Here is a 56,136-nt window from a genome sequence, read left to right on the forward strand (position 1 = left end):
GTGATTAATCGCCCGCAACAGCGTCGATTTTCCCGAACCGGACGGCCCAAGGATCACCGTGACCGTGCCGGGTTTAATTTCCAGCGACACGTCATCGAGCGCTTTATGGCGACCGAAATATTTGCTGACGCCGGTAATGGAAATATGACCATTATGAGAGTTGGGCATGAACGGGCTCCTGCGGTTGTGGGCGACGAACGAGTTCAACGCGACGACTGCTGTGTGCGCTATTGACCGCCGAACGGCGTTCGCTGCGCGCCAGGCCGCGTTCAACCAGATACTGAATAAGCGACAGCACGCTGGTGATCACCAGATACCAGGCGGCCCCAACCATCAGCAGCGGGATCACTTCCTGAGTGCGGTTGTAGATCATCTGGATGGTATAGAACAGCTCCGGCATCGCCAGCACGTAGACCATCGCCGTTCCTTTCGCGAGGCTGATAATTTCGTTAAAACCGGCCGGTAAAATAGTGCGCAGCGCCTGCGGCAGAATAATGCGCAGGGTGCGACGGCTCGCCGGAAGCCCCAGCGCCGCCGCAGCTTCATATTGACCGTGATCGACGCCAAGGAAACCGCCGCGAATAATTTCGGCGGTGTAAGCGCTTTGTACCAGCGTGAGCCCAACCACGGCGGTAGAAAACTGCCCCAGTACGTTGATGGTTTCAAAGTTAGCCCAGCTAATGCCGGTGAACGGAATGCCAATCGACAGGGTGTCGTAGAGATAAGAGAAGTTGTAGAGAATAATCAGCACCACGATCAGCGGCAGCGAGCGGAACAGCCAGATATAACCCCAGGCGAGGCTGCTCAGCAGCCATGAACTGGAGAGTCGGGCCAGCGCCAGCAGACCGCCTAAAATCACGCTCAGCACCGTACCGAGCAAAGTCAGCAGCAGCGTCTGCCCCAGACCTTCGAGGATCACCGGGTCAAAGAACCAGCGGGCAAAGACGCCCCACTCCCAGCGCGGGTTAAAAGCAACGGACTGAATGACCACTGCCAGCGCCAGCAGCGCCAGCACCGCGCCAACCGCCCGCAGCGGATAGCGTGCGGGGACAACCTTAATCGTTTCCGGGGTATGCATATTGGCTCCTTAAGCGCTCTGGCTTAGCGCGCTGACCGCCAGCGCTTTCGTGAAGCGCAGCCGACCATCGAACGGCGGCAGGCTGTACTCTTCCGGGTCGCGATTGAGGTCAAACTGCGCCTCATAGCCCTGGCTCAGGTAGAGCCGTACCGCTTCCGGTTGACGAAAACCGGTGGTCAGGTAGATGTGGCTATAGCCTGCCAGCAGCGCCCGGCGCTCCAGCTCTTGCACAACTTTCCCCGCCAGTCCTTGCTGGCGCAGACCTCGATGGGTCCAGATCCGCTTGATTTCTGCGGTATTGGTATCTTTCGGCTTATACGCACCGGTGGCGATAATTTCGCCGTCGCGCTCCAGCACAATAAATAGCCCCTGCGGAGCCAGATACCACTCGGTAAGCTCGACTTCGGCATCACGGGAAAAATAATCACCGTAACGCGAGGCGTATTCGCCAAACAGCCCCTCAATTATCGGCTGTAGCTCCGGCGTTTCCGGAGACACATCGCGGAAGATATCGCTCATAACGCCTCCTGTTAGTCGCCAAGTCCGGCCGGGTTAATTTCAGATTGTGGAATGCTCTCCACCCCTTCGCCCCAGCGGTTCAGCACTTTGGCGTAGTCGCCGCTCTGAATTGCGCCGTTCAGCGCCGTCTGTACTGGCTCCACCAGGCCGCTGCCTTTTTTCACCGTCACCGCGATATGCGCCGCCTTCGGCCAGCCGCCGTCAACGCTGCCCACCAGTTTGGTTTTGCCGGTCAGCGCTGCTTTCCACGCGCCAATGACGTTCGGACCGAAGAACGCATCGGCTCGCCCGGATTGCAGCGCCAAAGTTTGGGCGGCATCATCTTTGGTATACACCGGGGTAAACGGCTTCAGTCCTTTCTTGACGTTTTCAGCGTTCCACGCCAGCAGGATCGCTTCCTGATTGGTGCCGGATCCGACGATGATCCGCAGCCCGGCGATATCCTCCGCTTTTTCAATTTTGTTCAGCGGGCTGGTGCTCTTCACGTAAAAGCCGAGCGAATCCTTGCGGTAGGTGGCAAAGTCGAACTTCTCTTTGCGCTCTTTGGTGACGGTAATATTGCTGACTGCGGCATCATATTTGCCGGAGGCGACGCCGAGCGGCCAGTCTTCCCATGAGGTGGGGACCACGTTCAGCTCCAGCCCGAGGCTATCGGCCACCAGGCGGGCGATATCCACCTCACTGCCGAGCAGGGTTTTGTTATCGTCGGAGAATACGGTCAACGGCGGCGAGTTCAGCGCCGCCACCGCGACGGTCAGTTTGCCCGGCACGGCCAGGTGGAGACCTTTCGGCAACTGCGCGATGGCCTGCAGATTTTTCGCCGTATGAATCGGCGTTTTGTTGGCCTCCAGGCTCACGCCGGTGCCGTTGATATTCACGTTCTGCGCCCAGGATGAGGCGCTAACGGCCAGCGCAAGCGCCAGTAATAGCGATTTTTTCTGCGTTTTCTGCATAGCGGGTGTTCTCTATTATTGTTTTTGGAATTGATTAACGGGCTCAGCCAGCCCTAAGCTTTCGCGTAGCGTGCTGCCGGGATAATCGCGCCGAAATAGCCCACGCTGCTGAAGAATCGGCACCACCTGGTCCACAAAGCGCGGGAAGGTATCCGGCGTGCCGCCCTGGATAATAAAACCGTCCGCTGCATGCTGTTCAAACCACTGTTGCAGACCATCGGCCACCTCTTCAGCGGTCCCGGCGAAACGCGGGCGCGGGCTGGCAGCCTCCAGCGCGACCTGACGCAGCGTCAGGCCTTTTTCGCGAGCGTTGCGTTTAATCTCGTCAGTGGTGCTGCGAAAGCTGTTCTGCCCGAGGTCGCCGATATCCGGGAAAACCTCATCCAGCGGATACTGGGCAAAGTCGTGGTGCTCGAAATAACGACCGAGATAATTCAGTGCATCGTCAATCGATACCAGCGCGGCGGTGGTTTGATATTGCTGCTCTACATCGTCGGCGCTATCGCCAACGATCACGCTGACGCCCTGGAAAATATGCAGCTCGTTCTCCCGGCGACCGTACGCTTCCAATTGACTTTTTACATCGCGATAAAAAGCCTGCGCTTCCGCCAGCGACTCCTGATGGGTGAAAATAGCATCAGCATGGGTTGCCGCCAGCTTTTTACCGTCATCGGAAGCACCGGCCTGAAATATAATCGGACGCCCCTGCGGGGTGCGGGCAATATTCAGCGGCCCGGCAACTTTAAAGAAATCGCCGTGGTGGTCGAGAGTGTGCAGCTTATTTTTATCAAAAAACTGCCCGCTCTGTTTGTTACGCACAAAAGCATCCTGTTCCCAGGAGTCCCATAGTCCTTTCACCACCTGCAAATATTCATCGGCGATGCGATAACGCAGCGCGTGGTCCGGGTGCTGCGCACGGGAGAAGTTTTTCGCTGAGCCTTCCAGCGGCGAGGTCACCACGTTCCAGCCCGCGCGGCCGTTGCTCAGATGGTCAAGGCTGGCGAACTGGCGCGCGGTGGTAAAGGGTTCGCTGTAGGAGGTCGACAGGGTGCCGACCAGCCCTAAACGCGATGTCACCGCCGCAAGGGTGGATAATACCGTCAGCGGTTCAAAGCGATTTAAAAAATGGGGGATCGATTTTTCATTAATATATAAACCGTCGGCGACAAAAATAAAGTCGAGCTTGCCCTCTTCCGCTTTTAGCGCCGTCTGCTTAACAAAATCAAAATTAATACTGGCATCCGCCAGCGCGGCCGGATGACGCCAGGCCGACATATTTCCCGATGCACCATGTAATATGGTGCCAATGCGCAGTTGCCGTTGTTCGGACATCGTTACCTCTTCCCTTGTCAAAATCTACAGTTGCTGAAGTGCCTGTTCCGCCAGGTCGGCAAAATAGTGCGCCGCCGGGGCAATTAAACGCTCATCCGGATTAAATGCCGGATGATGGAGACCAAATTCGCTGGCGCTGCCGATGCTGACAAACGCGCCGGGGATATGCTGAAGGTAGACGGCGAAATCTTCACCGCCGAGGTGTAAATCCGCATGATGCGTGCGGTAGCCGGACTTATCGGCCACGTCGCTGGCGAAGGCAGCCCAGCGTTCGTCATTCACCAGTGCGGTCGGGCCGGAATACCAGAACACGTCGATCTGCGCCCCAAAGGCGCTGGCAAATCCGGCGGCGATTTCGCTGACCCGCGTTTTTACCCGCTGCTGCACCTCGCTGCTGTGGGTGCGCAGCGTCCCTTCCAGCTCAACGCTTTCCGGCAGCACGTTCCAGGTATTGCCACCCTGAATACGCGTCACGCTAAGCACCACCGAATCCAGAGTATTCACTTCGCGGCTGGCAACGCTTTGCAAAAGGGTCACTAACTGGCTGGCCAGCAGGATGGCGTCTTTGCCTTCATGGGGCCGTGCGGCGTGTGCGCCTTTACCGGTTACCTTAAACACAAAGCGATCGACGTTGGCGTAAAACGCGCCGCCACGGGTGGCGAATTCACCCACCGGCAGGCCCGGCTCATTATGCATACCGAAAATCGCTGATACGCCCTCCAGCACGCCCGCGCGGATCAGAGTCTTCGCACCGCCAAAGTTTTCTTCCGCTGGCTGGAATAAAATGCGCACCCTGCCCGGCAGCCGGGCTTCGCGCTCTTTGAGCAGCAGCGCCGCGCCGAGGATCACGCTGGTGTGGATATCATGTCCGCAGGCGTGCATCACTCCGGCATTTTGCGAGCGAAACGGTACGCTGGTTGCCTCTTCGATGGGCAATGCGTCGATATCGGCACGCAGAGCAATCACCTTATCACCGGAACCGACTTCGGCGACCGCGCCGGTTTTCAGGTCATAAGGCAGCAAGTTGATACCACCGCTTTGCAGCCAGTCGCGAATACGCGCGGTGGTGTCGACTTCCTGCAACGAGAGTTCCGGGTACTGGTGCAGCTCGCGCCGCCAGCGAATTAACTGCTCGTCAAAGCTCATGGCTGCACCTCCGCGCTCAGATGCGCCTGGGCCAGCAGGCGTAAGGAGTTAAGACGCGCCGCGCCGTCGGTAATAGGGGTGTCGATAATAAATTCGTCAATGTTCCAGGCGGACTGGAGCGCATCGAGCTGCGCTTTCACCTCTTCCGCGGTACCGAACAACACGGCAGATTCCCGGCGGGCAATACGCGTTGGCCTGCTGCCCGCCTGACGGGCAAACGCCACCGCCTGCGCTTCGCTGCCAACGCTCACCCGCTGGCCGTTTTCCAGCTCAACGCCCCACACTTCTACCTGTTTCGCCAGTTCGGCAGCGGTGGCGGCATCTTCAGCGACCACCACCTGGACCGCGACAATCGCCTCGCGACGGCTGAGTTCACGCCAGCGAGTCAGCACGTCGCGCAGCAGGTTTTTATCGCCGTTGAGATGAGCGGCGAAGACAAAGTTCCAGTCAAGCTGCGCCGCCAGCTGCGCGCTCTCAAGGCTGGCTCCCAGGAGAAAGCCATCGGCACGACGCGGCGGGATCGGCGTGGCGCGCACACTCTCTTCACCATCGGCATCGGTTAGCGATAGCCAGTTATCCAGTTGCGCAAGTTGATCAGCGAATGAGCCTTTTTCCTGTGGATTAAGCCCTTGTTGTAAAGCGCGAGTGGAGAGCGGCAGGCCGCCGGGTGCTTTGCCGACGCCAAGATCAACGCGCCCCGGCGCAATGGCGGCGAGCATATTGAAATTTTCCGCCACTTTGTACGGGCTGTAGTGTTGCAGCATGACGCCGCCAGAGCCGACGCGAATTTTACGGGTTTGTCCGAGGATCCAGGCGATCGCCAGCTCCGGCGACGGGCTCGCGAGCTGGTCGGTATTGTGATGTTCGGCAATCCAGAAACGATGATAGCCCCAGGCTTCCGCCTGTTGCGCAAGCGTTAATGTACGCGCCAGCGCCTGTGCTACCGTTTCCCCGGCTGCCAGCGGGCTTTTATCCAGGATACTGATTCGATAAGACATTTCGCAGGCTCATGTGAATTAACATGTCTGCATTATTAGAAGCGGTCGCGGCCGCTGAGAAACAATTTATTTACATGTGCTCTGCCGGAAATTAGATATGCGGGGGTACGAAGTACCATTGGGAAAGGTCAAAAGCTCCCGGAGGCGGTGCTGGCGCACCTGTCCGGGCTACCGGTCCACAGGCGATTGTGAACTCGTAGCCCTGTTAAGCGCAGTGCGAGCCGGGGGAGATATCTGCGGCAACATTGCAATCTGCTTTCCCGGAGGCGGTGCTGGCGCACCTGTCTGGACTACCGGTCCACAGGCGATTGTGAACCCGTAGCCCGGCTGAGCGCAGCGCGAGCCGGGGTTTTCTGGAGCTTAACGACGATCTTTCCAGACGGTTTGCACGTTGCAGAATTCGTGCAGGCCGAAGTGGGATAGCTCACGACCAAATCCGCTTTTCTTCACCCCGCCGAACGCCACACGGGCATCGCTGGCGCAGTAGCCGTTGATAAACACTCCGCCGCACTCCAGCTCGCTGGCGAAACGCTGAGCCTGCTCCTCACTGGTGGTATAAACCGTCGCAGAGAGGCCAAATTCACTATCGTTTGCCAGCGCCAGCGCGTGGTCGGCGTCTCGTGCTTCGGTGATGGTCGCCACCGGGCCAAACAGCTCCTGACGGAAACCCGTCATCTCGGCGGTGACGTTCCCCAGCACCGTTGGCGCATAGTAATTACCCGCGCCTTCGATTTTCTCCGCACCCAGCAACAGCGTTGCGCCTTCTTTTAAGGTTGCAAGCACCTGCTCATGCAGCTCATCGCGCAGGTCGAAGCGCGCCATTGGCCCGACATAGTTCTGCTCATCGCGCGGATCGCCCATTTTCAGCGCGGCGACGGCGGCGACGAATTTCTGCGTAAAGGCGTCAGCAATCCCCGCTTCAACGATAAAGCGTTTTGCGGCGGCGCAGACCTGCCCGGTATTCTGATAACGACCAATCACCGCGGCTTTTACCGCCTCGTCGAGGTCGGCGTCGTTCAGCACGATAAACGGATCGGAGCCACCCAGCTCCAGCACGCATTTTTTCAACGCCGCGCCGGCCTGCGCGCCAATAGCCTTCCCAGCCCGCACGCTGCCGGTGACGGTCACAGCAGCAATACGCGAATCGTTAATAATCTGCGAAACGCCGTCGTTGGTAGCATTAACCCAACCAAACACGCCAGCCGGGACGCCCGCTTGTGCGAAGATCTCACCAATTATCGCCGCGCTGCCCATCACGTTCGGGGCATGTTTGAGCAAATAGCTGTTACCTGCCAGCAGAATCGGTACCGCACCGCGCAGCACCTGCCACACCGGGAAGTTCCACGGCATGATAGCCAGAATGGGACCCATCGGGCGGAATTCAATCACCGCTTTATTGTCTTCAACCAGAGTCGCTTCGGTATTAAGCATCGCCGGACCATGCTCGGCATACCAGTCGCAAAGATTGGCTGATTTAGCGACTTCGCCGCGCGCCTGGGCAATCGGCTTGCCCATCTCAAGGCTAATCATTTGCGCCAGCTCTTCAGCGCGGACACGCATCGCGCTGCCGACGTTACGCAGCGCAGCCGCGCGGTTCGCCACGCTGACGTTGCGCCACTGGCGATAACCCTGGTCCGCAAGGGCAATCGCTGAATCGACTTGCTGTTCGGTCGCCCACGGCAGAGACGACACCATTTCACCTGTCGTCGGATTCACGGAAACCGCATGAGTTGCAGATAAATTCATCGTTTTTCTCTCTGTGTTGATTGCGAAGTGACCTTATTCTGGCTTACCCTACCGTTCATTAAAAATGAATAATATTAAGCAACATTTTCACGAAAAGAGAATGCTATGGATCTGACCCAACTCGAGATGTTCAACGCCGTCGCTATTACCGGCAGCATCACTCAGGCCGCGCAGAAGGTGCATCGCGTGCCGTCTAACCTGACGACCCGTATTCGCCAACTGGAGGCAGATCTCGGCGTCGAGTTGTTTATCCGCGAAAACCAGCGCCTGCGCCTGTCGCCCGCCGGGCACAGTTTTTTACGCTATAGTCAGCAAATTCTGGCTCTCGTTGATGAGGCACGCATGGTCGTTGCCGGGGATGAACCCCAGGGGCTGTTTTCGCTCGGATCGCTGGAAAGTACCGCCGCCGTGCGTATCCCTACTACGCTGGCGCACTTTAATCAGCGCTACCCAAAGATTCATCTTGCCCTCTCCACCGGCCCCTCCGGCACCATGATCGACGGCGTACTTGAAGGCAACCTTAGCGCGGCCTTTGTTGACGGTCCGGTGGTGCATCCGGGGCTTGAAGGGTTACCGGTGTTCCCGGAAGAGATGATGATCGTAGCACCAATGGGCCACCCGCCCATTGCTCGAGCCAGCGAAGTGAACGGAGCCAGCGTCTACGCGTTTCGCGCCAACTGTTCCTATCGACGTCATTTTGAAAGCTGGTTCCATGCCGATCGCGCCACGCCGGGTCGAATTCACGAAATGGAGTCCTATCACGGGATGCTGGCTTGCGTGATTACCGGGGCCGGGCTGGCGCTGATCCCGCGCAGCATGCTGGAGAGCATGCCGGGCCATCAGCAGGTCTCCGCCTGGCCGCTGGCCGAAGAGTGGCGCTGGCTAACGACCTGTCTGGTATGGCGTCGCGGGGCGAAAACCCGTCAACTTGAAGCGTTTATAGCGCTGCTGAACGAAGATCGACAAGCAGCAGTTTCTCCATAAAGATGCTTAACGGGTCCGGCTGATACGGCGCGAAGGCGCTACGGGTCTGATAGCCATTACGGGTATATAACGCCACGGCCGCATGCTGATGGATACCGGTCTCCAGACGCACGGTGTGGCACTCGCGCCGTAAAGCCTCTTCTTCCAGCGCCGCCAGCAGTTTCTCGCCAAGCTGCTGACCGCGATGGGTTGGGTCGATAAATACCCGCTTCATCTCACCAAAGCCCTCCTCCCCCAGCACAATTGCCCCACAGCCAACGGCCTGCTGTTGCGGGTCGCGGATCAGCAGCGCAATCACCGATTCAGGCGGCAGTGCGCTAAGATCTATCAGATGATTGCTTTCGGCCGGATAAAGCGCCTGCTGGTAGACGTCCAGTTGGGCGATCAAGGCGTTCAATTCCGGGTGGTCCAGCGGGGTCGCGGCGATGGTATACATAAATAAGCTCCTTTTTTAAGCGCACTGTAACGCGAGGCGTACGCTGAACCGCCATAGCTTTAACTTATAGCTCCCGCCCCCTCTTGCGCTAACCCCTTGAGGCGCAGTAATTTTGCGGCACGATGTCTGTTATCAGGAAAAAATGATGAATACCAAAGCGCGTAAGGTGATGATTATCGGGGCCGGAAACGTCGGCGCCTCTGCGGCCTATGCCCTGTTGAACCAGAATATCTGCGAGGAGCTGATCCTCGTTGATCTGAACAAAGCCCGCGCCGAAGCCCACGCTCAGGACCTCAGTGATGCAGCTGCTTACATGCCGGGAATGATGACGATATCCACACGCGAAGCCGGCGACTGCGCCGATGTCGATATCGCGGTGATCACCGTTTCCGGCGGCGCGCTCAAACCGGGCCAGACGCGCCTGGACGAACTGACCAACACGGCGAAAATCGTCAAAAGTATCGTCCCGCAGATGATGAACGGCGGCTTCAACGGCATCTTTCTGATTGCCACTAACCCTTGCGACATCATCACCTGGCAGGTGTGGCAACTTTCAGGCCTGCCGCGCAGTCAGGTACTGGGCACCGGCGTCTGGCTGGATACCACCCGCCTGCGCCGGGTGCTGGCCCAGGAGCTGGACATCGGCGCGCAAAGTATCGATGCCTTTATCCTCGGCGAACATGGCGATACCCAGTTTCCGGTATGGTCGCACTCGGCGGTCTACGGTTCAGCCATCGGTGACGTTTATCAAAAACATACCGGCAAAGCGCTGGACCGGGAGCTGATTGCCGAAAAGGTGCGCAAGCTGGGGTTTGAAATTTATTCGGGTAAAGGCTGCACCGAATATGGCGTTGCCGGGACCATCGCTGAGATCTGCCGCAATATTTTCACCGGCAGCCATCGCGCTCTTGCGGTGTCGTGCATTCTTGATGGCGAGTATGGTGTGAGCGGCGCGGCGGCAGGTGTTCCTGCGGTGCTGACGCAAAGCGGCGTGCAGCAGATTATTGAGTTGCAATTAGCCGACGACGAAGCGGAGAAGTTCCGCCACTCTATTGAGGTGATTAAAGCCAATATCGCCCGTTTACCGTAAATTGCGTCCCTGTCACAGCCAGAGCGCCTTAATAGCCGCTCTGGCATTGCAAACTCTAACGAAAACTCCCCTGAATCGCGGTTAATGCGATGGTGTAAACGATATCGTCTACCAGCGCACCGCGTGACAGGTCGTTTACCGGCTTACGCATCCCCTGCAGCATTGGCCCGATAGAAATAAGATCAGCGGAACGCTGCACCGCCTTATAGGTCGTGTTGCCTGTATTCAGATCCGGGAAGATGAATACCGTTGCGCGACCAGCCACTGCCGAATTGGGCGCTTTTGATTTTGCCACGTCAGTCATCACCGCAGCGTCATACTGCATTGGACCGTCGATCTCCAGATCGGGGCGTTTTTTCTGCGCCAGCCGAGTCGCTTCGCGCACTTTCTCTACATCACTACCCACTCCGGAGGTGCCCGTGGAATAAGAAAGCATCGCTACCCGTGGTTCGATACCGAAAGCGATGGCCGAGTCCGCCGACTGAATCGCGATTTCCGCCAGCTGTTCTGCACTCGGATCCGGATTAATCGCACAGTCGCCATAAACGTATACCTGTTCCGGCAATAACATAAAGAATATGGAAGAGACCAGCGAGCTGCCCGGGGCGGTTTTGATCAGCTGCAGCGCCGGACGGATGGTGTTGGCGGTGGTATGAATCGCGCCGGATACCAGACCATCAACCTCGTTCTGCTCGAGCATCAGAGTACCCAGAACCACGTTATCTTCCAGCTGTTCACGAGCGACTGCCTCATTCATCCCTTTGTTTTTACGCAGTTTAACCAGCCTGGTCACGTAGCTTTCACGCACGACCTTAGGATCAATAATGGCAATCCCTGCCCCCAGTTCAATCCCCTGGGCCGCAGCAACGCGATAGATCTCATCCGGATTACCCAATAGTACGCAGGTTGCTATGCCGCGCGCAGCGCAGATAGCCGCGGCTTTCACGGTGCGCGGCTCATTGCCTTCAGGCAGAACCACTCGTTTGCCCGCTTTGCGCGCCTGCTCAGTGAGTTGGTAGCGAAAGGCGGGTGGAGAGAGGCGGCGGCGGAGCTCGGAGGCCGCAGTTAGCGATTCAATCCAGTCCGCGTTGATGTAGCTCGCGACATATTCCTGCACTTTCTCAATACGCTCATGATCGTCAACCGGGATTTCATAGTTGAAGCTCTGCAGGTTCAGGGAGGTCTGCCAGGTGTTGGTGTTAACCATAAATAACGGCAGGCCAGTGGCGAAAGCGCGTTCGCACAACTTGCTCACGTGCGGGTCTATTTCGTCACCGCCGGTCAGCAGGATAGCGCCGATTTCAACACCGTTCATGGCCGCCAGGCAGGCCGTAACCAGCACGTCAGCACGGTCTGCGGAGGTGACTAATAACGCGCCCGGACGCAGATGTCCCAGCATATGGGAAATACTGTGGGCGCAAAACAGAACCGTTCTGACACGGCGAGTGCGCATATCACCCGCGTTCAATATCTTCGCTTTCAGGTGATGCGCCATATCAATGGCCCGGATAGCCATTAACTCAACGCTCCAGGGAATAGCTGCCAGCACGGGGATAGGGCTACTGCTGTTCAGTTTAGTGAGAAAGCGGTTCCAGACCATCGTATTCGGAATGCTATCCCCTGTAACAGGGTTATCCCGTTTGTTAAAGCCTTTATCCTCCTGAGGAGCATTGATTTTATTAATGATAACGCCGCTGATATTGCTATTTTTTACGCCACCAAAACTGCTGCGCACCAGCTCCATGCGCTCATGAAGCTGTGTGGCTGTATTTTTGTCATGCGCCATCACAAAAACGATTTCGGCATTCAGGCTTTTAGCGATGTCATCATTCAGCGACTGGGCAAACTGATGTTTGTGGGTGGGGCTCACACCTTCGATAAGCACAACATCCGCCCCCTGCGCGCATGCGTGATAGCGGGCAACGATGGCTTCCATCAACTCATCTTTCTGATTGCCAGAAAGCAGCGCTTCAACATCGCTTATATTTAGCGGCTCTGCACAACATAGGTCCGAACGTATACGAGTAAGCATTGTGGTCCGGTCAGGCATCTCTTCGCTGCCAGGCGACTGCGCAACCGGTTTGAAGAGACTCAAGCGAACGCCTTTGCGCTCCATGGCGCGAATTAAACCGAGGCTGATGCTGGTCAGGCCGATACCCGACTCGGTAGGAATTAACATTATAGTTCGGGACACGGAGGCTCCTTTTGAATAACCGTGGTATTAACAGATAAAGAGTCTGATATCCGTTATTTTATCATTGCATATGCCTGGGTAATAATAGTGCTGTGGACGCGGTTAACCGCATCCACAACTCTATGCAATTAAAACAGTAAACGAATAACAGGCTTTGCTCCGTGCTTATGGTTTAAGCTTTATCAGCGCAGATAAATCGACATCTTTTTGATAATCTACATTATCAAACGCAAAACCATTCAATTGCAGAAACTCTTTTTTATAACCTGCGTAATCTCCAACCTCAGCGAAATTATCATCGGTCAATGTGGCCATTAATTTATTAACGGCCTGCTGAACATCAGGACGAAGTTCCCAATCATCAACACGAATCAAGCGGGCGGCATCAACCGGTACACCCGCTGGCAAGTAAAGCTTTTGACTAAAAAGACGCTGCATTTGTTCAATACAGGTTTCATGCAGCCCCATCTGCTTCATGACTTGATACAGGCATAATACATAGGGTGAAAATGCCGGAATAAAGACACTCGCTTTAGTGACCAACGCCTTGCAGACAGAAGCGTAGGCTTCACCTTGGTCGGCAGATAATAAATCATTAAGTCTGTCGGCGGTTTTTTGTAAGTGTTTCTTGGCGAGACCCAGAGTACCGTCATGATAAATTGGATAGGTCAGTTCCGGGCCGATATAGGAAAAGGCCACTGTTTTAGCGCCCGTCGCCAATGCGTTATTTTGCCGCAACCAGCGAATCCACTCTTCCCAATCTTCACCGCCCATCACTTTTTCGGTTGCCAGGATCTCTTGTTCGTTTGCCACTTCCAGCACGGTGGTATCCAGGCAGTTTTTTTCCAGATTAACGGTTTTACCACTAAAAGGTTTGCCCACCGTCTTCAGGCAGGAGCGCCACGTCTCACCGGTTTTAGGGTCCGGACGTAAACCGGTTGCCAGGCTATAAACCACGAGATCGATTTGCCCACCGAAATCGCGGTTAATCAGCGCCATCACCTCTTCTTTCACTTGTGCCGAAAATGCGTCGCCGACGATATTATGCGCAATTCGCCCTTCGGCTTCAGCCTGCTCGCGAAAGTAAATATTGTTATACCAACCAGCGGTTCCCACGCCTTTTTCGCTCGGGCCACGTTCAAACGATACGCCGATCGTATCCGCTTGTGCGCCACCAAAGGTCAGCGCCACGCGCGCGGCCAGGCCAAACCCTGAAGATGCGCCAAGAATTAACACTCGCTTAGGTCCATGTTCGATTTGCTGATGCTTTTTGCTGTAGTTAATTTGGTTTAATACCGCCTGCTGACAACCTTGCGGATGAGCGGTTCTGGCAACGACGCCATTAATAACGGGTTCAATAATCATAGTGGTATCCTGAAAATTAATTTATTTTTTCGGTGCCATCACCACGGCAACACCCTCAATAACAACTTCGTTGTTCTGATTAGTCGTTGTCGTAGAAAATTTAGCAATATTCTTTGCGAGGTTAATTTCGATCACCTCGCAGGTTGCTTTAACCGTATCGCCGATAAAAACGGGACGGCGAAACTTATTATCCTGGCCAAGATAAATTGTCCCCTCACCGGGAAGTTGCATTCCCAGCACCGCTGAAGTCAACCCCGAGACCAAAACGCCGTGCGCAATACGCTTACCAAAGATACTCTGTTTCGCCACCATATCATTAATATGAGCGGGGTTGATATCCCCTGAAATACCAGAAAAAAGCAGCACATCGCTTTCAGTAATTGTTTTTTCGAAACTGGCTTTTTGTCCGATAAACAAATCGTTAATTGTATAAGACACAGTATCACCTCGATGAAATATCGTTACGTAGTCACAAGTGTAGTGTATTAGTAGATAGAATTAATGCGTTAATGCCAGCCCCATTACCTGCTCATTGAAAATACGTGCATCCATTAGCTTTAATGATGGGCTGATAACAGGAGCGAACTCCATTTTATCCAGAATATCGCGTTGTAAATCGACACCCGGCGCTATTTCGATCAGTTCGAGAGTTTTATCCGCCAGTTTAAATACCGCACGTTCAGTAATGTAATACACGGCTTTATTATTTTTGCGCGCCGTATCGGACGAAAATGTAATTTGCTGAACCTGTTTAATAAACTTGATGATACGCCCATCACGCTTGATGTTAAGTTTACCCTGTTCAACGACGATTTCACTTTCGCCAGCGGTAAACGAGCCGCAGAAAAAGACCTGTTTTGCATTTTGCGTGATATTAATAAAGCCGCCGCAGCCCGCAATCTTGATGCCAAACTTCGACACGTTCAGATCGCCCTTCACATCCGTCTCTGCCAGCCCAAGAAAAGCCTGGTCCAGGCCACCGCCGTCATAGAAATCAAACATCTGATCCTGGGTGATAATGGCTTCAGGAAATGCAGATGCGCCAAAGGACAGACCACCGGCAGGAGAACCGCCGATTGCCCCGGGCTCCACGGTGGCGATCAGCTCCTGAGTAATCCGCTCCTCATCAGTCACCTCGGCAATCACCTCCGGAGCACCAATGCCATAGTTTACGATGGCATTTCTCTTCAGTTCCATCGCCGCCCTGCGAGCGATAATTTTTTTCACATCCAGCGGGCGCATTTTTTTACCATTACCCGTTCTGCTGCCCCGTCCGACGTAGTTTTCATTCATGGCTTCGGCAAAAGTTTGCATATGCAATTCATCCTCCGCCACCACCAGCGCATCAACAAAAATACCGGGGATTTTGACCTGCTGTGGGTCAAGCGTACCGTTGGCAACAATACGTTTAACCTGGACAATCACTTTTCCTCCCTGATTATGAACCAGTTGCGCCGCAGCGAGGTTCTCCAGAATCAGGCACTCATCTTCCATCGTGATGTTGCCACGCTCATCGGCCGTGGTCCCACGTAAAATAGCGACCGTAGCATCAATTCGTTTATAAAAAAGGTTTTCAACACCGTTAACTTCGGTATATGAAACGATATCTTCCGTTGTTTTAGCATTAATTTTCCCGCCTTCTACGCGCGGGTCGACAAAAGTCCCCAAACCAACATGGGTAAAGGTCCCCATTTTACCCGCAGCGCTGTCGCGAAAGAGATGGCAGATCACCCCTTGGGGTAAGTTATAGCCGGTAATTTTACCTTCATTGGCGAGTTTTTGCAGTCGTGGAATCAGCCCCCAATGTCCGCCGATGGCACTGGCGACCAGACCTTCATGAGCCAGGCGATTATTGGCCTTTTCTTTGGCATCACCCTGCCCGGCTGCAAATATCAACTCAAGATTGCGTGGATATCCGACAGACAGAAATTTATCTTCAATGGCTTTCTCAATAGATTCCGGCACAACCGCACCGATAAATCCCCCCAGAATGACTTTATCGCCATCCTTAATTAAATCAGCAGCCTGCGCAGCAGTGATTTTTTTAACTGATTGCATTATAAATATCCTTTAAATTAAAAAAGCGGTGGCATATGAAAGCATTACGATGACGGCAAGCATCGGAAATAGACAGGTAACAATAAATAGCTCTTTGTAGCTTTGTTTATGCGTCAGGCCACAAACACCCAATAAGGTAATAATAAATCCGGAATGCGGTAAGGTATCCAGTGTAGAGGCGCTGAACACAATAATTCGGTGCATTAATCCCGCAGGAATATGGTGTGCGTTTGCCAGCGCCAGGAGATCCTTGCCAAACGCCAGCATCGCTAAGCCAACCCCGCCGGACGTTGAGCCAACAATCCCGGCCAGCACCGCGGTCCCTACGACAGCGGCAATCATTGCAGAGCCAGGGAGAGCAAAGACGGCGGCTTTAATCACGGCAAAAACCGGTAGCATTTTCACCACGCCGCCATAACCAACCTGGGTGGCGGTATTAAATATAGGTGCCAGCGAATCATTCGCGCCTTGCGCTAAGGTGCGGGTAATATTTCCAACCTCTTTACGATAGAGGATCAATGTCACGATAATAGCGACGCACAGTGATACGGTAATCGCCCAAATCCCCTGAACCCCACCGAAACTAGCGTAATGGTTAATAACATGATCGAGTTCGAAATATTTGGTCAGAAGAATATTTCCCACGATGACAATGGCGATAGGCGTGATGGCAACAAAAATATTCCCCTGGATCCTTAATTTTTCACTTTCCTGCCCTTCGCCATAGCCTTCGCCTTTATCTTTAGCCCGCTTAACCAGTCGGGTCATATACCATACGCCGATCGCCAGCCAAACGATGGTACCGATAATGCCTACATCCATGCCTGAATAGATGGTGGTTTTGAATATGGGGATGGGAATAGTATTAATAAACTGTGCAGAGCCAGGGGCGACGTAAGCAGGCAAACAACCGGCACAAATGGCGCTGGGTAATAGACGACGCGGGTAGTCGCTATTGATAAAAATCGTTCTGGCAATCGGTAATACCGCGAATACGACAACAAAAACCGACACCCCACCATAAGTGAGCAGAAACGACGCCAGAATGACAGCCAGAATCGCCTTCTTTGGTCCCATTATCTGAGAGATAAATTGGGCAATCGTTAATGCAGCGCCGCTAGCATTCATTAAGGTGCCGAAAATCGCCCCAACAAGAAAAATAGGGAAATAGGCTGCAACAAAACCGACCACCGATTGCATAAACGGCCCGGTCCATGAATATAATACCGGGATGTCAGAGCCGAGGAAAACGGCAACCATTGCCATTAGTGGTGAAACAATCAGTACAGGTACGCCGCGATAGATAAGATAAATCAAAAAAACCAAAGAGAGGAGTAAACCAATCATAATGCCCTCTGTGAATATCAGTAATATTCGCATTGCATAAACAATGCGAATAGGGGGTATTTTATTTTGTTAGCTTGAGGATAATTGCAGTACCCATACCGCCGCCGATGCACAGAGAAGCCAGACCGGTATTTTTATTCTGCTTTATCATTTCATATAACAGCGAAACGATAATGCGCCCGCCGGAAGCCCCAAGAGGATGACCAAGGGCAATCGCACCGCCGTTAACGTTCGTTCGGTTTTCAAACCACGACTCATCCACCTGATGCTCAGCGCTGAGTTCTCGCGCAACCCCCATCGCCTGAGCGGCAAAAGCTTCATTAATCTCAAGCAGATCGATATCGCTGAGGTGCATATTCGCTCGTTTTAGCGCATTGCCAATGGCCGGTACCGGTCCTAACCCCATCAATGCAGGATCAACGCCCCCCTGCCCGCAGGCGATAACTTCAGCCAGCGGTTCCAGTTGCCATTTTTCCAGCGCTTCCCCGGAGGCCAGCACTAGCGCAACACCGCCATCATTAATGCCAGAGGCGTTTCCCGCGGTGACCGTCCCCTGTTTGTCAAAAGCCGGCTTCAATTTCGCCAGCTGTTCCAGAGAGGCATCTTTGCGTGGATATTCATCACGCGTAAATTTCACTTCCCCTTTACGGCTGAGAACGGTGACTGGCGCAATTTCGTCGTCGAATCGCCCTTGCTCCACGGCCTGTACGGCTTTTTGCTGGCTTTTCAGAGCAAATACATCCTGAGCTTCACGGCTAAAATGGTATTTTTTAGCGATATTTTCTGCCGTGACGCCCATATGGTAGCGATGAAAAGCATCAGTCAGGCCATCTGAGATGAGGGAGTCAGACATCTGCTGAGCTCCCATTTTCATGCCGAACCTCGCGCGGCTGTCGATCAAATAAGGTGCCTGCGACATATTTTCCATCCCCGCAGCAACCACCAGATCCATCTCTCCGCTTTTGATTTTTAAAACGCCGTCGATAACCGCCTTCATTCCACTGCCGCAGATCATATTTAGGGTCAACGCCGGAATTTCGTGCGGAATACCGGCTTTTGCCGCCGCCTGTCGTCCCGGCCCCATTCCTTGACCTGCCGCCAACACGTTACCGACAATGACTTCATCAATATTTTCAGGACGAACTTTGCTTTGTGCCAGAGCAGCTGAAATGGCCGTCGCTCCCAGTTCGTAAGCCGGTACCGTCATCAGGCTGCCGCCAAAAGATCCCAATGCCGTCCGTTTAGCTCCAACGATATATACCTTTTTCATTACCCACTCCCTAGATAACTAAGCCGCCATCAATTTTCAGCGTCTGGCCGGTAATAAAATTTGCCTTCTCACTGGCGAGGAAGAAAACGCCATTGGCGATATCCTCTGCCAACGCCATGCGTCCAAGCGGCGTTTTATCAACCATATGGGTGATTACTTTTTCAGGCAGATTTTTGGTCATTGGCGTGACAACGAAACCAGGCGCGACACAGTTAGCGCGAACTTTCGCACCTTTTCTGGCGAACTCTTTGGCCCAACCTTTGGTCATCGCAATCACGCCGCCTTTGGTTGCCGCATAATTGCTTTGACCAATATTTCCATCGGTACCCACGACAGATGACATAGTAATAATCGAACCAGTATCATTTTCCATCATTAACGGTGCGATGGCCTGAGTCATATTGAAAACGCCCTTCAGGTTAATATCTATAACCATGTCCCAATCTTGCTCAGTCATTTTAGCAATCAGATTATCGCGAGTAATTCCGGCATTATTTACCAGGACATCAACGCGCCCATCATCCAGTCTGATTTTGTTAACCAACTCACTAATTGCCAGGCGATCGCAGACATTTAGCGTTACCGGAATCACATTCTTAAGCGTTTCTTCACCATTATGTTTAATATCACAGGCGTATATCTTTGCTGCCCCACCCTGGGAAAATAGTTCAACAATTTTACGCCCAATACCTTGCGCCGCTCCAGTCACAATACAAATTTTATTTTTCATTTCATTCTCCCAAACGGATTGATTTCACATATTCATCTGAACACTCAGGCCTATGTTTCGTATTTCGCATTTAGTAATACCAATGAAAAGTGACGGGTTCAACTTGCGGAAAAATCACTTCGCCACGCCAATACACACATGCAACATTCATCTACAACACAACAACATAAATATTTTTATTGATAAAATTCAAATGGTTATATTTTTGAAAATGTCCCGAAAGCACAAAAACATAGTGCGTGACTTCACAATTTATATAAAAACACAGGGCAACTTAATTAAAATATTAAAAACTGTTTTGCAAAAATGAAGGTGTCATTTTAAGCATATCAACCTTTTATATATTGCCGTGAAAGAGGCTCGGGGAATGATTGACTTTCTCTGGCCCAACAACTTAACATCAGCCATCAATGGGTTTATTACGCGTGTCGGGGGCTGTCTATGTTAGACAAAACGGTTTTTTTTATGCATGTCGTTCGCTTCGGTTCAATATCTGAAGCAGCAAAGTCATTCAATATTACCGCAGCAACCGGTAGTCGCTGGCTCAAAGAACTGGAAGAAGGATTAAATGTCCCACTTTTGGTTTCGACAACGCGTAAAAACCAACCCACTGAAGCGGGCATGTTACTTTATGATAGATTTCATTCCGTATATCAAAACATCCAGGAGATATACAAAGAAGTTGAGACTATTAATAATACCGACAAAGGCGTTATCGCGATTGCATCAACACCGCTCTTTTCGCGCAATTTTCTTTCTAAAATCATTGGCGAATATCTTTTTATTTGTCCGGGAGTGAATTTCAAAATCGAAGAAACGCCCTATGTTGATGAAAATAAAAACAACACTGACTTTTATATTCGGGCCTGCGCAACCTATCGGGGCTATATTGAGCCAGATAGTTTATTGGTTAAAAAAAAGCTCTTCAATTACCCTTTGGTTGTTTGCTGCTCACCAGGTTACATCAGCGCTTATGGCGAACCCACAACCCCGGAAGAGCTTAAGTTCCACAACTGTATTTATACATCGACGTTAGTAGGCGGGAACCGTTGGCAATTCGAGGTAGATGGTGAAATCACTACTATCGAAATTGCCAAAACGGTAGAAATTGAGAACAGTGAGTTTTTAAAGTCGGTGGCACTGGCGGGCGGCGGCATCGCCTATCTTCCGCTACCTTTGGTTAAAAAGGAGTTAGCTAACGGTGAGCTAGTTTCAATTTTAAATAATTATATCAAGAGCAAGTTTGAAATCAGTTTATGGTTTCGATCGCAGAAGAGTATGCCCAGTCGCTGTGCAAAATTTAAAGAGTTTCTCATCAAAAGAACCGATGAGATTAAAGATGTTATCAATTACTACTGAACGCACGGACTGAGTTACCAGAACGACGAGGTAAACAGTCGATTGTTACACGGCGCGCAACATCGCCCGTTTGCCGTAAATTGCGCTCCCGGCTAGTCGGCGATGATCAGCCGGGGATGAATATGCGCTAAGACTTCACGCGTCTCTTCCGGCAGGTGATCATCAGTGATGATATCGGTTAACGAGTCAAGATGAGTGATGTTGAACAGCGACCAGGCACCGTATTTCGAGCTGTCCGCCAGCAGAATTCGCCGCCGGGCGTTGGCGATTAAATCGCGCTTGAGCGCCGCTTTTTCTTCCGTTGGCGAAGTGACGCCCTTCTCCAGATCCCAGCCATTGCAGCTGACAAAAGCCAGATCGGGCCAGATGTTTTGCAGCAGTCGTCGACCGTGTTCACCAATGCAGGACTGGCTGCTATCGTCAATACGCCCGCCGATAATGGTCACTTCGATTTGCTTGAATTCGGATAAAAACAGAGCGATATGCAGATCGCTGGTGATTACTCGCAGCGGCAGATGAGTAATTTGCCGAGCGAGTTCAATCATCGTCGTCCCGGCATCGAGGACAATGGCGTCCCCGGCCTTGACTAACGCCGCCGCCGCGCTGGCGATGGCGTATTTTTCCTGCTGGCTACGCTGGGATTTTTCCTGCGTCGTCGGCTGTGAAGGAATAAACCGGTTAAGGGTCACGCCGCCATGAGTACGGCTAATTACCCCTTCCTGATCGAGTTTAATCAGATCGCGGCGAATCGTGGCTGGCGATGCGTTGGTCACCGCTACGAGCTGATCCACTGTCACCAGATTATGGCTCTTCAGATAATCCATAATCTGCTCTAACCGGTTATATCCCTTCATATTATTCCTGTGCGATTTGCATGGCGAGCTCAATAGAGGTAGCCATGCTGTCAGACTTAGCTTTACCTGTCCAGGCAATATCAAACGCCGTGCCATGGTCTGCGGATGTACGAATAAACGGCAGTCCGGCAGTGATATTCACCCCATCATAAAACCCGAGCAGTTTTAGCGGAATGTGCCCCTGATCGTGATACATCGCCACCACCATATCAAACTGTCCTTCGTGGCACTGCATAAATACCGTATCCGGCGGGCACGGGCCGGTCACGTTCAACCCTTTGGCTTTCATCGCTTCAACGGCCGGGCCGACGATACGAATCTCTTCATCACCAAACAGACCGTTTTCCCCAGCGTGCGGGTTAACGCCTGCGACGGCAATGCGCGGATTGCTAAAGCCAACCCGACGCAGGAAGCTATCGGCGATACCAATCACCGTTTCGACTCGCGGCTGGTTCAGGGTATCGAGAAACTTGCGCAGCGCGACGTGGGTGGAAATATGGATAACTTTGAGCTTATCGGTATACAGCACCATCGCGTAATCTTTGGTCTGCGTCAGATGGGCCAGCATCTCGGTATGCCCCGGGTAATTGTGTCCTGCCAGGTGCAGCGCTTCTTTGTTCAACGGCGCGGTAGCAATTGCAAAAACCTCACCGGCCATCGCCAGTTCGGTCGCGCGCTTGATGCAACGGTAGGCCAAATCGCCTGCCTGCGCCTGCACTTCCCCGACGCGTAGCCCTTCCGGGTCAGCCAGCGGTTCGTCGATAACGTTAATGGTGCCAGGGCTAAACTGTGCCTGTCCGGGATTATCAATGATTCGCAGCTCGGCGCGCGGGGTGATCTCCAGCGCCAGAACACGCCGTAGCGTCTGCACGCAGCCCACCACCACAACGGATGCGCCGTTCAGTTTTCCCTCCACCAGGGACTTAATAATAATTTCCGGGCCAATGCCTGCCGGGTCTCCCATCGTTACCGCAATGATGTTAGTCACTCATTTTCTCCTCAATAAAGTTCACAACCTCCAGCAGGGTGGTTTGTGTTCCGAATCCGCCTGCCTTGGTCATTACCGGCCGTTGCCAGCTACTACCCAGAAAATTGCCGTACGGCACGCACTGCGCCACGCGACCTGTAATATGAAATCCACTGGCTCCCAGAGCCTGCGCGACGGCGATAGCCACATCACCGCCGGATAAATAGAGCGCTCCCGGCTGACTTTGCGCGATAGCCAGTTCGCTGACTCGCGCCAGATAAGCGCAAATACGCTCGCCGAGGGCGGTGCGATCAACCCCATGCCGTTGGCACAGGGCTTCAATCCCCTTTCGCGCCTCGCTATCGGGGCGAGTGGTAACCACACAATGATTGTTTTCGCTCAACACGGCGGCAATGCGCCGGGCATCTGCCGTTGCGTCGCCGCCAAAGGCCATCGCGACGTCGATATCAACCCGCGTTACGCGCGGATGTTCGCCAAGGAGGGCAATTTGCTGTTGAGCGATTTCGCTCATCGAGCCAACGACCGCCAGCAGCGGCCCGTGCGGCGCGGTGGCCAGACTTCGCGCCAGGGCGTCGCACAGCCCGGCAGACCCCACCAGCAGCACCCTCTGCGTAGATTCCGCCACCGCCGCGATAATGGCGTCCAGTTGGGCGTTCTCTTCTGCATCCACGATCAGCACGCTTGCTGCGTTTACGGTTTGCGCCAGCGCAGCCCCCAGCGTATCGACCGTTACCCGTGAACAGCGCGTATTGCTTTGCTGTGCCACCACGGTGGCGATATCAGCACTGCTCACCGGCGTTTTCGGGTCAGTTGCAAACTCAGTCTCATCAACCGGCAAGCCGTGCACATAGCACTTACCTTGCCGCGTCACCCGACCTGCCGCCGGGAAGGCAGGAGCCAGCACCGCGATCGGGCAGTTGAGCGCCGTCATTGCCGCGTCCAGTTCAGCGCCAAGATTCCCGCGCAGCGTGGAGTCGATTTTTTTTACCGTCCAGCGCGGCTGGAAACGCGGCAAAACCGCCTGTAGTAAATGCGTGACCCGCCGCGCCGCCTCTGCTGCGGGCTGCGCACGGCTATCGCTATTGAGGATCAGCGCCTGCGCTTCTCCCTGATAGCTGGCGCTGAACGCTACTTCCGCCCGCATTCCAGTCTCCGCCAGGCTAACCCCTGCGTCATTGGCCCCGGTAAAGTCATCTGCCAGCACCAGCACCTTGTTATCACCGCTGCCCATCGTTTTCCCTTTTCTCGCTGTTCGAAACTGTTTATGATTATATTCAATCACAATTGATTAAATGTGAGCAAGCTCAAGTTATTAAACCGCCGTATAAATTATAACTTCACCCACAATGTGAGTGACCCGAATAACGGATGATTAAGTTTAATCATTCATAAGACAGGAGAAAGGAAGTGGCAACCATTAACAGCACTCTGATTAGCGGCGCGGGCGCGTTTACTGCCCTGGTTCCGTTGCTGGTAGGTAAACAGCGCATTTTGCTGATTACCGACGCCAACGTCGGCAAACTTGACGCTGCTCAGCAGATCCGCGCGATTCTGGAAGGCGAAGGACGTCAGGTACAGGTGATTGATGCGGTCCCTGCCGAGCCGAGCCAGCATGATATGGCGCAGATCCAGAACCTCGTTGGCGCAAGTCAGCCGGAGTTAGTAGTCGGTATTGGCGGAGGTAGCGTCCTCGACGTGACCAAACTGCTCTCCGTTTTGCTGCATCCTTGCTCGCCGGGGCTGGACGCGCTGCTGGCAGGTGAAAAGCCGCAGCAAAAAGTGATGTCGCTGTTAATTCCTGCCACGGCGGGCACCGGCTCCGAAGCCACGCCGAACGCGATCCTGGCGATCCCGGAACAGAACACCAAGGTGGGAATTATCTCCCCGGTTTTGCTGCCGGACTATGTTGCCCTGCTGCCTGAACTCACCACCAGCATGCCCGCGCATATCGCCTCTTCGACCGGCATTGACGCGCTGTGCCACCTGATTGAGTGCTTTACGTCAACCGTCGCTAACCCGGTCAGCGATAACGCGGCGCTAATTGGCCTGCGCAAGCTGGTACGCAATATCGAGCTTTCGGTGACCGAGCCGCAGAATCTGACCGCGAAGCTGGAAATGCTGTGGGCCTCATATTATGGCGGCGTGGCAATTAACCATGCGGGCACCCATCTGGTCCACGCCCTCTCCTATCCGCTTGGCGGCAAATACCATCTGCCGCACGGCGTGGCTAACGCTATCCTGCTGGCCCCTTGTATGAAAGTGGTGCGTCCGCACGCGGTAGCGAAGTTTGCGCAGGTCTGGGATCTGATCCCCGATGCCGACCAGACCTTCAGCGAGGAAGAGAAATCTCATGCGCTGGTTGAGTGGCTTGCCGCACTAGTAAAACGCCTGCAGCTACCAGATAACCTTGCCGCGCTGGGCGTACCGCAGGAGAGCATCGGCGAGCTGAGCGAAGCGGCGCTTAACGTCAAACGTTTAATGAATAACGCGCCGTGCAGCGTGAACCAGGATCAGGTCCAGGCGGTTTATCGCACCCTATTTCCAGAACAATAACACCAGGGAAGAAATGAGAATGAGCAATGCAATTACTGGCGTACTGACCGCCATTGTGACCCCTTTTACCGCCGATGGCGCAGTGAATATTCCGGCGCTGAAGCAGCAGGTTCAACGTCAGCTTGCTGCAGGAAACGGTATTTTCTGCGGTGGTACCAACGGCGAGTTTTTTGTGCTGAATGAAGCGGAAAAAGTCGCCGTTGCCAAAGCCTGCGTTGAAGAAGTGGCCAGGCGCGCCCACGTGGTGGCGCATATTGGAGAAGTGTCGACTCGCGAAACTATTCGTTTAGGTAAGCAGATTGAAAAGCTCGGCGTCGATGCGGTCTCGGTGATCACGCCGTGGTTTGTGCCACTCAAGCAGGATGAGCTTATCAGCCACTACACCGCCATCGCTGACGCCCTGAGCGTTCCGGTATTTCTCTACAACATTCCGGCGCGTACTGGCAACACCATCGAACCGCAGACAGCGCGCACGCTGGCAAAACATCCGAACATTATCGGCGTCAAAGATAGCGCTGGCAGCTACGAAAGCCTGAAGGGTTTCCTTGATGCGGTGCAGGATATTGCCGATTTCGACGTGCTGAACGGTCCTGACTCGCTGATCCACCAGGGCTTCGTTGACGGCTGTTCCGCCTGTATTTCCGGGCTGGCCAACGTCGCGCCGAAAGAGATCAACGCCATCTGGGCAAACTTTAAAGCGGGTGATGTTGACGGCTCCCGTCTGGCTCAGGAGAGCGTGACAGGACTACGTACCGATCTTTATAAAGTCGCGTTCTCCCCGGCAGCAGTGAAAAAAGCACTGCAGCTGATGGGCCATGAAGTTGGCGATAGCCGCTATGCGGTCAGCTTTACGCCAGCGCAGTGTGAGCAAATTAAACAGGTTATTGCTCGATATATTCCCTGAATATATCGGGAATAATTAATTAAACTGTCGGTGCTGATATATACGAACAAATAGACCAGCACCGACAATATTCAGAATATTGCATACGATGTCTTACGTAGCGTAAGGGATATTTTTAATGTTTATATGGATGCTTGACCCAGATATATGGTTGACGCTGGTTACGCTCACCTTTCTGGAAATTATTCTCGGGGTCGATAATATTATTTTCCTCTCGCTGGTGGTGGCAAAACTTCCGCCGCATCAGCAAAATATTGCCCGTAAGTTGGGATTAAGTGGCGCGATGGTAATGCGCGTGTTATTGCTGGTGTCGATTGCCTGGCTTGCACACATTACGGTTCCGCTGTTTACCATTGCAAATTTTGTGGTGTCGGTGCGCACGATCATTTTATTTGTTGGCGGTTGTTTCCTTATTTACAAATCGTTGCAGGAGATCCGCGGCGAACTGATGCAGGAAGAAGAGTCGCACGGCGGTAGCCAGCGGCAGCTCTCACTGGCAGGCGCTATCGTGCAGATCATGCTGCTGGATATTGTCTTCAGTCTGGACTCTGTGATCACCGCTGTCGGTTTGTCACAACATATTTTCATCATGATTACCGCCGTGATTATTGCCGTGGGCATAATGATGTTCGCCGCCAAAACCATTGGTGATTTTGTCAATAATACGCCGACGATGAAAATGCTGGCATTAACCTTTTTGTTGCTGGTCGGCGCATTACTGGTTGCCGATAGCCTGGACGTCCATATTGCGAAGGGATATCTCTATTTTGCTATTTTCTTCTCCCTGACCGTAGAAACATTAAATATCGTTCGCACTAAAAAAATCATTAAGGCTTCGCAGCAGGATGAAGCTTACGACTCATTACAGCTCAATAAATAAAACCCTACTGAATAATAATGGAGTATGAATATGTCTGTAGTAACCGCAATTCGTGACGGGATGATTTGTCAGCATGAACAAGATGCGCATGTGGAAACCGCGATGCTGCCGTCATCTTGCCCGCAAAACCATGCAGCTAACCTGCTGCCGCTGCCGGACGGCTCGCTGATGTGCGTGTGGTTTGGCGGTACCCAGGAAGGCGTTGCCGATATCTCCGTTTGGGGCTCGCGACTGCTCCCGGAAAGCCGTCAGTGGAGCAATGCGGTGAAACTGTCCACTGACGCCAGCCGCTCCGAGCAGAACCCAGTGCTGTTTCTGGCCCCGGATAACGTGCTGTGGCTGCTGTGGACCGCGCAGATCTCTGGCAACCAGGATACCGCCATCGTGCGCTATCGCCAGTCTACCGACCTGGGTCAGACCTGGGGCGAAATAGCCACCCTGCTCGATAAACCCGGCACTTTTATTCGCCAGCCAATTACGGTGCTGAAGAACGGCAACTGGCTGCTGCCAGTGTTTTATTGCCGCACTCAGCCGGGCGAAAAATGGGTTGGTAACGATGATATCAGCGCCGTCAAAATTTCCTCCGACCAGGGCAAAACCTGGCGCGACGTCGAAGTACCGCAAAGCCTCGGCTGCGTGCATATGAATATCACCGCTCTGCCGAGCGGCACACTTGTCGCACTATTCCGCAGCCGCTGGGCCGACAACATCTACTACAGCCAGTCGGTAGACAATGGTGAAAGCTGGTCAGTACCGGAGCCGACCGAGCTGCCTAACAACAACTCCTCGATCCAGGTGACCACTCTTGCCAGCGGCGAACTGGCGCTGGTGTTTAATCATATGAGCGCAGCCGGTGCGCTGGAACGTCGTGCGTCGCTTTACGATGAAATCGACGATGGCGATAACAGCCGCAAAGAGCCGGAAGTCACCAATGGCCGTACCGCTTTCTGGGGCGCACCGCGCGCACCGATGACCGTGGCTATCTCTGCCGATGGCGGTAAAACCTGGCCGTGGCAGCGTAACCTCGATGAAGGTGACGGCTACTGCATGACCAATAACTCGCTGGATAAACGTAACCGCGAGTTCTCCTACCCGAGCATTAAACAGGGCGCGGACGGTTCTCTGCACATTGCCTACACCTGGTTCCGCCAGGCGATTAAATACGTGCACGTTTCCCCGCAATGGGTGAAGGAGTCCGCCCGATGATCGTCGGAAATCTTGACGCCCTGCCGCTGGCAGGGCTTCCCCCCGCGCTGTGGCAAATATTGTCGCACCCGGACGCTTCGCTACAGGCGCTAAGCGCCAGGGAAGACGGACGCTGGCAACCGGAGGGTTGTGGCTGGTTTTGCAGTATCGGCGAGGCGCATACCCAACCTGCCGCACAGCGCCACACCGAATATCACCATCAATGGGCCGATATTCAGGTGATGCTGTCAGGCTGCGAGGTGATTAACGCAGGAATGCAGGCTGTCGCATGCGATGGCGATGAAGAGCGCAAACCGGATCTGTTTATCGCCCGTGATTGCCAGCATCCGGTAGCCATCACCCTGCACGCAGGTGATTTTGCAGTCTTCTTGCCTGGCGAGCCCCATCAGGCGCTGTGCGCGGTTGACGCGCCAGCAACGGTGCGCAAAGCGGTCTTTAAGGTGCCGCGCGAAATGCTGGAAGGGTAAATAAGGAGATAGAAAAATGACAATGGAAATGATTCTGGCGCTGGGCATCCTGGTGCTGATGATCGTGTTGATCATGTCGGACAAGATGGCCTTTGGCGCACCACCGCTGCTCGCCTGTCTTTTACTGGTGGTGACCGGGCTATCAAACGTTCAGCAGGCCTTTGCCGGGTTTGTGAACTCAAGTGTGATTATGATCGCCGGGTTTATGGTGGTGATGGCGGCGCTCCAGAAAACGCGCCTCATCGGCAACGTGAAATCCTCAATGGTCAGCCTGGTCAATAAAGGCAGCTACAAGAGCTATGCGCTGCTGTTGGTGATTGTGATGATTGGCGCGAGCCTGGCGGGTACCGGTTCAACCGGCTACTACGTGCTGATTCTGTCGCTGGTTTCGACAATCCCCTACAGTAAAAAGCTGCCGACCTCAAAGCTGATGATGCCGTTGGGTTTTGCAACCAACCATCCATTAATCCCGATTAACGTCGCGCTGCTGTTTGGCGTCACCGCCACGGTGCTGCAAACTGCGGGTTTCACCGCAGAAATTTCGATGGTGAAATTCGCGCTGGTGAATCTGGTGATGTCGCTGGCGTTTCTGGCCTGGTGCCTGATCTCGTATCGTTTTTTACCCGATCACCCGATTGCCGATGCGTCTGAGGAAGCGATGTCGGTACGGGAAGAGGAAGCCGTCAGCCTGCCCGCGTGGAAAGAGTACTGCACCGTGGGGGCATTTGCCATCAGCGTTGTCGGTATGATGCTGATGAATCAGTTGGGTAATATCGCCTATGTGGTTCCGGGTCTTGCCGCCGCTTTTGTGATGATGATTAACGTCGTCGACTTCAAAGAGGTGCGCGATCATATGGGCGCGCCGGTTATTCTGATGATGGCGGGGGTTATCGGCGTCGCCGATGCGCTGGCCGGCACCGGCTTTACGGCGATGGTGGGTGATGCGGTAGCAGGCGTTCTCGGCGCTAACGTTTCGCCGTTCCTGTTTATTTTTATCTTTGCGCTGCTGACCAGTACATGTTCCACATTTACCGGCTCCAACATGGGTTCGGTGTATATCTTCGCGCCCATTGCTATCGCCGCCTGTACTAGCCTCGGCCTCAACCCGACCGCTGCCGCCATCGCGGTGGTCATTTCGGGCTGGAACGGCGGCTATATGCCAATTGACGGTATGCCGGCGATGATTCTGGGAATGGGGAAATATAAGCTGCCGGAGTTCTGGATATTCTCCGTGCCGATGTACTTAATTCGTATTCTGGCATTATGCATCGGCGCTATCGTGATATTTCCAATGTAATTATCAAATAAGAGCAGTTGTCGTATGACCCGCTAGTGGCTCTGGTTTTTCGTTGAGTACGCAGCACTCTTTTGCCCGTACCCCCTACGGACACGGGATCGGCATAATTTTTTTGCCGATCCCGCATTATTTTCATCACCCGTATTCGCTTATACCCTAAATAATTCGAGTTGCAGGAAGGCGGCAAGAGAGTGAATCCCGATGAGCTTACTCTGGTAAGTGATTCGGGTGAGCGAGCGCAGCCAACACATCTGCAGCTTGAAGTATGACGGGTATATTTAGCGCAGCGTTATGGTGCCGATTAAATAGGTTGTCGCCTGGCCGCCAATCAGCACCCGGTCACCCTGCCACTGGCAGCGTAGATCGCCGCCGCGAGCGGATACCTGCCGCGCCTGCATCTCCGTTTTACCAAGCTTCTCGCCCCAATACGGGATCAACATGCTATGCGTCGAGCCGGTCACCGGGTCTTCCCACAGCGACTCCCCCGGGCAGAAGAAGCGGCTGACAAAATCATACTCATCATCTGCGGCGCTAATACAAATCATTTTACCCAGGCGCTGAAGCTGGTGCATATCCGGTTGTACCGCTTCTACCTGCTGACGATCGCGTAAGATCACCAGGTAATCGCGAGCCACGCGTACTTCCTGCGCTTCGCTTAGCCCCAGACCGGCAAGCAGGTCCGCTGGCGGCTGTTCGATGACCGTCGTCGCCCATGCTGGAAAATCCAGCGTCAGCCAGTCGCCGCTGCGCGTCACGCGAAGCTCGCCAACGAAACGGGTACTAAAGATAATCGTCGATGACGGATAGTCGAGGTACTCAAAGATGACGTGCGAAGCCGCCAGCGTCGCGTGGCCACAGAGATTAATTTCGTGCAAGGTGGTAAACCAACGCAGCTCATATCCTTCATCAGTGCGGACAAAAAACGCGGTTTCCGACTGATTGTGCTGCTGAGCCATTTTCAACAACGTTTCGTCCGGCAACCATTCGGTGAGCGGGCAAACTGCCGCCGCGTTGCCGCCAAAGTTGTGGTCGCTGAACGCATCGACCAGATAAAAGTTAATTTCCTGCATTATTCTGCCCTTTCATTTTTTTTACTTATCGATAACATGACATAAATGCAGTAAATGCACACGTTCTATAGAGAAATTAATCTGTTAGCGCCTTTTACCCTACCAAAACAAAAATGAGACACACGTCACAAAATGATTGTATTTTCAGCAGCAATCGTTTTAAGATCGTGCCACTTCTTTCCTCTTAGTAACCAGCCCTGAACTTATGATTACAGACACGGTTTCACGCAAGGTCGCGTGGCTTCGCGTAGTCACGCTTGCGATTGCGGCATTTATCTTTAATACCACCGAGTTTGCGCCCGTGGGCCTGCTGTCGGATATCGCCGACAGTTTTGGCATGGAAACGGCACAGGTCGGGATCATGCTGACCATCTACGCCTGGGTCGTCGGCCTGATGTCGCTGCCCTTTATGCTGTTGACCAGCAAGATGGAGCGCCGTCGTCTGCTGGTTGGCCTGTTTATTCTGTTTATTGCCAGCCACGTGCTGTCGTTTCTGGCATGGAACTTTAACGTTCTGGTCATCAGCCGTATCGGCATCGCTTTCGCCCATGCGGTGTTCTGGTCAATTACCTCGGCGCTGGCTATCCGTATGGCCCCTGCAGGTAAACGCGCTCAGGCCTTGAGCCTGATTGCCACCGGTACCGCGCTGGCGATGGTCTTTGGTATCCCGATCGGGCGCATCGTGGGGCAATATTTTGGCTGGCGTACCACCTTCCTGGTGATTGGTGTGGGCGCGCTGATAACCATGGCTTGCCTGATTAAACTGCTGCCAAAACTGCCGAGCGAACATTCCGGTTCGTTAAAAAGTCTGCCGGTACTGTTCCGTCGTCCGGCGCTGCTCAGCATTTATTTACTGACGGTGATTGTGGTGACCGCGCACTACACCGCCTACAGCTATATTGAACCGTTTATTCAGACGGTCGCCGGTTTAAGCGGTAACTTTGCCACCGTGCTGCTGCTGACCCTGGGCGGCGCGGGCATTGTCGGCAGCATCCTGTTTGGTAAGCTCGGCAACCGCCATGCATCCGGCTTGATTAACGCCGCAATTGGCCTGCTGTTGGCGTGTCTGTTGCTGCTGTTGCCGGCATCGCATAATGCCAATCACCTGATGCTGCTCAGCGTCTTCTGGGGCGTGGCAATCATGATTATCGGCCTTGGAATGCAGGTGAAAGTGCTGGCGCTGGCACCAGATGCCACCGACGTGGCAATGTCGCTATTCTCGGGGATCTTTAATATCGGTATCGGCGCGGGCGCGCTGGTCGGCAGCCAGGTCAGTACCCATCTGTCGATGGCGTCGATTGGTTACGTCGGCGCTATCCCAGCCCTCGTGGCGCTGGTGTGGGCAGTGATGATTTTCCGCCGCTGGCCGGTCTCACTGGAAGATCAGCAGCCACATCACTCCTGATTATTTGAGTAAAAAAAGCCTGCCGATCGCTAGAAAGGCAGGCTTTTTTACGTCTTCAGATCGTGCCGAACCCCCTGCTGTGTGACATAAGGTTAGAGTCCAGCCTGTTTTGGTTACTGTTCTCGCATTTTTGTCGGGTGGCGGCTGGCGCCTTACCCGACCTACGAAAACCAAATCCGGCGCAGATCTGTAGGCCCGGTAAGGCGCTAGCCGCCACCGGGCAATTCAAGAAGGCAGATTTTTTTACGTCTTCCGTCAGGCGTGATAAGTAGAGACGATCTCCAGCACGCCATTAATAATAAACTGCACGCCCATACAGACCAACAGGAAGCCCATCAGGCGGGAGATAGCCTCGATGCCGCCCTTACCCACCAGACGCATAATCGCCCCGGAGCTGCGCAGGCAGCCCCACAGAATGAGTCCGACCAGCGCAAACGTCACCGGCGGCGCCACCATCACCACCCAATCAGGAAAGTTAGCGCCGTGCTTTACCGTCGACGCAGAGCTGATGATCATCGCAATGGTCCCCGGACCTGCTGTACTTGGCATCGCCAGCGGGACAAAAGCAATGTTAGCCGTCGGTTCGTCTTCCAGCTCTTCTGATTTCAGCTTGGCTTCCATCGAATGGTGCGCTTTCTGCTGTGGGAACAGCATGCGGAAACCGATAAAGGCGACGATCAGTCCCCCGGCAATACGCAGTCCAGGAATCGATATTCCGAAGGTGTTCATCACCACCTGTCCGGCATACCATGCCACGATCAGAATAGCGAACACATAGACAGAGGCCATCAGCGACTGACGGTTACGCTCGGCATTGTTCATGTTCCCGGCAAGGCCAAGGAATAGCGCCACGGTAGTCAGCGGGTTTGCTAGCGGTAGGATCACGACCAGCCCCAGGCCTATCGCTTTAAAGAGATCCATCATAGAAAATTAAGGTCCTGTAAGTGTTGGATTATCAAAAAATGACGCGCCCTGAGTATATCGTTTGCCGCCAGGTTGTTGCCAGTTTCCCGCAGAACGCATTCATCAATCAGTAAAATCATAAGACAGCAATGTTAAATAGAGTGACCTGAGTCACAACGATTCGTTTTAGCAAATCGTGGCATCGGCCAATCAATCAGTTTGACTTATATTTGCCTAGGCAATAATATCCCCAGCAACTAAGTCATTGCCTGGGCAACCATTGTGAAAAGTACGAGCGACCTGTTTAACGAAATGATCCCCCTTGGTCGCTTGATCCAGATGGTTAACCAGCAGAAAGATCGCCTGCTCAACGACTACCTCTCACCGATGGATATTACGTCCACCCAGTTTCGGGTGCTCTGTTCCATTCGTTGCGAAGTGTGTATTACCCCCGTTGAGCTGAAAACCGTGCTCTCGGTCGACCCAGGCGCAATGACGCGCATGCTTGACCGCCTGGTCTGTAAAGGCTGGATTGAACGGTTACCCAACCCCACTGACAAGCGCGGCGTGCTGGTGCAGCTAACAGCAGACGGCGCAGCCCTTTGTGAGCATTGTCATCAGGTTGTGGGTCAGAAATTGCACCAGGAACTAACAAAAAATCTGTCGGCAGATGAAGTGGTCACTCTTGAGTATTTGCTCAAAAAAGTTCTGCCGTAATAAGAAGAGGTAAGATGATGTCCAGACGTAATAACGACGCCATCACTATCCATAGTATTTTGTCGTGGATTGAGGATAACCTGGAATCGCCCCTGTCGCTGGAGAAGGTTTCAGAGCGCTCAGGTTACTCCAAGTGGCACCTGCAAAGAATGTTTAAGAAAGAGACCGGTCACTCGCTGGGCCAGTATATCCGCAGCCGTAAGCTGACTGAAATTGCGCAGAAGCTCAAGCAAAGCAACGAGCCGATTTTGTATCTGGCCGAGCGTTATGGCTTTGAATCGCAGCAAACGCTGACGCGGACTTTCAAAAACTATTTCGATGTGCCGCCGCACCAGTATCGCATTACCAATGTACCGGGCGAGTCACGGTACCTGCTTCCACTAAATAACTGTTGTTAATCGCCTGCAAAAAGACGTATTGAGGAAATCATGAAATTATTCGCTTCCGCCGCCATCGTGCTATTGGCGCTGGTCTCCAGCCAGAGTTTCGCGGAGCAAACCACCACTCCGGTTCGTCACAACAATCGGGATGCGATGATTATTCCTTCCGAACATAATGATTCGCCGTTTGATTTCAATCACATGGCTTCGGGCAGTGATAAATCAGATGAATTAGGCGTGCCGTATTACAACCAGCAAGGCCTGTAAAATCCCTTTTAGCCCCGGCAACGGGGCTTTTTTTTATCCCCGCGCACAAGAAAACCACATCCCGCCACTTCACTCAACGTCCTGATCAGAAAACTATCGCCCATATATAAGTGAGCATTATCGTCCACCGACGATATAGCAGGATAATTTATCGCTAAATCCGAATTTGTAGCGATAGCGTACTTTGAGCAGTTTTTTTGCTATTTAACCTACCGATCGGTTTGTAAAATAGTCTGCGTGCAAGTTGATAATAATGAATAGAAAAATTCACCGCCTAACCTACTGATTCAACAGGGTTCCCAATGAGATGGATTAATTTTATTACAGGGCGAAATTTAAATGCGTTAATTGGTTACTTTAAATCCCCCAATCCAACTGACGTAACAGAACACGCACTTAACGAAATATGGCTTAGACAGAGGATGGTAAATCCCCTTCCTGTTGTCGCGGTAATGATGTTATTACTTTTTTCATTTTTGCTGCCATTTCAGATGGGACTTTATGCCTTTGTTCTTCCACCAGCCATCTGGGTCTCAATCCTGTTCCCACCGGTCTTCATCGTTTTACTGGTGGTGATTTTTGCCATGAAATCAATAATTAAAGGCAGAAAATGGGCGGTCACTGCATTCAAATATCTGTTTTTTATCAACTGTTTATTGTTCTTAGCATCATTATGCCTATCTTTTCATGCAGATAATATTCACGGAAAAATAATCATACTTATTGCCGGAATGTTGCTGTGGTGCAGGGTTTTACTCAACAGCCGTTCTTTCTCAACGACAGTAAAATTCTTTATTCATAAAAAATTGGCCTGGAAAGCGATTAAAGAAGTATCAAGCCAGATATAGCTGTCACCGCCGTTTTGCCGGATAACGCCTTATCCGGCTTACAAATTCGACTGTTTCCTCAGATTACGCCATGCCCGGACGCACGATCCGCAGGCCAAACACGTTGATATACAGCCCGGCCATAATTAGCACCGCACCCAGCAGTTGCAGACCGTTTAGCGTCTCGCCAAGCAGCAGCGCGGCGCTGGCCATTCCGACCACTGGCACCAGCAGCGACAGCGGCGCCACGCGCCAGGTTTCATAGCGTCCGAGTAGCGAACCCCAGATCCCATAGCCAACAATGGTGGCGATAAACGCCAGATACAGCAGCGAGAGGATCGTCAGCAGATCGATATGCAGCAGACTTGCCGCCATCACCTGAGGGCCGTCGAGGAGCCACGATGCCAGCATAAACGGCAGCACCGGGATCAGCGCGCTCCACACCACCAGCGACATAATCGGCGGTCTGCTCTCGTGCGACATGATTTTCTTGTTAAAAATATTGCCGCAGGCCCAGCTCAGCGCCGCCGCCAGCGTCAGCATAAAACCCACCAACGGCACATGCTGGCCGCCAAGACTGGCTTCCACCAGCACCAGCACACCAAAAATCGCCAGTGCGATCCCCGCTACCTGTTTACCCTGCAACCGTTCACCGAAGACAAATGCCCCGAGAATAATGGTGAAGAAAGCCTGAGCTTGCAGCACCAGCGATGCCAGCCCGGCAGGCATGCCGAGGTTAATGGCGCAAAACAGGAAGGCAAACTGACCGAAGCTTATCGTCAGGCCATAGCCCAGCAGCAGGCGCAGCGGAATTTTCGGCCGGGCGACAAACAGCAAGGCAGGGAACGCCACCAATAAAAAACGCAGTCCGGCAAGCATCAGCGGCGGCATGTTATGCAGCCCCATCTTGATCACCACGAAATTCAGCCCCCATACCACGACCACCAGCAATGCCAGCAGCCCGTCTTTACGCGTCATAACCTGCCTCGGTTGTTATTGGAATTTTTGTGAACAAAATCAAAGTACCGAATAATTCGCCCGACGCATAGATCATTAATTTCGGTAGGGCCCTGGTGCCCTTTTCATCACCGAAGGGAACTATACAAGCCTCGGTTAGCGTGCTATTTGTGATCGGGACAACAAAAATAACATCACATCAGGCAAGGAAAAAATGATACCGACACTCAGGCGCTCAACCGCAGCGCTGCTGGCTTCGTCATTGCTGTTAACTATTGGTCGTGGCGCAACGTTACCTTTTATGACTATCTACCTCACCCGCCAGTACCAACTGGAGGTAGATAAAATCGGCTATGCGCTGTCGACTGCATTGATCGTCGGCGTGTTGTTCAGTATGGGTTTTGGTATCCTGGCCGATAAGTTCGACAAAAAGCGTTATATGACCATCGCCGTACTGGCGTTTATTGGCGGCTTTGTGGCGATCCCATTGGTTAATAGCGTTGCGCTGGTCGTGTTTTTCTTCGCGCTGATTAACTGCGCCTACTCGGTGTTCTCTACCGTGCTGAAAGCCTGGTTCGCCGACGTGCTGTCGCCGGAAAAGAAGGCGCAGATTTTTTCGCTCAACTATACCTTTCTCAATATCGGCTGGACCGTTGGACCGCCGATAGGCACCCTGCTGGTGATGCACAGCATTAATCTGCCTTTCTGGCTGGCGGCGGGATGCGCGGCGCTGCCGCTGGTATTCATTCAGCTGTTTGTACAGCGTACAACGGCGGCAATTGCTCATGATAACGCCATCCAGTGGTCGCCTTCAGTGCTGCTACGTGACCGGGCGCTGCTGTGGTTTACCCTTTCCGGCCTGCTGGCCTCCTTCGTTGGCGGCTCTTTTGCTTCCTGTATTTCCCAGTACGTGCTGGTCGTTGCTGATAGCGATTTCGCCGAGAAAGTGGTTGCTGTGGTGCTGCCGGTCAACGCCGCCGTGGTAGTGGCGCTACAGTACGCGGTTGGGCGTCGCCTGACCGCCCGCAATATTCGTCCGCTAATGACGTTTGGTACGGTGTGCTTTGTGCTTGGACTTGGCGGCTTTGTGATTTCTGGTAATAGCCTGCTGCTGTGGGGCGTTTCAGCTGCGGTCTTTACACTCGGTGAAGTCATATATGCGCCGGGCGAGTATATGCTTATCGATAACATCGCCCCGGCGGGTATGAATGCCAGCTACTTTTCTGCTCAATCACTGGGCTGGCTGGGGGCGGCTTTTAACCCGATGCTGACTGGCACCATTCTGACCCACCTGCCGCACTGGTCGCTGTTTGTGATTTTGATGGTGGCGATTGTCGCCGCATGGTTGATGATTTTCCGCGGCATGAACGTGCGCCCGTGGAACGGAAACGCGGTCGCCAGCGCGTAAACCCAGGCACCGCGCGGCTGTCAGGTTGCTGTCGTGTCTCTGTCGGGTTCCGATCGTGGTGCCCGACAACCTTATAGATAACACTCCGTCTCAGGTTTTCACCCGGAGATAGAAATGATGAACAGCAATAATCAGGTTAAACAATTGCGTTTGCAGCACGCCTGGTCACAAGAGCAGCTTGCCGAACTTACCGGGCTCAGCGTGCGGACCATTCAGCGTATTGAGAACGGCGATCGTCCAGGTCTGGAAACGCTGAGCGCTCTCGCGGCGGTATTTGAAGTGAACGTCGCCGAGATTAGCGGCGATTCATCTGCAGGGCATGAAGAGTCGCTGGATTTACGCATTGAAGAAGCTAAAGAGCGCGTTGAGCGAGAGAGTCGGTTTTATCGATCGCTGACGGTGGCGGTGGTGGTCTGCGCTCTGCTGGCAGTGCTGAACTGGCTCACCGGTTCCGAGAGCTACTGGTCCGCGTGGGTGGCGATTATCTGGGGGGCGCTGCTGGTGGTCAAAGGGTTGCGCTTGTTTGTGTTTGGCGAATGGATCAAGAACTGGCGGCAGGCGCGCTTGCAGCGGCTGTTGCGCAAGTAGCCTTTTGAACGACTCTGTGCGTTTTCCCCGGGGGCGGCGCTTAACGCGCCTTGCCCGGGCTACGGGTCCGTGCGGGATGGGGTTTGGTAGATACTGTGAGCATCGGCAACCATTTTTAGTTGCGGGGCTCTCTCCGGTTTCTGGATGACAGACACACCACCGACAGCACCCTCTGGGTGCTGTTTTTCTATTCCCGCAGTCTTTTCGTCCCTACGCTACCGCTATTCCATGTTGTGACGCATCGAACGGCTCCCCTGACTTCAGCACTCCGTACGCCACCTGCGCCAGCTTGCGCATCATCGCCCCTATGATAACTTTCGCGCGTTTGCCATTCCCTTCCAGTCTCTTTCTGAACGCTTTTCCCCACGCCGTGTGATACAGCGCTGATATTGCTGGCATATATAATGCTCTGCGCAACTGAACCGGACCCGCTTTACTCATCCGGCTTGCCCGCATCACGCTACTGCCTGACTCATGCTGCACCGGCGTCAGCCCTGCATACGCGGCGAACTGCCGCGCTGTGGCAAACCTCAGCTTCAGTCCCGTATACGCCAGCAGGACCGCCGCCGTTTTCTCGCCGATACCCGGGATGCTGTTCAGCAGCTTCCGCCGTTGCTTCATATCCGGGTCGTTGTCCGTCAGGTCTTTTATCTGTTTTTCGATACGTTTCAGTTCAGCACTCAGGCACTCCAGGAGCACATCGATGCTCGCTAACTGGACCTCCGGGGCTGTTTCCTGACGGTTTTTCTCCTGCGTCTGCATCTCTGTCAGCGCCTGATGCCGTAACACCAGCGCTTTCAGGGCCCGCTCTGTCGGGTGCGGTGCCTCCCATGCTGACGGACGTTTCTCCCGGCAGAAGTGCGCCAGCATACGGGCATCGACTTTGTCGGTTTTACTGCGCAACCCTTCACTACGGGCGAAGGCGGCACTCAGGGCGGGGTTGATAATGGAGACGGTATAACCGGCATCACTCAGATACGCGGCAGCCTCTTCCATGTAGGTACTGGTGGACTCCATGCAGACATGGGCATGGTTCACATCATGGCTGCGAAGCCAGCGGACAAGCGCTTCATGTCCGGAGGGCGTATTTTCGAATTTTTTACCGCGATGCCGACCATCAGGGCGCAGGATATCAACATCGAGCTTAGCTTTGGCTACATCAATGCCGATGAAGTACAGTTCATTTTCCATAGTGAAACCAACCTTGCGAATACGGGTTACCGGTGAAAGCCGGTCCATGATACTGTCCGGTTTATCACATGAGAAAGAACGGCAGTCCGGTGCAAAGATCTACGGAACAGGCGCGAAAGCCTAAGCCCGGACACGGCATCCGGACCGCCATCAGAGAGAACTGGCCGGTTCTTTCTGATGGAGTCATCATACAAGCCCGGACAGGTGCGCCAGCACCGCCTCCGGGGAACTTCACTATTCCTCATTTACCACCGGTTTGACTCTTACCGCAAACAACACAATCACCATCGCGCTGACCAGCAACAAGCCGCTACCGGCGAAAACCCCGCTGGCACCGTTAAGATCGAACACCGCTCCGCCGCCTGCCGCGCCTGCGCCAATCGCCAATTGAATAGATGCCACCAACAGCCCGCCCGCGCTTTCCGCTTCATCAGGAACCGTAGTGGCAAGCCACGTTGACCAACCCACCGGCACCAGGCCAAAGGCAAAACCCCACATCGCCACTAACAAACCATCCAACAGCGCGAAGTGCCCGAACGTCACCATCATCAGCGCCAGCACGCTCATCGCCAGCGGCACCAACGCCAGCGTCATGCGCAGACTTCTGGCCAGCAGATGACCGGCAATCGACGTACCGATGAAGTTCGCTACCCCAAAACCCAACAAGATCAGGGAAACCCCTTCAACGCTGGCCTGCGCCACGGTCTCCAGAAACGGTCGCAGATAGGTGAAGAAGGCAAAGTGACCGCTGAAAATGAGGATCGTCGCCAACATTCCGCCAATCATGCTCGGACGGCGCAACACCTTAAACAGCGTCGCGAAGCTGCCCGCGCTTTCCGGGCGCATCGAAGGCAATACCCACAGCTGCCACAACAGCGCAACTACGCTCGGCAATGCGCAAATAATAAACACGTTGCGCCAGCCTATCAGCGCGCCGAAATAGCTCCCCAGCGGCGCGGCAACCACGGTGGCAATCGACACAGCAGAAAAGATGATCGCCAGCGCTTTCGGTACCATCGCCGCCGGAACCAGGCGCATAGCGGTGGCGGTCGACATCGACCAGAAGCCGCCAATCGCAATCCCTAACAACAATCGTCCAAGTAGTAAAAACTCAAGCGTTCCGGCGAAGGCCACCATCATGCTGGAGATGATTTGCAAAACGGAAAAAAACATCAGCACCCAGCGGCGGTCAATGTTTCTGGTCGCAGTAGTGATCAATAGGCCGGTGAACAACGCCACCAGCGCCGTTGCGGTTACCGCCTGCCCCGCCATGCCTTCGCTGACCCCGAGGCTTGCCGCCATCGGCGTTAACAAGCTGGCAGGAAGAAACTCAGCGACAATCAGGCCGAACACCCCCAGCGCCAGCGCATAAACGGCGCGCCACGCGGGTTTAGCGCTTGCCAGACTCTCTTCAGCGGCAATGCAAGAACTCATATACATCTCTCCAGAACAATTAACATTTCGTTAAGATTAGGCGGTTCTGTTCGGACGATCTATGATACATACTCTGCAATTATTGATAATTCGTCCGGGAGTGATGTAATGACTCAGCAAGCCCTCGATCTCACCAGTGAACTGCTGCGCGGCATGCGTCTTTCCGGCGTTAACTATCGCCGCATCGAGACCAGCCGCCCGTTCGGCGTCGAGTTCAGCCATGTGCCCGGCAAAGCGCAGTTCCACTTTATTAGCCGGGGCCCGGTGCTGCTGCGCATGGCCAGCGGTCAACGTCTGACGCTGGCAAGCGGCGATGCGTTATTTATTCCCAACGGCGATAGCCACGCGTTGCTTTCCGACGAACAGGCCCCGGTGATGAACGTCCTGAAGCTTCCCAGCGAACCGGTTTGCAGCACCGTGTGTTGTGTTAAAAATGAGGGCGACGACGCGAAAAATGGCAGCGCCATTATCTTTAGCGGCTGCATGGACTTCGAACTGGGCGGCATGCAGCCGCTGGTCAAAGCGATGCCCGAAGTGATGCTGGTCAGCAGCCTGTTGACCACTCGCCCGGAGATCCAGCCGATGCTCGCCGCCATGGAGCGTGAAACCCTGACGCGTCAGGCGGGCTATGCTGGCATTCTGGCGCGGCTGGCGGATGTGGTCGCCGCGCTGATTGTGCGGGGTTGGGTGGAGTGCGGTTGCGGCAATGCCACCGGTTGGGTGCAGGTGCTGCGCGACCCAAAGCTGGCCAAAGCCATTTACGTCATGCACCAACAGCCCGGCATCAACTGGAAAGTCGAAGATCTGGCCCGCGAGGCGGGGACCTCACGCTCGGTATTTGCCGAACGTTTTCTCTCCGCCACCGGTACCACACCAGCCCGCTACCTGACCGAGCTGCGGATGCGGCTGGCGGTGCAGTACATTTCCCATGAGGGACAGGCGCTGGAAAAAGTGGCCTTCAAACTGGGCTACAGTTCGCATGCCGCCTTTAGCCGCGCCTTTAAACGCATCACCGGCAAAGCGCCGGGCGCACTGCGTGACCTGTCGCGGGGAGAAGAGTTTTAGCCCTGCCCTAATTCGCGAGTGCGCCTGACCGCCGCCAGCACGCTACGCTGAAGCCCAGCGGCGAAATCACTACTATTCAGCTCGTACAGACCGTGAATCCCCACTCCCGCCGGTGAATTGTTGATATCCAGAAGCTGGCGCGGATGCTTCTGGCTGCGGCGCAGCATCTCTACCGCGCCGAGCAGATTTTCCAGCACCACTTCCGTGGCCTGAGTCCGCGACAACCCAGCCAACACCCCGGCATCGGTAAAGGACTCGATAAAGTAGTAGATATAGTTGGGACCTGCGACGCCAAAACCGGTGAAGATATCGATCAATCGTTCCGGCAGATACAGTACTTTGCCGAAACCGCGCAGAAACGGCTCGACCCGCTCCGTGCTGGCCAGGGCGTTTAGGGTCACGCCGCTATAGCCAAATCCGGTATCGGTCAGAGTATTGGGGATCACCCTGACAATCGGCGTTTCAGCGCCAAACAAGGAGGACAGTTTTTCCAGCGTCACTCCAGCAATCAATGAAACAACCGTCGTTCCCCCCGTCAATTGCGAACGAGCACGGTCAGCTACCGCCGTCAGATTGTCCTGCGGACGGATCCCCAATACCACCAGAGAAGCGTCCGTTAACCCGCGACCGTCCGGCAGCGAATAGTGGTTTTGCAGATAATCAACTCGCGTACCATCAATATCCTCCAGCGAGATCTCTTCCGCTCGCAGCGTGCCGTTGCTTAAAGACGCGCGAATAATCGCCTCCGCCATCTGCCCGGCCCCGATAAAATGAACATTTGCCATTATGCCTCCTGCTCTTCTGACTGATAAAAACGCAGCCGACAGACTGCGTCACCGCGAGCCAGCGCGGTCTGTACGTCTAACTTCAGTCCCGGGAATGCGTCGGTTAACGCATGGTCGCCTTCCATACAGATATCGCACAGCGTCTCAACTTCACGGGCATCGCGCCCCTGCTGCCGCCAGCAGTTGACGTAAGGGCAATAGTGAAACAGGACGATAAATTCCGTGCGGCTGGCACTGACGGGCTCCATCTCATAAACCTGAGATTCAAGACCGCGAGTAAACAGCCTGGCGAACGCTTCCAGATCTCGTCCATCGTGCATCTGCGCGCGTATCTTATGCCCAATATCCCGGCCATAATGACGAATCGCCTCACGGGCAAAATCATCAGTGATGTTACGCTGGCGGCTTTCATCAAGCAGATAACCGAGGGTTGCCGCCCGCTTTTCGGTGATCGCGCGCAGTGCCAGAGTGACTTCATCAGTTAAGGTTGCCACGTTATGCACCAGTTTTGCGGTGATTTCGCTCATGCGCTTATTCCCAGTCGGTATTGACTTTGACGTCATTGGCGCCCGGTAAGGCGTACACATCTTCGGCGTACCACTTACGTGAAAGCTCGGCGAGCGTGCCGTCCTTTTTCAGGGCCGCCAGTTGGCTATCAATCTCTTTGATCAACTGTGGATCGGTATTCTTTTTATATAAATAGACGTTAGGGAATAAGCCGACAGAATCCGAAGCTTTAAGGTTAAGATTTAGCGCCTTATTTAACGCCAGCAGCGCGCCAATAGGATAAATTGCCGCATCGTATTCACCTGAAGCCACCGCTTTAAAAATATCAGCGGCAGACTGCTCACCATTCGGTTGCAGATTAATTTGCTGCGTCGGGTGCTTTTTATTGTAGTTTTCAATCACCGTATAGCGCGCATCGGTGGTATGAATCGGCACCAGCTTTTTCTTACCGCTGGCAAGATCGCCAAGATTATGAATATCGTTCTCGTTATTACGCACGATCAGGCGTAAATCGCTGATCCCGGTCGGTTCACCGGAGTGTTCGTATTTTTCTGCCCGCTCTTTAGTGAGATAAAAGTGATCCGCCGCGAGGGTATAGGCCCCGGTAGATAAGCCGACTATCATCGCATCGCGCGAGACAGCATTAAAATGAAATTTATAATTGGCCAGCCGCTGATCCAGCACCTTTAACAGATCGCCATCATAACCGGTAATAGTATTGTTATCGTCAACAAAACTAAAAGGAAAACCGTTGGCATTCACCACCACTTCTACCGTTTTCGCCGTCGGGCTTTTTTCAGCAGCCTGCGCAGCGCTAATTCCCATTGTCAGGAACAAAGAACTCACCAGTAACGTTTTATTTTTCAAAATACTTTCCCCAAAATGATAAAGTTGCCACTCTTTTTTGTGCATCTCCTCGCCAGCGTGCGCTCAGAGATATTTCTACGCTGCGCAATGCCCGGGCGATCGCCAGACACAACACGATGTAAATCACCAGCACCACGCAATATGCTTCGACAAAGTGGAAGCCGCGTGCGGCGGCGATGTTGGCTTTCGCCATAAGGTCAATAACGGTGATGGTATAAACCAGCGAGGTATCCTTAATCAGATCGATCAGCACGCTGGTGAAGTTAGGCAGCGCGGATACCGCTGCCTGCGGAAAGATAATCCGCCGAAACTGGGTAAACCCGCTGACGCCAATCGACCAGGCGGCCTCCCGCTGCCCTTTATCAACCGCGTTCCATCCGGCGCGAAAGGTCTCGGCAAAATAAGCACTGAAGATCAGCGACAGCGCGGTTACCGCCGCCACTAGCGGTGAGAGCTTATAGCTGAACATATTCTCCTGCGGGCCGCCAAACAGTCCGGCGGCAATCCACGGCCAGACATAAAAAAAGAAATAGAGCATCACCAGTACCGGTACCGAACGGCCAAAGGAGATGAATATCTTCGCCACATATTTAACGCCGGGTGTCTGGCGAATAATGACATATGCCAGCACTGCCCCCAGCAGGGTAGAAAAAAGTAGTGATAAGAGCGTTATCGCCAGAGTCACCGGTAGTGCGCTCAAAATAAAGGTAAAATTATCCCGAATGAATGCAAAGCTAAACATGTTAATCTGTCACTCCAGCAGGAACTGATATTTCTTTTCAATACGGGTGGTAAAATAGAGAATAATACTATTCAGCAACCAGTAGACGATTATCACACTAATAAAGGCCGCAACCTGTTTAGCACCATAGCTATTTTGTGAGATCTTCTGTGCCCGACCAAAAATATCGACAATACCAATAATATTCACCAGAGAGGTCATCTTCACCAGATTGATTAAAAGATTACCAAAGTTGGGAATAGCAATAATTAATCCCTGGGGGAAAATAATTCGCCGAATGCCAATGTGCCAAGGAATATTCAGGCTTCGAATCGCCTCCTTTTGGCCAATATCTATTGCATTCCATGCCGAGCGGATCATTTCGGCGAAATAAGGACTGATGCTGACCGAGATAGATAAAATGGCAAAGGTGGTATCGCCAACCAACAGCGGTGGAAGCGCCAGCGCCGTCAGAATCAGTTTGCCACCGAAGAAAAACAGCAGGATCAGCAGCGCCAGCGGTGCCCCGCGCAGAATATCGGTATACCCTTTTGCAACAATCCTGAGCGGCGTAAATCGACTAAATTGTAGCACCACAATAATCAGCGCCAGCATCAGCCCCAACAGCAATGATGCGAAGGTCATCCCGAGGGTGATCGGTAAATTCTCCAGCAGTTTGGGGATAATCTGGATGATATCCTGCCAGCTAAACAACGCGTTATTGTCCATCTTTAGCCTCAACCATGGTAGTGCAAGCGAGCCAGAAACGCCCGGGTTCGCCCCTGCTGCGCGGCACCAAATATCTGCTCCGCGGGCCCCTGTTCAACAATTTCGCCGTTTTCCATAAACACCACCCGAGAAGCCACCTGGCGGGCAAACTCCATTTCGTGAGTGACGATAATCATCGTCTGCCCCTCGGCGGCAATCGTCTGTATCAGTTCCAGCACTTCGCCGACTTTCTCCGGATCCAGCGCCGAAGTCGGCTCATCCAGCAGCAGTACAGCGGGGTTGATTGCCAACGCGCGGGCAATACCGATGCGCTGCTTTTGCCCACCGGAAAGGCTATGAGGATAGTGGTCTTTCTTATGCAGTAGCCCTACCTGTTTTAATAACCGTTCGGCAATGTTTTCAGCCTCCTGTCGCGAGTGTTTTTTGGCATAAATCAAGCCTTCGGTGATATTTTGCAGTGCGGTAAGATTATGAAAAAGATTCCACGATTGAAAAACCATTGCGGTTTTGGCGCGTAGCTTTTCAATTTCCTTTTTACCCGCCTCTGCACAGTCCAGCGCCACATCATCTATTTTAATTTGTCCGCTATCTGCGGGTTCTAAAAAATTAAGCGTCCGCAATAGCGTTGTTTTTCCTGAGCCGCTAGGGCCAATAATGCAAATAATTTCGCCGGGATTTACGCTCAATGAAACATCTTTGAGTACCCGCTCACCGGAAAAACTTTTACTGATTTTATCGAGAGTTATCATAATGAGATATTCGTGAATATATTTTCCAATCCGCCGCTTATCGACGTTTGTTGCTGTGTAAAAACTATATTGCTGCGGTTCAGGGGATAGCAAACAAGAAAAAAACGGTGATGCCTCTAATTAGTTGAATCTGATGTATAATGCGGGCTTTTGAGGTTCTTTCATGGCCAGCGTTAACATTCATTGTCCTCGTTGTCAGTCTGCACAGGTCTACCGCCATGGTCAGAACCCTAAAGGCCATGACAGATTTCGCTGCCGTGACTGCCACCGCGTTTTTCAGCTCACTTACACTTATGAGGCCCGTAAGCCGGGCATTAAAGAGCTGATCACTGAAATGGCCTTCAATGGCGCCGGGGTTCGCGATACCGCCAGAACACTGAAAATTGGCATTAACACCGTCATCCGGACTTTAAAAAACTCACGCCAAAGCGAATAACGTCTTCGCCCGTTGCTCATGCTGATGTGGCGCTTATCTGCGAACTTGATGAGCAATGGAGTTTCGTTGGCAGTAAAGCCCGGCAACACTGGCTCTGGTACGCGTATAACACCAAAACAGGGGGTGTACTGGCCTACACTTTTGGTCCCCGTACCGATGAAACCTGCCGGGAACTACTGGCACTGCTTACGCCATTCAACATCGGCATGATCACCAGCGACGACTGGGGCAGCTATGGCCGGGAGGTGCCGAAGGATAAGCATCTGACCGGAAAAATATTCACCCAACGGATTGAGCGCAATAACCTGACGCTGCGCACCCGCATTAAGCGCTTGGCTCGTAAAACAATCTGCTTCTCGCGTTCAGTAGAGATCCACGAAAAAGTCATCGGGACGTTTATTGAAAAACACATGTTCTACTAATTGGAAGCATCACCAAAAAAACATATCTAAAGTCGAAAAATAACTTTTTATATATTTGTTATGGTATTAAGTCCGGATTGTAACCAATGCATCACCATTCAGTGGGGTTAACACTGAAACGCCAAAATCATTCAATTTTTCTGAAAAAGATGCGCAAATTGTTTCGATTTTAATCACCGCATGCTCGGTCTATTATTTATCACATCGGGGCAACAACGCTCCAACACTGACAAAACACATAAGGAATACGACCATGAAATCCATCAAAACTTTCGTTGCAGTTGCTGCTCTCTCTATGATCTCTTTCGGTTCTTTTGCACAAAGCGTTAGCGCCAGTGCCTCAACTCTGGACCGCGCAGAAGCCAAAATCGCCGCTCAGGCAGCAGAACAAGGCGCGTCATACAAAATTACCAGCGCTCAGTTTAATAACCGCGTGCATATGACTGCTGAACTAACTAAATAAGATCGACAACATTGCCGGGCCGCCAAAAGAACAGGCGACAGCGACAACACGATGAAATAAGGAATTAAATATGAAAAAAATCAGCGTGGTCACCGCACTGCTTTTGGCCGCTACACTGTCATCTACCGTGATGGCCGCAGAGAATAGCTTTGCGCGACCAGAAGCAGGTTCAAATATAGATACCTCGGTGCATCAGAACCATATTGATGTCAGCCATGCTTTCGATAAAGAGAGCCTGACGGCGGGTAATCTTCAGTAAGTAAGACATAGCAAAAGGAGCGCGCGGAAATATCCGCTGCGCTCCTTACTTTTTCTGCCAGTTCGCCCACGGACTCTCTGTCGGGGCATCCGCAACGTCTGACGCCACATCCGTCAGCGAGTCGATATACAGCTCCTCCACCTCTTTGCGCGCCCACGGCGTGCGGCGTAAAAACTTCAGGCTCGACTTAATACTCGGATCGCTTTTAAAGCAATTAATATTGATGCGCTTCGCCAGTTCAGCCCAACCGTATTTAGCGACCAGCGCGTTGAGCAGGGCTTCCAGCGTGATACCGTGCAGAGGATCTTTTGCGTGCTGCATGACCGTGTTTTTACCTGAATAGAAAAATTTCGCCCACCATACTGGCTCACGACGCCGTGCGCAACCCGACTCACCCTCCTCTTAGCCAAAATTCGCAAAAGCACAGAACCCTGCGCAGACATAAATTAGAAAAGAACGTTATTGGTTGATTATTTTCGCTTAAGGCAAGCTGGCTTCAACCACCCGACTGAGGAATCGATCATGCGCTGTTGTTGTCCCCGAACCCTGAATCTGACTAAACGAAAATGCCTGAAAACCGCCTTCGGAGAACACAATGAACGCGACAACCCTACCGATACTGGATCTTGCCCGCTACGCGAACCCCGCTGAGAAAACGGCGTTCCTCGCCGACCTGCGCCACGCGGCACGCGATATTGGCTTCTTTTATCTGATTAACCACGGCGTTGATGCCTCGCTGCAACAGGCCGTCCAGCAGCAGTCCCGCGATTTCTTTGCCCTTGCGGATGAACAAAAACAGCAGGTGGCAATGATTCACTCTCCGCACTTTCGTGGCTACAACCGCGCCGCATCGGAATTAACCCGTGGTCAGCCGGACTGGCGCGAGCAGTTCGATATCGGTGCCGAGCGCCCGGCGCTCACGCTCAACGAACGCGCCCCGCGCTGGCAGCGCCTGCAGGGGCCAAATTTATGGCCCGAAGCCTTGCCCTCACTCAAACCGACATTGCTAACCTGGCAGCAGGAGATGACCCAGGTTGGGATCACGCTGCTGCGCGCGTTTGCCGAAGCACTGCACCTGCCGCAGGATGCCTTTGATGGCCTGTATGGCGATAAACCCAACGAGCATATCAAGCTGATCCGCTACCCGGGCCAACAGGAAACGCAAAGCGCCCAGGGCGTCGGCGCGCACAAGGATTCCGGTTTTCTCAGCTTTCTGTTACAGGATGAGCAAAAAGGATTGCAGGTCGAAGTTTCACCCGACCGCTGGATTGACGCCACGCCGCTGGCGGGAAGCTTTGTCGTGAATATTGGCGAGCTGCTGGAACTGGCAACCAACGGCTATCTGCGCGCGACGGTGCACCGGGTGGTCTCTCCGCCCGCCACACGGCAGCGTTTGTCGATTGCTTTCTTCCTCGGCGCGCAACTGGATACCGTGGTCCCCGTTTATACGCTTCCTCCCGAACTGGCCCGTGAAGCCCTCGGACCGGATAGCGACCCGCAAAACCCGCTGCTGCGTGAAGTGGGCTGGAATTATTTGAAAGGACGTCTGCGCTCGCATCCTGATGTCGCTGAACGTTACTACCAGGATGTCTTTCGCGAACGCGCCGAGCAATTGATCGTTTAAACATAACAACAAGCAAAAGGAATAAGATAATGAAATATGCCGCATTTAAACTGGCAGGGGTCGCACTGTCTCTCTCTCTGGCGTGGACTTCCGCTCAGGCCGCCGCGCTGCGCGTTGCCGCTGACCCGGTGCCGCACGCTGAAATCCTGAACTACATTAAAAAAATCGATCCCAGCCTCGATTTGAAAATTGTCGAATTAACCAGCGGCGTGAATGCCAACGAACTGCTGGCTAACGGCGACGTCGATGCCAACTATTTCCAGCACGTGCCCTATCTGAAGGATCAAGAAAAGGCGCTCGGCAAAACGTTTGCCGTTGCGGCGACCGTGCATATTGAGCCGCTGGGCATTTATTCGCGCAAACATAAAGATTTTAAATCGTTGCCTGAGAATGCCACCGTGGCGGTGCCAAACAACACTACTAACCTGAGCCGCGCGCTGTTTCTACTGCAAAGCCAGGGGCTGATTAAGCTGGCGGCAAAATTCACCGACCCGGCGACCACGCTGGCGACACCGAAAGATATCGTCGAAAACCCGAAGCATCTGAAGATTCTTGAAATTGAATCGCCACAAATTCTCGGTCGTTGGACGACGTCGACCTGGCGGTGATCAACGGTAACTATGCGTTGGAAGCCGGACTGGTTCCGGCAAAAGACGCGCTGGGTCTGGAAAGCGCCACCAATAACCCTTATGCCAATATCCTGGTGACCACGCCGGAGCTGGCTAACGATCCGCGCATCAAGGCGCTGGCAAAAGACCTCACTTCACCGCAGGTTGCTGAATTTATCCGTAAACAATATAACGGATCGGTGATCCCGGTAGCCCCTCAGTCATGATTGAGGTTGTCGGGCTGAGTAAAACCTATGCCGGAACAGGCCGACCGGCGTTAAACGATGTCTCTCTGCAAGTACCAAAAGGTGCCGTTTACGGCATCCTCGGGCGCAGCGGTGCAGGCAAAAGTACGCTGATACGCTGCCTGAATTTGCTGGAGCGGCCCACTGCGGGCCGCATTATTGTGAACGGAAATGATATTACCAGGATGGATAAAACCGCGCTGCGCGAGTATCGGCTGCGCACCGGGATGATCTTCCAGCACTTTAATTTACTTCACGCCCGCAGCGTGGCCGACAATATCGCGGTGCCGCTGGAGATCGCCAAAGTGCCAAAAGCCGCTCGCCAGGCGCGCGTGATGGAACTGCTTGAGCTGGTGGGGCTGGCGGACAAAGCCGTCGCCTTCCCGTCTCAACTTTCCGGTGGGCAAAAGCAGCGCGTCGGTATCGCCCGCGCGCTGGCGGCAAGGCCGGATGTCCTGCTGTGTGATGAGGCCACCAGCGCCCTCGACCCTGAGACCACCGCCTCGGTGCTTAGCCTGCTGGCAAATATTAATCAACAACTGAACCTGACTATCGTGCTAATCACCCACGAGCTGGAGGTGGTAAAAACCCTCTGCGATCACGCGGCGCTGCTGGAGCACGGGGAGATTATTGAAAGCGGGAGAATTGCCGATCTGCTGGTGGCCCCGTGGTCACGGCTGCGACAATCGCTACTGCATGACCCTCAGGCGGAACGGGATTTTCTCGCCCGCCACGGATTTCACGGGAGGCCATTATGCGGGGTAGCATGAGTTGGCAAGATCTCTGGCCGCTGTTGCTTCAGGGCACGGTAGATACCATTTATATGGTCGGTCTGGCGGCACTGTTTACGGTGCTGATCGGGCTACCTACCGGCGTGCTACTGTTTGTCTCACGTCGCAATGGTCTGTCGCCGATGCCAAAGCTAAACACAATACTGGGAGCAATTATCAACTTTGGGCGTTCGCTGCCGTTTATCGTCCTGCTGATTGCGTTGATCCCTTTCACCCGACTGATTATCGGCACCACCCTGGGCAGTACTGCCGCAGTGGTTCCGATCACGATTGGCGCTTTTCCGTTCTTCGCTCGGCTCACTGAGAATGCGCTGGATGAGGTGGATTACGGGCGTATCGAGGCGATTTTGTCGATGGGCGGCAATATCTGGCACGTCATCTTTAAATCGCTTTTGCCGGAAGCGCTGCCGACGCTGCTGGCGGGCATCACGCTAACCATCGTGATGCTGATCGGTTTTTCCTCGATGGCGGGCGTGATTGGCGGCGGCGGGCTGGGGGACCTGGCGATCCGATACGGCTATCAGCGTTTTAATAATGAGGTGATGGTCGGGACGGTACTGATTCTGGTCGCGCTTGTGCAGGGCGTACAGATGGTCGGCGACCGTCTGGTGCGCGGTTTAGCGCACCGACGTTAGCGGGACATGCGGTTTTCGCTATTGAAAACCGCTTTCGCTAATCAGGGTTTGAATCAGTTCAGCCGCCGAAAGCTCACGAATAAGATTAACGCCCTGTCCCGCCCAGTGCGCGCCGTACTGATGATCGCCCTGGGCCTTTGCCGCAGTCGCCAGCGCTTTCCCGACATCGTAAGCCACGGGATACGCCGGTACCGCGTGCAATTCTTTCATCTCACGCCAGCCATTCGCAATACATCTTGCCGGACGCCCGGAAATCGCCGAGGTTAAAAAAGTCTGCCCATCGGAACGGTCTTTAATAGCCTGCCGATAACCAGCATCGGCGGCGGATTCCGGGCACAGCAAGAAGGCCGTGCCAAGCTGTACGCCCTCAGCGCCAAGGTTCATCACGCTGTTAATTCCCGCGCCGTCCATAATCCCGCCTGCAGCAATGATCGGTAATTCCATCTGCTGTTTCAGCGCCTGAACCAGGGTAAAGGTGCTCATCTGCCCGTCGGGCGCGAGCGGGTCAAACATCCCACGATGACCACCGGCTTCGTAGCCCTGCGCAACAACCATATCGATCCCGTGCGCTGCGATCCATAGCGCTTCCTTAACGCAGGTGGCGCTCGCCAGGGTGACGATACCTTTTTCGCGCATCCGGCGGATAACCTCCCGATCCGGGATGCCAAAATGAAAGCTGATCACCGCCGGAGCGAGGTCGAGCAGCAGCTCTGCCATCTGTGGATTCTGTTGAAAACTGAGATAAATTTCCGCCAGCGTTTCGGGGGGATGACGATTAAAACGGGAAAACTCGGGGCGCAATTGCTCAATCCACTGCGCCTCACGCTGCGGGTCGCGGATCGCAGGGTCGTGGCAAAACAGATTGACGTTAAACGGTCGCGTCGTTAACTGCCGGGTCCGGTTAATTAACGCTTCAGCCTGAGCCACCGTAGACGATCCCAGCCCCAGCGAGCCAAGCGCCCCGGCATGGCTCACCGCCGCCGCCAGTTCCGGCGTCGAGACCCCCGCCATCGGTGCCTGAATAATGGGATAATCGATATCAAGCTGCTGCGTAAGCCGGTTGCTCATGGGCTGTCCTGTTAAAATTTGCGCGATTGGCTGATTAAAATCTCTTTTAGAGATGCTAATATCAATATTATTTTCAAATTAAGAATAAAAATATGAACCACACCACATTACAGATTTTCAAAACGGTGGCGCAGGAGCAGAGCGTCACCCGTGCGGCAAAGCTTCTCGGGCGGGCGCAATCCAATATCACCACCCGCATTCATCAACTGGAAGAAGAGCTGGAAGTTGAACTTTTTGCCCGCGGCAATAAGAAGATGCTGCTGTCGCCCGCCGGGGAGAACTTTTTGGGCTATGCCGTGAAGATCCTCAGCCTCGCCGAAGAGGCCAAACAGGCGCTGCATCCAGCCATGCCGGGGGGGAATTTACGCATGGGGGCGATGGATGCCACCGCCGCCAGCCGTCTGCCGCAGCTTCTCCCTCTCTTCCACACCCAATGCCCGGAGGTGACGCTGACGCTAAAAACGCAGCCGACCCGCCCGCTTATTCAGCAGGTGCTTGACGCTTCTCTCGATTGCGCACTGGTCTGCCTGCCGCAAAACGCAGCCGCACCTGCCGACATTGAATCCGTGCCGATATTTAATGAACAACTGGTACTGGTCATCCCGGTTAATCAGCAAAATTTTCGCTTTGCCGCCTTCCCGGAAGGCTGTTCCTACCGGGCACAGGGCGAAATTTTCCTGGCTCAGTGGGTAGACACGCAGGTCGACATTCAGGACGTCAGCTCATACCACGCGATGATCGCCTGTGTGGCCTCCGGCGGCTACGCCTGCCTGTTGCCACAAAGCGTGCTTGATACCCTGGCGTTTCCCTTGGGGTGCCAGGTGCAGCCGGTCGGACAAGCGATCACGCAACTTATCTGGCGCAAAGGCTATACCTCACCGGCCCTTGAACATATGCGCCAGATCCTTGAATCAGCGTCCGACATTTGACTGCCGCCGGACTCCCATAACGACCAGCGCAGCGGCGACCAGAAGCGCAAATGTCGCCGCACTCAGCGAAGGATTGAACGATCCGCTGCGGTTATACAGCGCCTCGGCGACCAGCGGGCCGATAATTTGCCCTACGCCATAGGTCGCGGTCATCGCCGCAACCATATTGAATGACACCAGATGGTTCAGCCGCCTTCCCTGCGATAGCGCGATAGTCACTGTCCCCAAAAAGGTGAAACCAACCAGCAGCGCGCTCAATATGCAAAAGGGTAACGAATGGCTCCACGCTGGAAGGATCACGCCGACCGCCTGAATCAGCAGATTTGCAGTAAACGCGCGGCGATAGCCAAACTTAATCACCAGCCGATGCCAGACAAAACATGACGGAACCGCCGCAAGTCCGAAGATAGCCCAGATTTGCACCGGATCGATGGCGTTCAGCGAACCGCTGAGAAACAGCGGCAGATAGGTGGCGGTAATAATGTAGCCGAAACCGGCCAGGCCATATATCAGCAGCAGTTTCCACGCCTCGCGCGCCCCGCCCTCTGCCTGCTCATGCTGTGCGGTATCGGCAGGTTTGTAAGCGATAAGATAATCGGCCGGACTCAGCAATAAGCGCAGAGCCAACACAAACAGGACGCCAGCGCTTATTGCACATATCAACCAGATTTGCTGGCTGGAGAGCGCCAGCGACTTGCCCAGGTAGATAACTTCAGCCGACAGAAATATTCCCATCCCGACGCCGGAATAAAGCACCGGCGCGCCGTTATGATGCTTCATATGCTGTAGCAGCCACAGCGAAGCGGCAATCAGCGTGACCGCGCTCAACAATCCAGCAATACCGCGTACCACGATAATCGCCAGTGGCGAAACTAAAAATGCCAGTACAGCCATGCACAGCAACGTTAGCAGCGCGGAAAGTAGACTTAACAATCTGGCGTCCGCAGGCCTGGTTTTCGCCAGCAGCAATGCGCCCGCCAGATAACCGGCGTAGTTTGCCGAGGCGGCAAGATTGCCTTCGCGCAGCGAGAGCACCTGCTCGTTCAGCATCAGCGGCAGGATGCCGGTATAGGCAAAACGCCCGTAGCCCATGCCAATGATCAGTACGACTGAACCGGCCAGCGCCAGTAGAAAAGCCTTTAACTCAGGTCTGATTTCGCCAACGTTCACCTGTTACCCCTTTAATTTAATCTCAAAAAGAGAATTATTGTTAATTATTATTCTCTTTTCATTATGATATCGGTTAACCCGACGCGCAAGTGACTCCATGCAGAGGCTTGTCGCCCTGCATGGTGAGAGACTTTACGTAAAAGGTATGGAGATGCTTCGTCGGAGGGCGAAATATGGCGTCAAGCTGGTTTGAGCCCCGAACAGCTAGGTCCGGGATCATTTAGCGATGGCTTAGCGCCAGTTTGGCGGCAAACAGCATAAAAACGCCGCCGGTAGCGCGATCCATCCACTGAACAAACAGCGGCGTTTTCAACAGATTAGCAGCATAACGGCTGGCTATTATGAGAGTTAGCGACCACAGTGTGCCGATCAGGACATGAATGGCGACCAGCAGAAATGTCCAGCCCACCGGAGAGTGGCCGGCGGGAATAAATTGCGGCAGGAAAGACACATAAAATATGCCCATCTTGGGATTAAGCACATTGCCCAGCATCCCTTTTAAAAACCAGTTGCTGGCCTGTCTCGTCGTTATTTCCTGGCTATTAAAATGACGGCGCGGTCGGAGAATTAACTGAACGCCCAACCAACACAAATAAACGGCACCACACCACTTTAGTAGGTCATACGCCAGCGCCGATGCCGCCAGCAACGCCCCAAGACCAAAGGCGACCACCGCGCCCCAGATAAAGCACCCGGCATCAATACCTAACGCTGCCTGGAAGGCTTTTTTACCGCCTTCCACAGTGGACGTTCGCAAGATCAGGGCCGTATCAAGGCCAGGAGTAAGAGTCAGCAAGAGTGCTGCGAAAGAGTAAGCAAGAAGGGAATCTGCGACGGACATTTTGTCTCTCCGAAAGCGAGGATTTTAGGCAAATGCCTCTACTGAGGCAATCAAATAAATTTCATATTCCCGCAATCGAGTACTGACAACTTGCAAGTCCTTCGCGACAAATGCCGTAGGTAAAAGCAGATACAGTCATTCGACCAAACGTTCATCAAGACAGGTACTTATGACACTTATTCAAATGCGTATCGCCAGACCGGTCGTCCACCTTTCATTCAGTAGCAAAATGTACTGTGAAGGGCTGGGGCTTGAGCAAATCGCGCAGTTTTCCGACCATGATGGCTTTAGTGGGATGATGGTTGGTCGTCGGGATCTCGG

57 protein-coding genes and 2 pseudogenes (2 of these 59 only partly in view) are annotated in these 56,136 nt (G+C 53.6%); 26 read left to right on the forward strand and 33 right to left on the reverse strand.

The annotated features are described in order from the left end of the window. The 7 genes and pseudogenes from AC07P6_RS16180 to sad all read right to left on the reverse strand — a co-directional run. Positions 1 to 168 carry the 5' portion of an amino acid ABC transporter ATP-binding protein gene (locus AC07P6_RS16180; RefSeq protein ID WP_182238903.1) on the reverse strand. It extends 612 nt beyond the left edge of the window, so 168 of the gene's 780 nt are visible here — the first part of the coding sequence; its start codon is at positions 166 to 168; the stop codon falls past the left edge of the window. Further along, positions 152 to 1,078 carry an amino acid ABC transporter permease gene (locus tag AC07P6_RS16185; RefSeq protein ID WP_434663603.1) on the reverse strand — a complete coding sequence of 309 codons (927 nt, stop codon included), beginning with the start codon at positions 1,076 to 1,078 and terminating at the stop codon, positions 152 to 154. Before AC07P6_RS16185 ends, AC07P6_RS16180 begins: the two co-directional genes overlap by 17 nt. A gap of 9 nt (positions 1,079 to 1,087) precedes the next feature. Next, a complete protein-coding gene (locus AC07P6_RS16190) occupies positions 1,088 to 1,597 on the reverse strand; it encodes a GNAT family N-acetyltransferase (protein ID WP_182238907.1) in 510 nt (169 codons plus the stop codon). 11 nt (positions 1,598 to 1,608) lie between these two features. Continuing rightward, positions 1,609 to 3,882, reverse strand: a pseudogene (locus tag AC07P6_RS16195) (NtaA/DmoA family FMN-dependent monooxygenase). A 24-nt stretch (positions 3,883 to 3,906) separates the two neighbouring features. Then, positions 3,907 to 5,028, reverse strand: a complete 1,122-nt coding sequence (locus AC07P6_RS16200) for a M20 peptidase aminoacylase family protein (protein WP_434663600.1) — start codon at positions 5,026 to 5,028, stop codon at positions 3,907 to 3,909. Beyond that, positions 5,025 to 6,026: an MsnO8 family LLM class oxidoreductase gene (locus AC07P6_RS16205; RefSeq protein WP_434663598.1), complete on the reverse strand. Its 1,002-nt coding sequence runs from the start codon at positions 6,024 to 6,026 to the stop codon at positions 5,025 to 5,027. The genes AC07P6_RS16200 and AC07P6_RS16205 overlap by 4 nt, the downstream gene beginning before the upstream one ends. Before the next feature lie 360 nt (positions 6,027 to 6,386). Next, the gene (sad, locus tag AC07P6_RS16210; protein WP_304259404.1) at positions 6,387 to 7,772 is read right to left on the reverse strand and encodes a succinate-semialdehyde dehydrogenase; all 1,386 of its coding nucleotides are present in this window, start codon (positions 7,770 to 7,772) and stop codon (positions 6,387 to 6,389) included. A gap of 105 nt (positions 7,773 to 7,877) precedes the next feature. On the opposite strand from sad, the gene ptrR reads away from it, so the two are divergent. Continuing rightward, positions 7,878 to 8,756 carry a putrescine utilization regulator PtrR gene (gene ptrR / locus AC07P6_RS16215; RefSeq protein WP_182238915.1) on the forward strand — a complete coding sequence of 293 codons (879 nt, stop codon included), beginning with the start codon at positions 7,878 to 7,880 and terminating at the stop codon, positions 8,754 to 8,756. Here ptrR and AC07P6_RS16220 read toward each other — a convergent pair. Beyond that, positions 8,710 to 9,192 (reverse strand): GNAT family N-acetyltransferase, encoded by a 483-nt coding sequence (locus tag AC07P6_RS16220; RefSeq protein ID WP_478313691.1) that lies wholly within the window; start codon positions 9,190 to 9,192, stop codon positions 8,710 to 8,712. The two genes, ptrR and AC07P6_RS16220, sit on opposite strands and share 47 nt — an antisense overlap. A 145-nt stretch (positions 9,193 to 9,337) precedes the next feature. Here AC07P6_RS16220 and AC07P6_RS16225 point away from each other — a divergent pair, with 145 nt between their 5' ends. Next, entirely contained in the window at positions 9,338 to 10,282 is a 945-nt protein-coding gene (locus AC07P6_RS16225; RefSeq protein WP_112214264.1) for an L-lactate dehydrogenase, read from the forward strand. 55 nt (positions 10,283 to 10,337) lie between these two features. Here the strand turns inward: AC07P6_RS16225 and pta are convergent, their stop codons facing one another. The 7 genes from pta to AC07P6_RS16260 all read right to left on the reverse strand — a co-directional run bounded on the left by pta (position 10,338) and on the right by AC07P6_RS16260 (position 19,246). Further along, on the reverse strand, positions 10,338 to 12,476 hold the full coding sequence (gene pta, locus AC07P6_RS16230; protein WP_478313693.1) for a phosphate acetyltransferase: 2,139 nt from the start codon (positions 12,474 to 12,476) through the stop codon (positions 10,338 to 10,340). Between the two features lie 165 nt (positions 12,477 to 12,641). Then, positions 12,642 to 13,841: an enoyl-ACP reductase FabV gene (gene fabV / locus AC07P6_RS16235; RefSeq protein ID WP_478313695.1), complete on the reverse strand. Its 1,200-nt coding sequence runs from the start codon at positions 13,839 to 13,841 to the stop codon at positions 12,642 to 12,644. A 21-nt stretch (positions 13,842 to 13,862) separates the two neighbouring features. Beyond that, the gene (locus AC07P6_RS16240; protein ID WP_478313697.1) at positions 13,863 to 14,279 is read right to left on the reverse strand and encodes a MaoC family dehydratase; all 417 of its coding nucleotides are present in this window, start codon (positions 14,277 to 14,279) and stop codon (positions 13,863 to 13,865) included. A 60-nt stretch (positions 14,280 to 14,339) separates the two neighbouring features. Then, the gene (locus AC07P6_RS16245) at positions 14,340 to 15,899 is read right to left on the reverse strand and encodes an acyl CoA:acetate/3-ketoacid CoA transferase (protein WP_478313698.1); all 1,560 of its coding nucleotides are present in this window, start codon (positions 15,897 to 15,899) and stop codon (positions 14,340 to 14,342) included. A 12-nt stretch (positions 15,900 to 15,911) separates the two neighbouring features. Further along, on the reverse strand, positions 15,912 to 17,246 hold the full coding sequence (locus tag AC07P6_RS16250; RefSeq protein ID WP_478313700.1) for a GntP family permease: 1,335 nt from the start codon (positions 17,244 to 17,246) through the stop codon (positions 15,912 to 15,914). A 61-nt stretch (positions 17,247 to 17,307) separates the two neighbouring features. Then, complete coding sequence (locus AC07P6_RS16255) at positions 17,308 to 18,516, reverse strand: acetyl-CoA C-acetyltransferase (protein ID WP_478313702.1); 1,209 nt, start codon at positions 18,514 to 18,516, stop codon at positions 17,308 to 17,310. Between the two features lie 10 nt (positions 18,517 to 18,526). Continuing rightward, on the reverse strand, positions 18,527 to 19,246 hold the full coding sequence (locus AC07P6_RS16260) for an SDR family oxidoreductase (RefSeq protein ID WP_478313704.1): 720 nt from the start codon (positions 19,244 to 19,246) through the stop codon (positions 18,527 to 18,529). 441 nt (positions 19,247 to 19,687) lie between these two features. Here AC07P6_RS16260 and AC07P6_RS16265 point away from each other — a divergent pair, with 441 nt between their 5' ends. Continuing rightward, positions 19,688 to 20,605, forward strand: coding sequence for a LysR family transcriptional regulator (locus AC07P6_RS16265; protein ID WP_182238929.1), 918 nt, complete (start codon positions 19,688 to 19,690; stop codon positions 20,603 to 20,605). 92 nt (positions 20,606 to 20,697) lie between these two features. Here AC07P6_RS16265 and AC07P6_RS16270 read toward each other — a convergent pair whose 3' ends face one another. From AC07P6_RS16270 to dtnK, 3 genes are read right to left on the reverse strand one after another with little or no spacing between them, the layout of a single operon-like run. After that, positions 20,698 to 21,459: a DeoR/GlpR family DNA-binding transcription regulator gene (locus tag AC07P6_RS16270; protein ID WP_331329477.1), complete on the reverse strand. Its 762-nt coding sequence runs from the start codon at positions 21,457 to 21,459 to the stop codon at positions 20,698 to 20,700. Position 21,460: 1 nt separating this feature from the next. Then, on the reverse strand, positions 21,461 to 22,447 hold the full coding sequence (locus AC07P6_RS16275; RefSeq protein WP_478313705.1) for a D-threonate 4-phosphate dehydrogenase: 987 nt from the start codon (positions 22,445 to 22,447) through the stop codon (positions 21,461 to 21,463). After that, positions 22,440 to 23,678 (reverse strand): D-threonate kinase, encoded by a 1,239-nt coding sequence (gene dtnK, locus AC07P6_RS16280; protein ID WP_478313707.1) that lies wholly within the window; start codon positions 23,676 to 23,678, stop codon positions 22,440 to 22,442. Before dtnK ends, AC07P6_RS16275 begins: the two co-directional genes overlap by 8 nt. 176 nt (positions 23,679 to 23,854) lie before the next feature. Here dtnK and AC07P6_RS16285 point away from each other — a divergent pair, with 176 nt between their 5' ends. From AC07P6_RS16285 to AC07P6_RS16310, 6 genes are all read left to right on the forward strand, one after another. Then, positions 23,855 to 25,000 carry an iron-containing alcohol dehydrogenase gene (locus AC07P6_RS16285; RefSeq protein ID WP_478313708.1) on the forward strand — a complete coding sequence of 382 codons (1,146 nt, stop codon included), beginning with the start codon at positions 23,855 to 23,857 and terminating at the stop codon, positions 24,998 to 25,000. 19 nt (positions 25,001 to 25,019) lie between these two features. Further along, on the forward strand, positions 25,020 to 25,904 hold the full coding sequence (locus AC07P6_RS16290) for a dihydrodipicolinate synthase family protein (protein ID WP_478313710.1): 885 nt from the start codon (positions 25,020 to 25,022) through the stop codon (positions 25,902 to 25,904). A 118-nt stretch (positions 25,905 to 26,022) separates the two neighbouring features. Next, entirely contained in the window at positions 26,023 to 26,784 is a 762-nt protein-coding gene (locus AC07P6_RS16295; protein WP_434663590.1) for a TerC family protein, read from the forward strand. Positions 26,785 to 26,814: 30 nt separating this feature from the next. Next, positions 26,815 to 27,990, forward strand: a complete 1,176-nt coding sequence (locus tag AC07P6_RS16300; RefSeq protein ID WP_478313712.1) for a sialidase family protein — start codon at positions 26,815 to 26,817, stop codon at positions 27,988 to 27,990. Beyond that, a complete protein-coding gene (locus tag AC07P6_RS16305; protein ID WP_478313714.1) occupies positions 27,987 to 28,457 on the forward strand; it encodes a NanQ anomerase/TabA/YiaL family protein in 471 nt (156 codons plus the stop codon). Before AC07P6_RS16300 ends, AC07P6_RS16305 begins: the two co-directional genes overlap by 4 nt. A 16-nt stretch (positions 28,458 to 28,473) precedes the next feature. Next, positions 28,474 to 29,754 carry an SLC13 family permease gene (locus tag AC07P6_RS16310; RefSeq protein WP_478313716.1) on the forward strand — a complete coding sequence of 427 codons (1,281 nt, stop codon included), beginning with the start codon at positions 28,474 to 28,476 and terminating at the stop codon, positions 29,752 to 29,754. A gap of 278 nt (positions 29,755 to 30,032) precedes the next feature. Here AC07P6_RS16310 and AC07P6_RS16315 read toward each other — a convergent pair whose 3' ends face one another. After that, positions 30,033 to 30,824, reverse strand: a complete 792-nt coding sequence (locus AC07P6_RS16315; protein WP_478313718.1) for a PhzF family phenazine biosynthesis protein — start codon at positions 30,822 to 30,824, stop codon at positions 30,033 to 30,035. 205 nt (positions 30,825 to 31,029) lie between these two features. On the opposite strand from AC07P6_RS16315, the gene AC07P6_RS16320 reads away from it, so the two are divergent. Then, on the forward strand, positions 31,030 to 32,229 hold the full coding sequence (locus AC07P6_RS16320) for a sugar transporter (RefSeq protein ID WP_112214275.1): 1,200 nt from the start codon (positions 31,030 to 31,032) through the stop codon (positions 32,227 to 32,229). A 255-nt stretch (positions 32,230 to 32,484) separates the two neighbouring features. On the opposite strand, the gene AC07P6_RS16325 is transcribed toward AC07P6_RS16320, so the two are convergent. Next, positions 32,485 to 33,153 carry a MarC family NAAT transporter gene (locus AC07P6_RS16325; protein WP_110274128.1) on the reverse strand — a complete coding sequence of 223 codons (669 nt, stop codon included), beginning with the start codon at positions 33,151 to 33,153 and terminating at the stop codon, positions 32,485 to 32,487. A 261-nt stretch (positions 33,154 to 33,414) separates the two neighbouring features. Here AC07P6_RS16325 and marR point away from each other — a divergent pair, with 261 nt between their 5' ends. The 4 genes from marR to AC07P6_RS16345 all read left to right on the forward strand — a co-directional run bounded on the left by marR (position 33,415) and on the right by AC07P6_RS16345 (position 35,344). Continuing rightward, positions 33,415 to 33,849, forward strand: a complete 435-nt coding sequence (gene marR / locus AC07P6_RS16330; protein WP_110274127.1) for a multiple antibiotic resistance transcriptional regulator MarR — start codon at positions 33,415 to 33,417, stop codon at positions 33,847 to 33,849. A 17-nt stretch (positions 33,850 to 33,866) separates the two neighbouring features. After that, positions 33,867 to 34,247, forward strand: a complete 381-nt coding sequence (marA, locus tag AC07P6_RS16335) for an MDR efflux pump AcrAB transcriptional activator MarA (RefSeq protein WP_004102351.1) — start codon at positions 33,867 to 33,869, stop codon at positions 34,245 to 34,247. A 30-nt stretch (positions 34,248 to 34,277) separates the two neighbouring features. After that, positions 34,278 to 34,496, forward strand: a complete 219-nt coding sequence (gene marB / locus AC07P6_RS16340; protein ID WP_112214277.1) for a multiple antibiotic resistance protein MarB — start codon at positions 34,278 to 34,280, stop codon at positions 34,494 to 34,496. 302 nt (positions 34,497 to 34,798) lie between these two features. Continuing rightward, a complete protein-coding gene (locus AC07P6_RS16345; protein ID WP_434663583.1) occupies positions 34,799 to 35,344 on the forward strand; it encodes a hypothetical protein in 546 nt (181 codons plus the stop codon). A gap of 63 nt (positions 35,345 to 35,407) precedes the next feature. Here AC07P6_RS16345 and eamA read toward each other — a convergent pair whose 3' ends face one another. Further along, entirely contained in the window at positions 35,408 to 36,301 is an 894-nt protein-coding gene (gene eamA, locus AC07P6_RS16350; protein ID WP_434663581.1) for an O-acetylserine/cysteine exporter, read from the reverse strand. A gap of 193 nt (positions 36,302 to 36,494) precedes the next feature. On the opposite strand from eamA, the gene ydeE reads away from it, so the two are divergent. After that, positions 36,495 to 37,688 carry an efflux MFS transporter YdeE gene (gene ydeE, locus AC07P6_RS16355; protein ID WP_478313720.1) on the forward strand — a complete coding sequence of 398 codons (1,194 nt, stop codon included), beginning with the start codon at positions 36,495 to 36,497 and terminating at the stop codon, positions 37,686 to 37,688. A gap of 117 nt (positions 37,689 to 37,805) precedes the next feature. Then, the gene (locus tag AC07P6_RS16360; RefSeq protein WP_478317026.1) at positions 37,806 to 38,276 is read left to right on the forward strand and encodes a helix-turn-helix domain-containing protein; all 471 of its coding nucleotides are present in this window, start codon (positions 37,806 to 37,808) and stop codon (positions 38,274 to 38,276) included. Positions 38,277 to 38,486: 210 nt separating this feature from the next. Here the strand turns inward: AC07P6_RS16360 and AC07P6_RS16365 are convergent, their stop codons facing one another. Both AC07P6_RS16365 and AC07P6_RS16370 read right to left on the reverse strand, forming a co-directional pair. After that, positions 38,487 to 39,467, reverse strand: a complete 981-nt coding sequence (locus tag AC07P6_RS16365) for an IS110 family RNA-guided transposase (RefSeq protein WP_434663922.1) — start codon at positions 39,465 to 39,467, stop codon at positions 38,487 to 38,489. A 234-nt stretch (positions 39,468 to 39,701) separates the two neighbouring features. Further along, positions 39,702 to 40,901 carry an MFS transporter gene (locus AC07P6_RS16370; RefSeq protein ID WP_478313722.1) on the reverse strand — a complete coding sequence of 400 codons (1,200 nt, stop codon included), beginning with the start codon at positions 40,899 to 40,901 and terminating at the stop codon, positions 39,702 to 39,704. A gap of 108 nt (positions 40,902 to 41,009) precedes the next feature. On the opposite strand from AC07P6_RS16370, the gene AC07P6_RS16375 reads away from it, so the two are divergent. Continuing rightward, on the forward strand, positions 41,010 to 41,966 hold the full coding sequence (locus AC07P6_RS16375; protein WP_478313724.1) for an AraC family transcriptional regulator: 957 nt from the start codon (positions 41,010 to 41,012) through the stop codon (positions 41,964 to 41,966). On the opposite strand, the gene AC07P6_RS16380 is transcribed toward AC07P6_RS16375, so the two are convergent. The 6 genes from AC07P6_RS16380 to AC07P6_RS16405 are packed head-to-tail and all read right to left on the reverse strand — an operon-like array spanning position 41,963 to position 46,324. Beyond that, entirely contained in the window at positions 41,963 to 42,751 is a 789-nt protein-coding gene (locus tag AC07P6_RS16380; RefSeq protein WP_478313726.1) for a pyrroline-5-carboxylate reductase family protein, read from the reverse strand. The genes AC07P6_RS16375 and AC07P6_RS16380 overlap by 4 nt on opposite strands. Next, a complete protein-coding gene (locus tag AC07P6_RS16385) occupies positions 42,751 to 43,278 on the reverse strand; it encodes an L-2-amino-thiazoline-4-carboxylic acid hydrolase (protein ID WP_478313728.1) in 528 nt (175 codons plus the stop codon). The genes AC07P6_RS16380 and AC07P6_RS16385 overlap by 1 nt, the downstream gene beginning before the upstream one ends. A gap of 4 nt (positions 43,279 to 43,282) precedes the next feature. Next, the gene (locus AC07P6_RS16390; protein ID WP_434658955.1) at positions 43,283 to 44,125 is read right to left on the reverse strand and encodes a transporter substrate-binding domain-containing protein; all 843 of its coding nucleotides are present in this window, start codon (positions 44,123 to 44,125) and stop codon (positions 43,283 to 43,285) included. Further along, positions 44,115 to 44,867: an amino acid ABC transporter permease gene (locus tag AC07P6_RS16395; RefSeq protein WP_304258929.1), complete on the reverse strand. Its 753-nt coding sequence runs from the start codon at positions 44,865 to 44,867 to the stop codon at positions 44,115 to 44,117. The genes AC07P6_RS16390 and AC07P6_RS16395 overlap by 11 nt, the downstream gene beginning before the upstream one ends. 9 nt (positions 44,868 to 44,876) lie before the next feature. Beyond that, on the reverse strand, positions 44,877 to 45,575 hold the full coding sequence (locus tag AC07P6_RS16400) for an ABC transporter permease subunit (RefSeq protein ID WP_142513704.1): 699 nt from the start codon (positions 45,573 to 45,575) through the stop codon (positions 44,877 to 44,879). Between the two features lie 8 nt (positions 45,576 to 45,583). Next, a complete protein-coding gene (locus tag AC07P6_RS16405; protein ID WP_478313730.1) occupies positions 45,584 to 46,324 on the reverse strand; it encodes an amino acid ABC transporter ATP-binding protein in 741 nt (246 codons plus the stop codon). A gap of 163 nt (positions 46,325 to 46,487) precedes the next feature. Here AC07P6_RS16405 and AC07P6_RS16410 point away from each other — a divergent pair. The 3 genes from AC07P6_RS16410 to AC07P6_RS16420 all read left to right on the forward strand — a co-directional run bounded on the left by AC07P6_RS16410 (position 46,488) and on the right by AC07P6_RS16420 (position 47,904). Then, a protein-coding gene (locus AC07P6_RS16410; protein WP_087786203.1) for an IS1-like element IS1N family transposase occupies positions 46,488 to 47,182 on the forward strand; the annotation gives its coding sequence in 2 pieces (ribosomal slippage) (positions 46,488 to 46,734 and positions 46,734 to 47,182; 696 coding nt in all). A gap of 253 nt (positions 47,183 to 47,435) precedes the next feature. Then, entirely contained in the window at positions 47,436 to 47,645 is a 210-nt protein-coding gene (locus tag AC07P6_RS16415; RefSeq protein ID WP_110274717.1) for a YdgH/BhsA/McbA-like domain containing protein, read from the forward strand. Between the two features lie 70 nt (positions 47,646 to 47,715). Beyond that, on the forward strand, positions 47,716 to 47,904 hold the full coding sequence (locus tag AC07P6_RS16420; RefSeq protein ID WP_110274718.1) for a hypothetical protein: 189 nt from the start codon (positions 47,716 to 47,718) through the stop codon (positions 47,902 to 47,904). A gap of 45 nt (positions 47,905 to 47,949) precedes the next feature. Here the strand turns inward: AC07P6_RS16420 and AC07P6_RS16425 are convergent, their stop codons facing one another. After that, positions 47,950 to 48,225 carry a VF530 family protein gene (locus AC07P6_RS16425; protein WP_142462423.1) on the reverse strand — a complete coding sequence of 92 codons (276 nt, stop codon included), beginning with the start codon at positions 48,223 to 48,225 and terminating at the stop codon, positions 47,950 to 47,952. 274 nt (positions 48,226 to 48,499) lie between these two features. On the opposite strand from AC07P6_RS16425, the gene AC07P6_RS16430 reads away from it, so the two are divergent. The 4 genes and pseudogenes from AC07P6_RS16430 (at position 48,500) to AC07P6_RS16445 (ending at position 51,807) form a co-directional block, all read left to right on the forward strand. Beyond that, positions 48,500 to 49,528, forward strand: a complete 1,029-nt coding sequence (locus AC07P6_RS16430) for an isopenicillin N synthase family dioxygenase (RefSeq protein ID WP_478313732.1) — start codon at positions 48,500 to 48,502, stop codon at positions 49,526 to 49,528. Between the two features lie 29 nt (positions 49,529 to 49,557). Then, positions 49,558 to 50,363: pseudogene (locus tag AC07P6_RS16435) on the forward strand (MetQ/NlpA family ABC transporter substrate-binding protein). Then, a complete protein-coding gene (locus AC07P6_RS16440) occupies positions 50,360 to 51,151 on the forward strand; it encodes a methionine ABC transporter ATP-binding protein (protein ID WP_478313734.1) in 792 nt (263 codons plus the stop codon). The pseudogene AC07P6_RS16435 and the gene AC07P6_RS16440 overlap by 4 nt, the downstream one beginning before the upstream one ends. Further along, on the forward strand, positions 51,148 to 51,807 hold the full coding sequence (locus AC07P6_RS16445; RefSeq protein ID WP_304258917.1) for a methionine ABC transporter permease: 660 nt from the start codon (positions 51,148 to 51,150) through the stop codon (positions 51,805 to 51,807). Before AC07P6_RS16440 ends, AC07P6_RS16445 begins: the two co-directional genes overlap by 4 nt. Positions 51,808 to 51,825: 18 nt before the next feature. On the opposite strand, the gene AC07P6_RS16450 is transcribed toward AC07P6_RS16445, so the two are convergent. Further along, positions 51,826 to 52,875, reverse strand: a complete 1,050-nt coding sequence (locus tag AC07P6_RS16450; protein ID WP_434658961.1) for an NAD(P)H-dependent flavin oxidoreductase — start codon at positions 52,873 to 52,875, stop codon at positions 51,826 to 51,828. A 92-nt stretch (positions 52,876 to 52,967) separates the two neighbouring features. Here AC07P6_RS16450 and AC07P6_RS16455 point away from each other — a divergent pair, with 92 nt between their 5' ends. Then, positions 52,968 to 53,804 carry a LysR substrate-binding domain-containing protein gene (locus tag AC07P6_RS16455; protein WP_478313736.1) on the forward strand — a complete coding sequence of 279 codons (837 nt, stop codon included), beginning with the start codon at positions 52,968 to 52,970 and terminating at the stop codon, positions 53,802 to 53,804. On the opposite strand, the gene AC07P6_RS16460 is transcribed toward AC07P6_RS16455, so the two are convergent. Then, positions 53,787 to 54,974 (reverse strand): YbfB/YjiJ family MFS transporter, encoded by a 1,188-nt coding sequence (locus tag AC07P6_RS16460; protein ID WP_478313738.1) that lies wholly within the window; start codon positions 54,972 to 54,974, stop codon positions 53,787 to 53,789. The genes AC07P6_RS16455 and AC07P6_RS16460 overlap by 18 nt on opposite strands. A 220-nt stretch (positions 54,975 to 55,194) precedes the next feature. Further along, on the reverse strand, positions 55,195 to 55,815 hold the full coding sequence (locus AC07P6_RS16465) for a LysE family translocator (protein WP_478313740.1): 621 nt from the start codon (positions 55,813 to 55,815) through the stop codon (positions 55,195 to 55,197). Positions 55,816 to 55,984: 169 nt separating this feature from the next. Between AC07P6_RS16465 and AC07P6_RS16470 the strand changes: the two genes are divergently transcribed. Further along, on the forward strand, positions 55,985 to 56,136 hold the start of the coding sequence (locus tag AC07P6_RS16470; protein WP_478313742.1) for a VOC family protein. The gene runs 238 nt beyond the window's last position; the window shows 152 of its 390 coding nt (coding positions 1-152); it begins with the start codon at positions 55,985 to 55,987; its stop codon lies off the right edge, out of view.

The sequence above is a fragment of the Klebsiella sp. GFKo11 genome, assembly GCF_056490265.1.

Excerpts from the sequence above, each read along its gene's own strand:
- AC07P6_RS16260 (WP_478313704.1), bottom strand. The coding sequence starts at position 19,246 with ATGAAAAATAAAATTTGTATTGTGACTGGAGCGGCGCAAGGTATTGGG.
- AC07P6_RS16220 (WP_478313691.1), bottom strand. The coding sequence starts at position 9,192 with ATGTATACCATCGCCGCGACCCCGCTGGACCACCCGGAATTGAACGCC.
- AC07P6_RS16300 (WP_478313712.1), top strand. The coding sequence starts at position 26,815 with ATGTCTGTAGTAACCGCAATTCGTGACGGGATGATTTGTCAGCATGAA.
- dtnK (WP_478313707.1), bottom strand. The coding sequence starts at position 23,678 with ATGGGCAGCGGTGATAACAAGGTGCTGGTGCTGGCAGATGACTTTACC.
- AC07P6_RS16465 (WP_478313740.1), bottom strand. The coding sequence starts at position 55,815 with ATGTCCGTCGCAGATTCCCTTCTTGCTTACTCTTTCGCAGCACTCTTG.
- AC07P6_RS16445 (WP_304258917.1), top strand. The coding sequence starts at position 51,148 with ATGAGTTGGCAAGATCTCTGGCCGCTGTTGCTTCAGGGCACGGTAGAT.
- AC07P6_RS16295 (WP_434663590.1), top strand. The coding sequence starts at position 26,023 with ATGTTTATATGGATGCTTGACCCAGATATATGGTTGACGCTGGTTACG.
- AC07P6_RS16415 (WP_110274717.1), top strand. The coding sequence starts at position 47,436 with ATGAAATCCATCAAAACTTTCGTTGCAGTTGCTGCTCTCTCTATGATC.
- AC07P6_RS16310 (WP_478313716.1), top strand. The coding sequence starts at position 28,474 with ATGACAATGGAAATGATTCTGGCGCTGGGCATCCTGGTGCTGATGATC.
- AC07P6_RS16225 (WP_112214264.1), top strand. The coding sequence starts at position 9,338 with ATGAATACCAAAGCGCGTAAGGTGATGATTATCGGGGCCGGAAACGTC.
- ydeE (WP_478313720.1), top strand. The coding sequence starts at position 36,495 with ATGATACCGACACTCAGGCGCTCAACCGCAGCGCTGCTGGCTTCGTCA.
- AC07P6_RS16375 (WP_478313724.1), top strand. The coding sequence starts at position 41,010 with ATGACTCAGCAAGCCCTCGATCTCACCAGTGAACTGCTGCGCGGCATG.
- AC07P6_RS16250 (WP_478313700.1), bottom strand. The coding sequence starts at position 17,246 with ATGATTGGTTTACTCCTCTCTTTGGTTTTTTTGATTTATCTTATCTAT.
- AC07P6_RS16425 (WP_142462423.1), bottom strand. The coding sequence starts at position 48,225 with ATGCAGCACGCAAAAGATCCTCTGCACGGTATCACGCTGGAAGCCCTG.
- AC07P6_RS16420 (WP_110274718.1), top strand. The coding sequence starts at position 47,716 with ATGAAAAAAATCAGCGTGGTCACCGCACTGCTTTTGGCCGCTACACTG.
- AC07P6_RS16290 (WP_478313710.1), top strand. The coding sequence starts at position 25,020 with ATGAGCAATGCAATTACTGGCGTACTGACCGCCATTGTGACCCCTTTT.
- ptrR (WP_182238915.1), top strand. The coding sequence starts at position 7,878 with ATGGATCTGACCCAACTCGAGATGTTCAACGCCGTCGCTATTACCGGC.
- AC07P6_RS16440 (WP_478313734.1), top strand. The coding sequence starts at position 50,360 with ATGATTGAGGTTGTCGGGCTGAGTAAAACCTATGCCGGAACAGGCCGA.
- AC07P6_RS16255 (WP_478313702.1), bottom strand. The coding sequence starts at position 18,516 with ATGAAAAAGGTATATATCGTTGGAGCTAAACGGACGGCATTGGGATCT.
- AC07P6_RS16245 (WP_478313698.1), bottom strand. The coding sequence starts at position 15,899 with ATGCAATCAGTTAAAAAAATCACTGCTGCGCAGGCTGCTGATTTAATT.
- AC07P6_RS16360 (WP_478317026.1), top strand. The coding sequence starts at position 37,806 with ATGAACAGCAATAATCAGGTTAAACAATTGCGTTTGCAGCACGCCTGG.
- sad (WP_304259404.1), bottom strand. The coding sequence starts at position 7,772 with ATGAATTTATCTGCAACTCATGCGGTTTCCGTGAATCCGACGACAGGT.
- AC07P6_RS16205 (WP_434663598.1), bottom strand. The coding sequence starts at position 6,026 with ATGTCTTATCGAATCAGTATCCTGGATAAAAGCCCGCTGGCAGCCGGG.
- AC07P6_RS16450 (WP_434658961.1), bottom strand. The coding sequence starts at position 52,875 with ATGAGCAACCGGCTTACGCAGCAGCTTGATATCGATTATCCCATTATT.
- eamA (WP_434663581.1), bottom strand. The coding sequence starts at position 36,301 with ATGACGCGTAAAGACGGGCTGCTGGCATTGCTGGTGGTCGTGGTATGG.
- AC07P6_RS16380 (WP_478313726.1), bottom strand. The coding sequence starts at position 42,751 with ATGGCAAATGTTCATTTTATCGGGGCCGGGCAGATGGCGGAGGCGATT.
- AC07P6_RS16185 (WP_434663603.1), bottom strand. The coding sequence starts at position 1,078 with ATGCATACCCCGGAAACGATTAAGGTTGTCCCCGCACGCTATCCGCTG.
- marA (WP_004102351.1), top strand. The coding sequence starts at position 33,867 with ATGTCCAGACGTAATAACGACGCCATCACTATCCATAGTATTTTGTCG.
- AC07P6_RS16430 (WP_478313732.1), top strand. The coding sequence starts at position 48,500 with ATGAACGCGACAACCCTACCGATACTGGATCTTGCCCGCTACGCGAAC.
- AC07P6_RS16315 (WP_478313718.1), bottom strand. The coding sequence starts at position 30,824 with ATGCAGGAAATTAACTTTTATCTGGTCGATGCGTTCAGCGACCACAAC.
- AC07P6_RS16200 (WP_434663600.1), bottom strand. The coding sequence starts at position 5,028 with ATGAGCTTTGACGAGCAGTTAATTCGCTGGCGGCGCGAGCTGCACCAG.
- AC07P6_RS16405 (WP_478313730.1), bottom strand. The coding sequence starts at position 46,324 with ATGATAACTCTCGATAAAATCAGTAAAAGTTTTTCCGGTGAGCGGGTA.
- AC07P6_RS16190 (WP_182238907.1), bottom strand. The coding sequence starts at position 1,597 with ATGAGCGATATCTTCCGCGATGTGTCTCCGGAAACGCCGGAGCTACAG.
- AC07P6_RS16265 (WP_182238929.1), top strand. The coding sequence starts at position 19,688 with ATGTTAGACAAAACGGTTTTTTTTATGCATGTCGTTCGCTTCGGTTCA.
- AC07P6_RS16305 (WP_478313714.1), top strand. The coding sequence starts at position 27,987 with ATGATCGTCGGAAATCTTGACGCCCTGCCGCTGGCAGGGCTTCCCCCC.
- AC07P6_RS16320 (WP_112214275.1), top strand. The coding sequence starts at position 31,030 with ATGATTACAGACACGGTTTCACGCAAGGTCGCGTGGCTTCGCGTAGTC.
- AC07P6_RS16270 (WP_331329477.1), bottom strand. The coding sequence starts at position 21,459 with ATGAAGGGATATAACCGGTTAGAGCAGATTATGGATTATCTGAAGAGC.
- marB (WP_112214277.1), top strand. The coding sequence starts at position 34,278 with ATGAAATTATTCGCTTCCGCCGCCATCGTGCTATTGGCGCTGGTCTCC.
- AC07P6_RS16325 (WP_110274128.1), bottom strand. The coding sequence starts at position 33,153 with ATGATGGATCTCTTTAAAGCGATAGGCCTGGGGCTGGTCGTGATCCTA.
- AC07P6_RS16370 (WP_478313722.1), bottom strand. The coding sequence starts at position 40,901 with ATGAGTTCTTGCATTGCCGCTGAAGAGAGTCTGGCAAGCGCTAAACCC.
- AC07P6_RS16345 (WP_434663583.1), top strand. The coding sequence starts at position 34,799 with ATGAGATGGATTAATTTTATTACAGGGCGAAATTTAAATGCGTTAATT.
- AC07P6_RS16385 (WP_478313728.1), bottom strand. The coding sequence starts at position 43,278 with ATGAGCGAAATCACCGCAAAACTGGTGCATAACGTGGCAACCTTAACT.
- AC07P6_RS16455 (WP_478313736.1), top strand. The coding sequence starts at position 52,968 with ATGAACCACACCACATTACAGATTTTCAAAACGGTGGCGCAGGAGCAG.
- AC07P6_RS16365 (WP_434663922.1), bottom strand. The coding sequence starts at position 39,467 with ATGGAAAATGAACTGTACTTCATCGGCATTGATGTAGCCAAAGCTAAG.
- AC07P6_RS16395 (WP_304258929.1), bottom strand. The coding sequence starts at position 44,867 with ATGTTTAGCTTTGCATTCATTCGGGATAATTTTACCTTTATTTTGAGC.
- fabV (WP_478313695.1), bottom strand. The coding sequence starts at position 13,841 with ATGATTATTGAACCCGTTATTAATGGCGTCGTTGCCAGAACCGCTCAT.
- AC07P6_RS16400 (WP_142513704.1), bottom strand. The coding sequence starts at position 45,575 with ATGGACAATAACGCGTTGTTTAGCTGGCAGGATATCATCCAGATTATC.